Source organism: Shewanella sp. SM95 (genome assembly GCF_025653595.1).
GTDB classification, from domain to species: domain Bacteria; phylum Pseudomonadota; class Gammaproteobacteria; order Enterobacterales; family Shewanellaceae; genus Shewanella; species Shewanella oncorhynchi.
Map to the genome: position 1 here is coordinate 230685 of NZ_JAKKSE010000003.1, position 53542 is coordinate 284226.

Consider the following 53542-nt stretch of genomic DNA (forward strand, 5'->3'; position numbering starts at 1 on the left):
TAAAAGCCCGCTAAAGTCGAACTTTAGCGGGCTTAGTTTTATATAAAAAGCAAGTTAATTGGCTAAGTTATTGAGCATCAATGGTGAGGCTCACTTGGGCTGCATTCTGGGTTAAACTCACTCGGCTTTCGAGCAAGAAGATCCGCTCTGGAGCAATTTCTTTCACGTCCACAAGGTAAGCTTTAACGGCTTTGGCTCTTTCTTGGGCCAAATTACCCAACATGCCATCGTTAACATTCTGCGCTTTTACCGACAGATTATATAAAGCGATATGCCAGCGGGTGGTGATTTCGTCATCTGAAAGCTGCGCGTCTTTGGCCTCTGCGATAACAGTGTCTTTGATTTGGGCAGGATCGGCTTTAACTTCTTGTTCATAAAGCTTTACTAGCGCATCGGCAAGCGGCCCTTGGGTCGGGAATTGACTAGGACTTAAATCATCAGGTAACGCACTAAATTCAATATTGGCTAATTTAGCCAATTTACGCTTCATGATGCGCTCAGCAATGGCTTGGCTGTCATTGATGGCATCGACTTCCCCTTCAACGCTGAGCTTGAGCATAGGTCTGTCGAGTAAGGCGCTAGCGAGTTTGTCTAAACTTTTTTGCTCATCTTCACTTAGGCTGAATTTACCTGCGGCAAAGCTGATCTTATCTAAGGTTTCGTCAGAGCCTATGAGTCCTGCTAAGAAAGTGAAGGGCGCTGTGACGGCTTTAGTGATCACATTGGTAATCGCCGTCATTATGATGCTGCCGACACTAAAGCTGGGTGAGTCTAAATCGCCTGAGACCTCCGTACCTAAATCAATCACGCCGTTACGGTCCTGCAGCAGGGCAATCGCGAGCGTGATGGGTAAGCTAGTGGCAAGGTCACTGTCACTGGGTTTACCAAGTTTCAGTTGGTCTATGACCAGATGGTTACTGCCCTTGAGCTTGTTCTTATCGAGTTGATAGTTCAGCGATAGTGATAGCTGCCCTTTATCTATGTAGTAACCCGCATAGGTGCCTGAGTAAGGATTGACTGAGGTTAACTCAACGCTCTTAAAGACTAAGTCGAGATCTAAATATGGCATATCTAGCAAAGGGTTAATATCGCCTTTTAGAGTTACAGGCGCGTACTTGTCTATCTTACCTTTGATATCGACCGAGGCCTTCGTCCCTGGCGTTGACGACAAGTGAGTGATATTACCTTCAAGTAACTCAATCCCTGAGGCAAAGTTTGGTGTCAGTGAGTTATCGGCAAAGTAAGCTGAGCCTTGGCTAAAGCTAATTTTTTGAATATCGAGGCTTAACTCAGGCGTTGTCTTGCTTGCCGTTTGCAGCTCGGTTTGCTTAGCACTGGCTGTGGTTGTGTTTTTAGTTGTCTTGCTATTTGCAGCCGGAGCCTCAACGATAAGATCGCTGATATTAGTGGTTCTATCTTTGGCTATCACCACTTTGGCGTAGGGTTGATTAAAGGCTAAGTGATCAATTTTGATTTGATTTTTCTGTTGGTCAAAATCCAGTTGATTGATATTCATCTTTTGCCATTTGACCAGCGGAGCATTACGCAATTTGTCATGAATAGCTAAATCATCGAGCTCAACATTGCCACCGTAAATGGCTTTGCCTTTAGCATCGGCGGTCAGTTTGCCTGCTGAGCTTAATAGACCGCTCTTGAGCTGGATATTCACGTAGGGCGCTAAATAGGGCTGAAATTGGGTTAATGCCAGCTTATCGAGTTGGATATTGGCATCTATGGTTTCGCCCGTCACATCGACTTGGCCTTGAGAGCTCAAAGTACCTTGACCATTGAGGCTGAGTTGTAGCTCATATTCAATCGGAGCGGTTAAAGTACTCGTTATGACCTTAGTTGAAAAATTAAGCGGATACACTCGCCATTGCTGCGGCGTTGCCGTTAGCTTTTGTTCTGATAGATTAAGGTCATAGTTTTCAATATTGAGCGCATCGAGTTGCACTAACCAAGTGTCTTTTGAAGGTGTCTTAGGCGCTTGCTTGACTGGCTGTTGAGGATTTGCCTCTGAAGCGGTGTCTGCAGCGGTTTCTTTAGTGGCATTAGTGGTGACATTTGCAGTCGCTTCTGTCTTTTGTTCTGTTTTATCACTCTCGTTAGTTGCGGCTAATTCGCTTTCCGTTGCTTTGTCTGCGCTATCGCTTGCATCAGTAGCAGTCTCTGCTATTTGACGTTTTTCTTCCACTTGCGCAACTTGTACGCGTTCTAGCGATTGAGCATCTGCTGGCTTAGCATCGATTGGTTTAGCAACCGGCTGCGTAGTCGTTGTGGAGGCGCTTAACGATTTAGGCATGAATAAGCCAACAAGATCGAGCCCGTCTTGGTTCAAAATGGCACTCATTGTTAGGCCATCGCTGTGGAGTTTGTTGATATGCACTTTCTGCTGCTTCAAGTTGGCTGAAATGCCGTCGAGGGCAAACATGGGGAGCTTGACCACTGAGCGATCTTTGTCGTTAATGTTAAGTTTTTCAACAATAAACTGGCCATTGTTGCTAGTGACTTGTAACTCACCATTCTCGGCAAGATCCACTTGATACTGAGTTTTAATACTGAGCTCGCCATCCGTGAGGACGGGATTAAATTGATCGTCGATAAATCGCCATAGTGGTGTCAGTTTCAGTTTGGCGACTTGGATGTCACCCGCAACTTTTAGCGGGAACAATTGGAATTGCCCCTGCAAACTGATTTCACCAGCATGATCATCACTGAGTTGTATTGCATAGTGATTGTGCTTGATAGGCGCAATGGGTGAGTCAGACGTTGATTGGGCGTTTGGTGTCGTATTATCAACTTTGTTTACTTTTATGGCTGGTGTTATCGATGCCGATGATGCCGCCATCAAATATTCAGTATCAAGGGAACTGAGTTTTAGATTGATATTGGGGTAGTTCACTTGAGCGTGGGTAATTTTGTCATCGAAGTTAAATTGTCCCGCATCCAACACAAATTGGCTGAGCAGGACACGAACGGGTGAGCTGGCTTCTGTGGGGGCTGTTTCTGTGCTCGTGGATGAATGCTTGTTCAAGGTCTGCAAAATATCGTCGAAGTTGAATCCAGCTTTCCCTTTTTTCTCCACGCGAATGATATGTGCGAAAGGTGCTTGTATGTGCATGTTTTCGATAACGGCGGCGCGATTAAAAACAGATCGCCAAAAGTGTATTTCGAATTGGACTTGTGCAATGCCAGCAAAAGGTTTGTCGTCTTTTTCTTTAATGGCCAGTTGGTCGATTTCGACTTTGAAATTAAAAGGGTTAATGCGTATATCACCGAGGGTGACGGGACGACCGAGCAGAGTTGAGAGTTTTTCTGGTGCCAGCGTGGTTATCGCATAGGGGAGGATTAAACCTAATGTGCAGACATAGCTAAGGTAGACTGCTGTGAGGTAAATAATCACTCGCAGGTATCTTGGGAGGGCAAAAAAAGAGTGTCTGAATTGCGATAACTGGGTCAGCATTAATATCAAGGCTCCAATGCATAAGACAGGGAAAAACTTCCATAAGTACGGACATTCTAGCGAATAATGCTAATGTTTCCAGAAATTATTTATATTTTTACCAATGAAATCTTGGTATTACACAGACAATAACGTCTTCTGATCTAAGACGTTTCTGAGTGGTAACCTATTATCTACATTGATAACTACATGTGTTTCAGCCTATGGCTAATGATTTGAGTCGTCAATACTCGCTATATTGGAGGCTATTTTTGATCAGCGATTTAAATAACTAATCGCTGCAATAATGGCGCCTTGTGGATCTTTTATCCAACAAAAACGGCCTACTTCGGGAATATCTTCAGGACCAAACAGAATATCCCCGCCAAGTTTTTTTGCGCTGATAGCGACTTGATCGACATCGTTAACGGTAATGTAGCCGGTCCAATGTGAGGGAAGCATTGGGAGCAAACTATCGGTGATCCCCCCAATGCTGACGCCCTGATTTTCGATAATATGATAATTACCGTGGGGCATTTTGACGGTTTTAAAGTGCCAGCCAAAAATCTCAGCATAGAAGTGCATAGCCTCTTCAGTATTATTGGTTGTCAATTCATGCCAACTTAACGCTCCTGCAGTGTTAAAAGCCGATTCCATAAGCGCATCCTTTATTCTATTTTGGGTAAATTTTGTGTATTGAGCCGAGGTTAACTGTCAGTGTTCAGTGCCGGCTGTATTTTGAGCCATATTTTTTGTGCGTTATCTTGATTGAGTGTAGTTGAGGTAAGTTGATAATTCACAGACGGTAAATTAAAATTTTTGCGTTTTTTAGGTCGGCAAACATTAAATTAACTTAATGTTCTACAAGGAGATTCACTTTATTTGGTGCTGGCTAATCAGCTTCTTGTGGCTCAGTGGCGCTGCGGCTTAGTTGATGGGCTTCATCTTGCCCCTCGCGCCAAGACTTAGCACTGAAAACAGATTTTAAAACGGGTTTGTTTACTGTGGTTTGAGTGTTAGACCTGACTCCCGTTAACTTGTTAATATAGGCGAGTTTTGCATCTTATCGATGCCACCTTAGGGGATACGAGATTGAATAAGAGTTTAGTGACGAATTTATTGGCGGCTGCTTTGGTCGTTGTGGGTTACCTGATGAATTCGGCAATTGTCCTGAATGTCGGATTATTTGCTTTATCGGGTGCGATTACCAACTGGGTTGCAGTTTATATGTTGTTTGAGAAAGTCCCCGGACTCTATGGTTCGGGAGTTGTGCCTTCTCGTTTTGAAGAGTTTAAGGCGGGCATTGCTCATTTGATGATGAAACAGTTTTTTACCACTGAAAATATCGACCGATTCCTATCTGAAAAAGAAGGGCTGAGTAAAATAGACTTGGCGCCAGTGATTGAAAAGGTTGATTTAGCGCCTTCTTTTGATGCGTTAATTAGCACAGTCGCCCAATCTTCCTTTGGCGGCATGTTGTCTATGTTTGGTGGCACAGATGCCTTATTGCCGTTAAAAGAGCCGTTTATTGTGAAGATGAAAGCTTCTTTAGTTGAAATGGCACAAAGCGATGCATTTCACGAGTTGCTGAAACAAGAAATTGAACAGCCAAATGTGATGGCCGATCTGCAAACTAAGATTGCTAACATAGTGGAACAAAGATTAAACGAGTTAACACCACAAATGGTGAAACAAATCGTTCAGGACATGATCCAAACGCACTTAGGTTGGTTAGTGATTTGGGGCGGCGTGTTTGGCGGTCTGATTGGACTTGCCGCAGCCTTAATCCAAGGTTAACCTGAGTTAAAGCCGCGAATAGAATGGGAACTTTGGCTCCCATTTTTACTTACGCATTTTATGTCCATCATTTTGTGCCCTGATTAAATAGCAAGGAAGTTTATGAATCGTCACCACAGTATCAATTATTTGGAAATCCCAAGTCGCGACATTGCGAGCTCTAAGGCCTTTTTTAGCCAGGTTTTTGGATGGACCTATGTCGATTATGGCCCTGAATACAGTTGCTTTATGGATGTCGGCATTACTGGGGGATTCTATCAAGCCGACGTGAATTTCACCCTCGCAAAAGGTTGCCCGCTGATTGTGATCTACAGCCAGAACTTAGAATTGACTCTGACGGCTGTCGTAACTGCTGGTGGCATTATCACAGCTGACATCTTTAGTTTTCCGGGAGGCCGTCGATTCCATTTTGTTGAACCTTGTGGCAATGAATATGCTGTCTGGTCAGAATGATCCTAATGTCACTCCTTGTATTCGAAATTGTTGTTTAGATCAGCAAGATATTTGTTTAGGTTGTTTCAGGCATCTTGATGAAATTTTAGCGTGGCGCGTTATGTCGGAAGTGGAGCGGCAAGCTTGTTTTATTAGGATGGAGGAGCGTAAGGGGGAGTATCTGGCTAAGTTCAATGACGTGGTTAGTAGAAGACAGGATGGAGTATGACTAGCCGTCAGAATTGCTTACGATAATTGATTTTTAAGCTTTAAGTGGATAATCGAACGGCGAAATACGTATTAACGTATTTCGCCGTTGGCATTTTGAAACACCCTTGGCATTTGAAGCAGGAGTTACACTGGATCTACCACTATGTGCTCAAGTTCGATGGCGGCAACGGTATGGAGCGCATCCATAGTCGCGCCAACTAAGCTGATTTTTCCTTGAGATGACTCAATTAAAACCGCACGGCTGATATCGCTAAACTCACGATTGTGGCGTGCCAGATTTGATAAGGCCATCTGCATGGGCAGCATAGAGGGATTGAATGCCGCATTTTCTGCGTAGCGACCGCAATAGGTTGCACCATCGTGAGTTTCTAATACCACGGCGGCAAAACTTTGGGTGTAAGGTGCATAGCTTAAACCGGCATGATCTAAGCCTTCTATGATCATAGGATCGGCACTGTCTAGTGCAAATTCAGTTTGTTGCTTGGCCATTAAGGGCGAAGTGACATTTAAGTCTTTTGGCCCAAAAGCATAGGGTAAATAATAGGCCAGAGGATGGCTTTCCTGTGCGGGTAGATGAATGCAGATCTTGCTCCCTTCAACCAGTTCATTCATAAACTGACGACAATGACCGCAAGGACTGGCATTAACTATGATATCAACAATTTGGCTTTCACCACTGAGCCATGCGTGGCTGATAGCGCTTTGTTCTGCATGGACAGAATGAAATAACGCTTCACCGAGTAATTCTAAGTTGGCACCCATGTAGATATCGCCACTTTTACCTTTGGCTATCGCGCCGACATAAAACTCACTGATAGGCGGTTTGGCCAATGCCGCTGCTATCGGCAGTAATGCTAATAACACTTCTGCTTCGGTCATTTTGCTTGCACTTGTTAGCGTAGCAAGTTGCTGCGCATCAATGTATCCAGCAAAATTCTGGTGCAACATTGGGATAAGTGCATCGGCTAACGGCGTTGGCAGTTGGGTTATGCTACGAATGAATCTATCTTGCATTTCCCTATTCCTTATTTGTTAAGTTCATGGAAGAACATTCTAGTAATTTTGTTACAGCATAAATGCGAGTTAGCTCGCGTTTATACGCTGTCAATGTCAGTGCTATCGAGAGTGATAAACTTATGTTACTCACGTATAGAGTGAGTCTATTGGTGCACACAAATAAGCTTAAGACTATAAAACAAAAGACTTAAGCTTGAATTTACACAACTTAAAGTTCACGCAAATAATGACAAAGGGCAGCAAGTAGCTTTTGCTTAGTCTCATCCGCTTGTGTTTCTTGTAGCAAATTTTCTAATTTAAGTACGTAGTCTTGATCGGCTAAGCGACTTTGACAGAATTCACGCCAGCGCTGCGACTCTGTATCATCGAGTAGTTCAGGGTAATTACGGGCGCGGTAACGAAACAGCATTTCAGGAATACGTGGATCATCAAACTGCAAATCTAACGCCGCTAGATTTTGCGGTAGGGTATGACGGATGATTTCCATTTTTGCTTTATCAGCTTGGCTAAAGAACCCACCAGAATACAGCATCAAATCGGGATCTGTGGTCGCTCTGCTGTCATCGTGCTCAAATAATAGCGCCAGTTTTTCACGTAATTCTGGGTGACGTTTTAGGCGTTTATACTGCTCTCTGGCAAATTCTTTATCTATACCTAAACGAACGGCATGCTCATCACTGAGGATTTTTGCCGAGGTGATAAAAGGGCACTTATTAAGATGAATTTGTTTTACTGCAATAGGTAATTCATCTTCGGCAAGATCAGCCCTTGACGTATACATGCGCGTTTTAATTTGCTCGACATCTAGCTCGAATAGCGGTGTTAAATCCATGGCTAAATTAACGCAAATAACGGCATTTTTGTTAGTTGGATGGTGCGCTACGGGTGAAATCAACGTTGCACAACCATTACGCGCACTAATTTTAGAGCTCACATGGACCAAAGGCTGCATATTGAGCACATCGATTTGATCGCTAACCGCTTGCTTACGGCGCAGGTCAAAATAGTACTGATATAACTTAGGCTGTTTCTCGCGAATGAGTTTTGCCATGGCGATGGTTGCATACACATCAGACATAGCATCATGGGCTTTCTCATGGCTTAAACCATTCGCTTGGGTCAGATGTTCTAGCTTAAAACTCGGAGAGCCATCTTCCTTTGTCGGCCAGTTAATACCTTCGGGCCTAAATGCATAACAAGCGCGCACTAAATCAATGATATCCCAACGAGAGTTGCCATTTTGCCATTCACGGGCATAGGGATCGATAAAGTTCCGATAAAAGCCATAACGGGTCACTTCATCGTCAAAACGCAGTGAGTTATAACCTGCAACACAAGTGTTTGGTTGGCTAAATAGCGCTTGAATTCGTCCCATAAACTCAGTTTCAGGGATGCCTTTTAAATTAGCTAACTGTGGAGTGATCCCTGTGATTAATATTGCTTCCGGAGACGGCAAATAATCAGTGGCTTGCTTACAATAGAATGTCTCAGGCTCGCCGATGATATTGAGATCTAAATCCGTGCGAATGCCAGCAAATTGCGAGGGTCTGTCTTTCGCTGGGTTCGCTCCAAATGTTTCGTAGTCGTGCCAAAAAATCGACCCTGCTTTATCGTCTTTCATCTTCATTTATTTTCGTTCTCTAAAGCATGTAACTTCATGTTATCAGTAGTTAAATTGCTTTAATTGGATTCGTTGTCATTCACATCAATTTAGTATGCAGCTCTTCGATGTGAGTACATAATCTGTATATATTGGGTTCTGCGTCAGATTAGCTAAAATCACATGTACACAGGGTAATTAAAATGTCTTTATCTGACAATTGGTTACGTGCAATAAACGGCAATCCATATTTAGAGAAACCAGAGCTTGCAGACCGCGACGGCTTAAGCGTTCGTATTATCCCTGCAGGGACTATAACATGGCAGTATCGATTTAGGATTGATAATCCATCAGGGTGCTTAACCTTTGGTCTCTACCCGGATTTAGGACTTGCTGACGCACGTAAGCTGGTCCCTGTGTGACTAAATTCATGGGTAAATATTATAGATCCCTATGCGTTTTGGAAACCGCTTAACACATTCGAAGGCCGATCAGTTCCGCTTTACTCGAGATATTATAAGAACAGTGGAACTTATATCACTCGCCATGGCGCTTTCCCACGGCAAGCGACCGGGTAATGTTGCTTCTATTAATGAGCTGGTCCGCGATATGAAATCAAGACTGGCATATCCACGATTTTAGATGGACATTATCGACCAGAATGTCGGAGGCTGGGGGATTTATAGCGTTACTGTGAGTATGGGATAAGTTCAGCAACCATGATAAATAGCGTTCCAAATTAGTTAATGTACATAACTTAACTATTACGTTGCTGCTGACATTCATGACACCAACCCGCTAATTCAAGCTGTGGGCTCGATAAGGTAAATTCTGCTTGGCTAACATTCAACTGTAACTGTTCAACAAGAGCAGTGGGCAATGCTATCTCCGTGACTTTTTGACAAGTATTACAAATTAAAAATTGATTATGAATGTGATGATCGCATACATGATGGCAGGCAATATACTTATTCACCGTTAATAACTTATGCACTAATTGTTCCTGTACTAAGAAATCCAACATGCGATAGATAGACATTATGGGTAAACTCTCGCCCAAACTTTGTTTTAACACATCGGCAATTTCATAGGCAGACAAAGGAACATCATGATCCTGTAATACGATAAGTACTTTTTTGCGCTTACTGGTAAGATTGATGCCTTTTTCTTCACACTTTTTCACTGCTTCACGCAGTAAATCAAGATTTTTTCCTGTCATAGAACTGCCAATTTTTTTGAAATGATCATACTTGCACAGTTTACCTGATCCACCCCTCCTAATGACAATCTTTGTTAGCAATCATCAATCACCATACCGAGTGTTGTTCTGATTGCCATTTACAATCAGTAACTTAATTTACTTTCATTCATATTGAACTCGACTGATACATGATGATACGTTGTAACATATCATTTGTTTCAGCAGTAATCATATGGAGACGACCCACAAAATGAATTCCCACAAATACCTTCTGTTATTAGGTGTTGGCACTTTAGCTGTTTCAGCAGAACCTATTGAACGTATCAATGTCACTGGGCATGCTTTAGAAAAACCACTAAGTCAAAGAATACAAGCTAGTAAAATCGAACTCAGCGGCGATGAACTTAATAATCGTAAAGCCGATACCTTAGGAGAAACTTTAAGCCAATTACCGGGGGTAGACAGTGGTTTTTTTGGTAGCTCATCGGGTAGGCCACAAATCCGTGGATTTGGTGGAAACAGGGTTAAAATGTTGCTCAATGGAACTCAAGTTGAGGATATGTCGTCGGTGAGTGAGGATCAATACATCCCCATCGAGCCCTTTCTTGCTGACAGTATCTTGGTCATTAAAGGTCCTACAGCTGTGATTGCCTATGGTGGGCAAGCGATGGCAGGCATTGTTGATCTCCAAGATGGTCGTATTCCATTGACCCCAATCAATGGGTTTAACAGCCGCGCTGAAGTGAAAGCTGGCTTCAATAGTACAAGTACCGCACTGGCAAAACTTACCGCAGGGAATGAATCTTTTAACTTTGCGCTTAATATGATCAACAAAGACCGTGGTGACTACGATATCCCTGGATATTCTAAAGACAGCGATTGTAAAACGTGGTCAAAAGTCGTAGGTGCCGCACAGTTTGCCGATCTATGCCAAATCAAATATGCGCAACCTGTGTGGCAGATGAACAATCAATTAAAACGCTATGAAGATGCTACACCTTTAGAACAACAAATTATCACCGACTACTCAATAGACAGTAATGGCACTGTACTTAACAGCAGCCACCACACATCATCATTCTCGGCAGGCGGAAGCTACACTGGCCAACAACGTCTTTTGGGTTTGGCTTATGGTTATACGGACACTCATCGCGGTATTCCGGGATTTATGCGTCGTGGCAGCAGCGCACCAGTGGATTTTGATCAACGGGGTAATATTCGAATTTTCTCCCGTGGTGATCGCGTAGATATGAAGTATGTCGAAAACTGGGATGACAATTGGATAAACTCATTTAGCCTCGATGGCGCCTATTCGAATCAAGTCGATGATGAGCATATGGCTGAGGTATCCGTCAACCAATTCGAACTTACCTCTTGGGTCATTAGCCCTAAGCTCTATCATAGTTGGACATCAAACTTCGATGGTGTCTTAGGATTACAGTACGACACTAAAGCCTATAAAGGGGAGGGCTATGACAATTACATGCCTGATGTCGATAGTCAAAACTATGCAGCCTATACGCTACAAACCCTGCACTTTGGTCCGGTTACTTTTGAGTTTGGAGGTCGTTATGATGCGATTAAGTACCAAGTAAACGCAGAGGGTTACAAGGTAGGTCGAGGCTCAGGAGCGAATGTTAAAGATAGAAATTTTTATCTCCAAAGCTACTCAGGATCACTGCAATGGGACATATTGCAAAATTGGTCAACACGAGTCAATTACGTTCATGCCGAGCGTGCTCCTGAAATGAGTGAGCTTTACGCCAGTAACCCACACTATGCTCTGTTAATTGAAGAACAGGGCAGCTCAAATCTTAAAAAGGAAATTAATCACTCCTTTGAAATAAATACCACCGCGAAAATCGCCGATTTACAGCTAATGGCAAGTTGGTATCAAAATCAATTCAATGATTTTATTTATCTTGGTAGTACAGGCCTTGAGCGTAATGGTACTTATGTTCGTGAATGGCGCCAAGCAGATACAAACAATCAAGGGTTAGAGGTACAAGCTATCTATACCTTCCCGTGGCAAAGGTGGGGAGTTTTTGAGCTTAGCACATTTACTGACAGAGTGAGAAATACTCCTAGATATCAATACGATGGTAGTTACGACATCTTTAGTACTCGTCCACCTCTCGCTGGTGAGCGGGACGAATACTTTCGCCGCAGGTTAGAAGGCACTTCAATGCCTCGAACACCACAATCCAAAACAGGCACTGTACTAAATTGGCAGTATGATGCGCTTACTGTGTCCATCGATTATGTTCGCTATCATTCACAAGGTGACGTTAGCAGATTTGAGAGGCCCTCTGAATCTTATGCTTTGCTCGGAGCCAATATCACTTTAGATCAAGTCATTTCGAAAGTGCCGACTCAATTCTACCTAAGCTTAGATAATCTTACCGATGTAGATGCGCGCCCACATAACAGTTTCCTAAGGCATTTATCTCCTATGCCAGGTCGCTCAGCGGCTATTGGTGTCAGAGTGCAATTCTAAAAAGTTTCCTTCAAGGCTAATGGCCTTGAAGGTTTTCATTTGATTTCTTGATACCCAAGGCCAAAAATCTAACCTCCTTCAATTCAAGCCGCGACTTGCTGTTTTTTATCCCATTTTCCGAGAGATGTTTTTAAGTCATGACGGACCCAAAGCGTTTATCTGATGAAGCCTATTCAATGATATTTCTTACATAATATGGAAAAGTCATCCATTGGATTGAGTAAGAAATCTTTACCGACAATGGAAGTCATTTCTGATTCAGATATAAAAGGATTGTCAATTTTAAAAACTAATCGTTGATTCAATTTACTTTTTATCAAAAAATCGCAATGGCGTTGATAAAATAACTGGTCAAATTGACCATTATCGATAATTCTCTGGAGGCCAATTTGTATTCGCTGAGCTAAGCAAGGTTTGTTAGGTGAAACATAATAATATGTCGCTAGCGGAATATGTAGCATGATGCTTTCATCAACAACGAGATCTGGATATTGTTGATTAAACTGCTTAACCTCTTGAAAGACTTCATTCACTCCGCGGCCAAATGTTATAAACCGTCCTTTTGATAACATATTAAATAAACTGTCATATTGATTGCTTTCTATAATCTTAAATCCTGCTTGTTGCATGGCAACTTTAGTTGACCATTGGCTACCTGAACCAGTATCAAGAGCAGTTAACTGCGCTAGAGAGGTGATTTGAGCTAACCTAGGTACATTTTCCTTTTTAATAATAAAAATTCTAAATCCTTGAATGCCTTTTCTAATGGGAATTTTTATTGGAATAAGCTGTTTATTCCACTGTAGGTTAGAGGCTTCTGCAATAACATTGATGGTTTCACCCTCTTGTAATGCTCTGAAGATACGATTTCGACTCATTATTAGATCTGAGACTTGTAGTGATGCTTCACCAAAATCGGCTTTGGTTACATCAATAACTAATTGTAAAAGGTCATAAGTATACTGATATCTGTGATCAAGCTTGGATTCTGACTGATTGATAATGAATTGATCATTAGCAGAAGTGACGGGTATGTTTGCCAAGACCCACTGGGAAAGAATACAAAAAATAATGCCCAGTCGCTGTAAATTATCCATCAATAAACTCATTGCTAGAGGTTGAAATTGATTCGGTGTGCTTATTTTAGCAGTAGCCTAGATGGCTTGCGGGATAAAGAAACAGATGATAAGCGTAAATGATATATTTTTTTAGTTTGGGTTTATGTGAGTTGTAAATCAATTTAGACAGCCCAACGGTGTTGGCACTGGGTGCGAGTGGCTCGCAGAATATTTTAAAGTCCTTATGTTGTTTAGCCATAGTGTTTTTAATATGGCTTTACGTTATATATGCATAAACGTGTTTGTAGTCTGGCAACGATTTTGGGGGAAGTTTGAAGGTCGTGTTTATTGCGTTAATCATTTATGAGAACGTGCTTTGAGCGTTTAACCAGCGCCGGCGCATGCTCCACGTTTTTACAGTGCTATCACTTTGGCTCTACTGCTGATGTTGAACATATAAATTGACCACTCAAGACCCAGAGAGGACATCAATGAACTCGGATAAAATTTTAGAATCTGCACAAGCAACCTTGTCTGGATTAATACCATTTCCTCAAATTGTCGGCAATCTTATTGCTGAAGGTGTCGAGTATTACTATGTAGACTATGCCTTGAAGTTATTTACTTTCTATAGCGCAGCAGGTTCTACAGTGCAATCACCTTTATCATTTGAGGGACTTCCATTAATTGCTGACAATTTTAATGTGATTGAACTCAGAGCCGCCATCTTGGATAGTCAGCAGCATGGGCAAAGATTTCGGCTTTTCTGCCAGCGCGCTATGAATGCAGGAGTTCAAGGTTATTTCGTGTTTTTGCGAGGTAAACGTGTAACCTATTTTGGCCGTCAAGGTGACCAGCATACCGAATGGTTTTCTGGCGCTAAGCCGAGCGATGTCTAACAATGCTGACTAGGCTCGCCACTTTCTGGGCAGGGTGCATCGTGAGTTTTACATTGGGTGAATGGTTACGTGAAGTTCATTGTATACGTCACTTACATCTTCCTGTGCTTAACGTTATAGATCACTGGAGGCATAAATATGCTACCACGCAATGTCACTACTATTTCTCGAATGCCGATTTACGGCATCATGAAGATTAAGTCATATCTTGCGATGGTAATGGTTTACGGGGTGATTTTAATTGGTATTGGACGGTACAATTGCGGTTAAATAGGAGAATAATGTCTTATGTATCATCAATTTCTAAATGAACCTATGGTGCTTGATGTTGAAAAGGCATCAATACTCACATTACGGCTGCCCGACGATGTGAGTGATTTTATTGTGTCGCAGGCGATCAATGCCCCTTTACTAGAGATTATCGTCATAGCTGAAGCCGGAATTCAGCAAAATATAGTCATCCGCTTCCAGCCGTTTATGGGTCTTAAGGTCGAATCGTTACCGCAAAGCCCTCAGGCTTTCAATACACCAATAACCCGCAGCCTTGGGCAAGGTTTTAGGCTTTATACACGGATGGGAACTGCTGCGAAATTTTGTGCGGCTGAATTGAGGCGAGGTGTATCTTTTACCTTAGATACGACTCGTCATTTAGATGCAGATAATGACTTAATAGTAGGTGCAGATAATGACTTAATAGGTGCAAATAGTTACTTAAGTTTTGCCTTACAAGCCAATTCAAAGTTTGAGTTAGTACCCTTAGAAGCGGATTTGCGGGTTTTGCATGAGCCCAAAGCGTTAATGGTTGCTAAAGCACTGTTAGCAAGGCACTACGACTATGCCGCATCATCTGAATCTCTTGCAATTTACATGACTGAAATCGAGCAGGTTAGATTAGAATTGCAGGCGTTTATGCGCGGGGAGCTTGGTCAATGTCACGCCAGCCTTGCTGATGAAGTATTAAGGATCGATCCCTTGCTACTGCAGAAACAACAATGGTTATTTAGAACCTATACCCATATGTTTGAGCGACCAAACTACAGCCGCGCTGCTAATGATGTTGATAACACTGATAAGCTATTAAGAAAATTAGAGTGTTATGAATTACTCGCTTCACCGGAATTGATCCTGATGGTAGACCGATTGATGGAAGACGAAACATAAACTTTTTACCCAAATTTAGCTAAATGATAAGAGTCCATTATGCATTATTTATGTCCCCTGTGTGCCGCCCCACTGACGTTAACGGAGCGAACTTGGGGTTGTTCACAGCAACATAAGTTTGATATGGCCAAAGAAGGCTATGTCAACTTATTACCTGTACAGAAGAAAAACTCAAAAGATCCTGGTGATAATAAACAGATGATGTTTGCTCGGCGTGAATTTTTAAACGCGGGTTACTATCAAGGTTTGAGTGATAGAGTGAATGAGCTCGCGCTTGAGTTTAGTGCCGAAGCAAAACAAATCCTCGATATAGGCTGTGGGGAAGGGTACTACAGTCAACGTTTATTCCATGTGTTGAGCCAGCACCATGATTGCAATTTACAAGGTATAGATATTTCTAAGTCTGCAATTAAATATGCAGCTAAACGTTACCCTAATTTGCAATTTTGTGTCGCAAGTGCCTATGAAATGCCAATCGCATCCCAAAGTGTCGATCTTGCCATTCGTATTTATGCCCCTTCAAAAGTAGAAGAGTTACAACGGATTATGGCTGATGGAGGCTTACTGATAACGGTTTCTCCGGGACCTTTACACCATTTTGCGTTGAAACAACAAATTTATGCTGAGCCAAGATTACATCCCGTTTCCACAGCGCATATTGCTGGATTTGAGTGTCTTCATCAGGAGCGCTTAATCTCCCAGTTAGAGCTGGCAAACAGTGAACATATTGCTCATTTTTTAGAAATGACGCCCTATGCTTGGAAGTTTACTCATGCCCAAAAGCAAGCATTTGCGTTGCAAGGACTGAACTGTGAATTGGATTTTCAAATTGAAGTGCATCGGATTTCAAAGTAAGCGATAAGATTAAGCTATTGAAATAAATTATTTAAAATGCTTAACTGTACCTGCTAAACAGCATGAACCTAGTGTTCTGCTAGCCGGTTGCAAAACCGTAAAGTAGATTTAGGCAAAATAAATAATCCAAAGTGTCGCAGTGTGTTGACTTATCTTTAGAATGGTTTATAGTCTTATCAGCTTGAAGGTTGGGCTTATATTTATGTGTTCAATACGACCAGTTCGTCCTGTAAACATAAGTAATACCGGCATTTTCCAGCTCCACCCGCCGTTAAGGCTTTAATTTTTTATTTACAGGATTTATATTATGTCTCAAGTTACTGGTGTTGTTAAGTGGTTCAACTCTGACAAAGGTTTCGGATTCATTGAGCAAGAATCTGGCCCAGATGTATTCGTACACTTCCGTGCGATCAACTCTGACGGTTTCAAAACTCTTGATGAAGGCCAAAAAGTGTCTTTCACTGTGACTCAAGGTCAAAAAGGTCCACAAGCTGAAAACGTAACTATCATTGGTTAATTTTCAGTGCTGTTAGCCTAGAGCTGATAGCAATGGATTAAAGGGCTATGGTTAATTCCGTGGCTCTTTTTATTTGTGCGAAAATAAGATTTCATTTAGTTTAGATTGTTGAATCCAGTATAAGCGACGAGATCCACTTAACATGTCACATTAATTTAATGCTTAAATCTGAAGTTAATCCTCTAATCTTTCTCTGTTAGAATCCAATTCTGATATCTCCAAGATTTTCAATAAAACCATTTGATACACTCTCCTTATTTTTACCCATGTAACATTCAATTCCATTATATGTTAACTAACGCTTGCTCTTATCGAGTTTATTTTTTTGCGTAATCTTATATTCAATGTCGAACGCGAATGTGTCTAATCATTCATTTGTTGTAAATCAGTGACTTCAGGTATTGCCGAATATTATTGGTGCATTTACATTTCTTGCACTTAGTTATCCTACATATACTAAGCTGCACCTAAGGCTGAAAGCCTTGTAGTAAAGATTTGAGGCTGGTAAAGCGTTTAGTGTTTGATATTAAAGAACACTAGCTTATTTATGATGTAGTTTGGAGCCGACCAAAAAATGAATATTGCTATTCAGATGCCTTACATTTCGTACATTTAAGTATTTCCGACAGAAGCTTTAGGCTGCTAATCCAACTTAATTATCGGCTACTTTATAGCGGAATAATGCTCTCCCTCGACTAGTTTTCCTAACTTATAAAGGAGGGGTCTACAGTTAGCACTAAATGGATTAAGAGCCCTTTCTACTGGCGGGTATTGGCCTGATATTTTGTTAGCATGTTTATTGCTTCTAATGTGACGTTAGTGACAACGCAAGAATACTTAAAGTTGAGAACTATATACCGAGGATTTTTTGATGGGTTATGTTATTCAAGGGACTACGATTAAGCCGAAAAATGGATAGAGCTAAATTTAAATATTGTGGAGTATTACAGTGTAAATAAAAAAGCCATGCAATTGCATGGCTTTTCTGGTTTAGCTTAAGTGATTATGGACGCGCCATATCCGACTCTGCACCATTAGCGAGTTTGATTTTGGCTGTAGACTCTTCGTTCGCAGTATTCTCATACTCTCGTCCTTTAGGGACTGCCACTTGTTCTCTCACTTCAACGACAGGCTTGGTCATATCCGAAGACACCATAGAGCCAAAGCGGCTGGCGGCTTTCGGCTTGCTGACAACAACTGCATCCGTGATTTGCGGTGTTGTTGGAGCTGTTTGTACTGTGGCTTGAGGCTTAGCGATAGCAGCCGGTCTGGCCATTGGCGCAGAGGCTGTTGCTTTCACGGCTTCTTTTACTTCAGCGCTCGGTGCAACACTTGGCTCGACAAGTGTTTCGGTTTTAGCTGCTTCAGCTTTGGGTACTGCTACTGATTTAGTCACTGAGCTTTCAACTGATGGGACTGCAACGACTACGGCTTCAGTAGTAACGCTGGTCACCTGAGTTTCAACGATTGACGCAAGGTCAACTTTTACGTCAGCAGCCTTTGGCTCTTCCGCTTTCGTTTCAGTGGTTTTAGTCACAACAGGTTTAGTTTCAACTTGCTGAGTTTCAACTGCTGCAACGTCATTTGCTTGAGGCTGAGGCTCAACTTTTGGTTCTACTTTAACAACAGCAGGAGCTCCAACAGCTGGAGTTGAACTTGTTTCAGCTATTTCGACGTCAGCAGTTTTAACGGCTGGTTCAGTTACCGCTGTTGTTTGAGTTGCAACAACAGGAGTTTCCACTCGAACACTGACGATTTCGCTTGGGTACTCTTGGTCAGCACCTAATTCGTCATTAGGAACGAATTGCGCTGGCGTTGATGTACCTTGGTCATCTTCGTCGCGACGACGACGTTGACCCGCTGCACGAAGGTGGCGAGGGCTACGACGGCTACGACGTTGACCATCTCTTTGCTCGCGTTTTGATTGATCATCAGCATTAGCATTTTCGTTGTCTGCATCAACTTCGCTATCTTGCGATACAGCATCCGCTGCTACAGTATGACCTGCTGTGTCAACCAAGGTGTTTTCAGCTACGTTAACAGCATCAACCGCAGGTGTCTCTACTACAGTAGAAATTACAGTTGTCTCTTCTAGCACAATATTTTCTTGCGCTTCTTGAGCGGGTGCAGCTTCTTTACGAGGCTGGCGACGTGTTCTTGGTGCTTTAGTTTCTACTGGCGTTTGTGCAATGACTTCAGCTTTGGCATTAATACTGATAGTACTTGCCGCTGCGGCGTTAAGGGCTGCAATTTCCGCTAACACTTCTGCGGCATCTTCAGGTGCAATTGGGATCGCATTATCTGGCGTATTATGGCCATTATCGATACGCACCTTACGACGCATGTTACGGCGCTGACGACGCTCACGGGCGACTTCTTGCTTAGGGGCATCATCTGCTTCAATGTCGGCAACAACATCTTTTGGCGCTTGTACGCGTGGCTTCGGTTCAGCTTTAGCTGGACGTTTAGCCGCTTCTTCTTTTTCGCGTACTGGACGTTCTTGTGTGCTGACTACTGCATCAGTCGGCTTTTTTGGATTGCGGCTACGCGGCTCACGAGTGCCTTCTTTTGCTTTGTCGGCATCTTGGGCATTGCGTGGGCGGCGAGTGTCATTACGACGGTTACGGCGATTTGCGTTAGCCGCACTGGTATCAGTTGTTTTAGTTTCAACAACTTTTACGGGTTCAGCTTTTTCACTTGGCGCAAACATGGCACTGATTGCACTGACTAGCTTGCTGAAGAAGCCTGGTTGTGGCGCTTCAACTTTCACCGTTGGTGATGGGGCTTGTTCTACTTTCTGTGGCGCAGCAAAACCTTTTAATGCCGGAATAGGCGCCGCAGTACGTTCCAGTTTGCGTGGCTCATACAATTTGGCTTCAGGATGCTCTATACGCTTATAGCTTGATTCACTGATTTCATCATCACTACGGTGACGGATCACGCGGTAATCAGGCGTCATCATGTGTGCGTCAGGTATCACATACACTTCGACATCGTGACGCTGTTCTGTGATGCGAATGGCTTTGCGTTTCTCGTTTAACAAGAAAGCTGCAACATCCACAGGCACAATCGCTTCGATTTGTGAGGTGTTTTCTTTGATGGCTTCTTCTTCCATCAAACGTAAAATTGACAGTGCTAAAGACTCGGTACTGCGAATCGTGCCTTGGCCATGACAGCGAGGGCATATATGCGCTGCAGATTCTTCTAAAGAGGGGCGCAGACGTTGACGCGACATTTCCATCAAACCGAAACGAGAAATGCGACCTAACTGCACGCGAGCACGATCATGGTGCACAGCATCACGTAAACGGTTTTCAACTTCACGCTGATGACGCACTGGCGTCATATCGATAAAGTCGATAACCACTAAGCCACCTAAGTCGCGGAGACGCAATTGACGGGCAATTTCATCGGCGGCTTCGAGGTTAGTGTTAAGTGCTGTTTCTTCAATATCGCCGCCTTTAGTGGCACGGGCAGAGTTGATATCGATTGAGGTTAAGGCTTCAGTTGGGTCGATAACAATCGAACCGCCAGATGGCAGACGCACTTCGCGTTGGAAGGCGGATTCAATTTGTGATTCGATTTGGAAGTGAGTGAATAATGGCACTTCAGCTTCGTACAGTTTTACGCGCTCAACGAAATCAGGGCGAACTAAGGCGATATGTTGCTTCGCTTCTTCAAAAATACGTGGATGATCGATGAGGATTTCGCCCACGTCACGGCGTAAATAGTCACGAATAGCGCGAACTATCACATTGCTTTCTTGGTGAATTAAGAAAGGTGCGCCTTTAACTTGTGAAGCTTCGGTGATCGCCGCCCAGTGGTGTTGTAGAACTTTTAAGTCCCACTTTAACTCGGCAGATTCTTTGCCTACACCCGCAGTACGCACGATAAGACCCATGCCCGCAGGCACTTCTAAGTCAGCCATCGCTTCTTTTAGCTCAGTGCGTTCATCACCTTCGATACGACGAGAAATCCCGCCAGCACGTGGGTTATTTGGCATTAATACTAAGTAAGAGCCTGCAAGGCTGATGAAGGTCGTTAAGGCTGCGCCTTTATTGCCGCGTTCTTCTTTGTCAATTTGGACAATAACTTCCTGTCCTTCACTGACCACTTCTTTGATGTTTGGGCGACCTTGGAACGAATATCCCTTCGGGAAATATTCTCTAGCGATTTCTTTCAGTGGCAAAAAGCCGTGACGATCGGCACCGTAGTCGACGAAAGCGGCTTCTAAAGACGGTTCTACTCGGGTAATTTTACCTTTGTAAATGTTTGATTTTTTTTGCTCATGACCTGGGCTTTCAATGTCTAGATCATACAGTTGTTGCCCATCAACAAGGGCAACACGCAACTCTTCTGATTGAGTTGCATTGATTAACATACGTTTCATGATGACGTCATTCTTCTTTAAATAGAGGTCATCAAACATCGCGCTTCGCTGCATTACGGGCCTAGCAGTAGGTCAACTGAGCCTCACGGCTGGTGGCTAGGCAAGAGGTGCGCATTACTGTTAGACGCAGTCGCTGCGTGTCGCATCCTATTTATGGCTTATTTTTTAATGATTACAAAAACAAGGAATTCGTTGTAAAACATCAACCAACCCCATAAATTCTTTAGTTTCGTTCCGGTAATGCCCAAGTCGAATCGGTTTGTCTGACGACAAGTTAAAATATCCTTCGAAATCGGGGAGGAAAATCTAGGGTAAACCTTATTAAAGTAAGGTGACTTTCTCGATTTAATCGTAAAAAACGCATTTGTGGTATTTTTACTCTGTATACGATTTGCAAATCAATGATTTGCTATCAAGAAAATCTTTTTTTATCCGTTAAATTTTCCGCTTGGGATCAGGGCGTTGTGAACACTTTATTCACGGCTTATCCCTAATCGCTGGTGAAATATAGCAATAATCAAAAAATTCAGCAATGGAAAGGCACAATTCTTCTCAGTTGTTGTACAATGGCGACCGTTATAATTAGATGGCGCATCATGAATATAGAATCCACCCCACAACAGGTTCAGTTGATCACGATTGATGAAGATCACTTCGAACAGCGTATCGATAACTACTTAATGACCAAGCTGAAGGGCGTGCCGAAAAGCATGATCTATCGCATTGTCCGCAAGGGCGAGGTTCGAGTGAATAAGAAACGCATCAAACCCGAGTACAAGTTGCAGATTGGCGACATAGTACGTATTCCGCCAGTCCGAGTGGCAGAGCCGGATAACCGTACCGCACCATCGGCGAACTTAAGCAAAGTCTCGCAACTCGAAGACCGTATTTTGCATGAAGACAATCATTTGATCGTGCTGAATAAACCTGCTGGCATTGCCGTGCATGGTGGTAGTGGAGTCGATTACGGTGTGATTGAAGCATTGCGTTCACTGCGTCCTCAACAAAAGTTTTTAGAGCTAGTACATCGTCTCGATAAAGATACTTCGGGTGTGTTGTTGGTGGCGAAAAAGCGTAGCGCGCTTAAACATCTGCATGATCAGCTTCGGTATAAAAAGATGCAGAAAGACTATTTGGCCTTAGTTAAAGGTGAATGGTCTGCTCAAGATAAAGCCGTTAAACAGCCTTTATTGAAAATCACCCTCAAATCCGGTGAGCGCATTGTGCGTGTTAATGCTGAGGGTAAACCTTCAGAAACGCGCTTTAAAATTATGCAGCGTTACCAAGGTTGTACTTTAGTGAAGGCAAGCCCTGTCACTGGACGTACTCATCAAATTCGGGTGCATTGTCAATTTGCCGGTCATCCAATCGCCTGTGATGATAAGTACAGCGAGCAAGGGTTTGACGACAGCATGCGTGCATTAGGCTTAACTCGACTCTTTTTACATGCCGCTGAATTGATGTTCATTCATCCAGAAAATGATGAAGTGATGCGGGTTTCAGCGCCTTTAGATGAAAATTTGTCGCAATTACTTGATAAGTTAAAGCGTGCGTAATCGACGGGGATAGGTTTCAAGGATGAAGATAAAGCAATACGATTTAGTGATTTTCGATTGGGATGGCACTCTGATGGACTCCATCGGTAAAATTATCACTTGTATTGAAAATATGGCTAAGGCATTGCAGTTACCTATCCCAACTGAAAGTGACATTCGCGATATTATTGGTCTTTCTATGACAGAAGCGCTGCGAGTCCTGTTCCCTGAGGGGCTTAATTGCAGCGCTTCTTCTGCATATTCTCAGCCTCTACATTCTAATAATGCATTCAGCCAAGGCGAAAATGATCAATATCAGCAGATGCGCGCTGAGTTTAAAGCACAATATTTGCATTTAGACACCACGCCAACTCCCTTGTTTGTACAAACTCCAGCGTTAATTGATGACTTGCATAGCCAAGGCTATAAGTTAGCCGTCGCAACTGGTAAAGCCCGTGCAGGGCTTGATCGCGTCTTTGAGCAAACAGGCTTAGGTCGATACTTTGTTGCGTCACGCTGCGCCGATGAAGTGCACAGCAAACCCCACCCTGAAATGATCTCAAGCTTGCTGAAAGAATTGAATATTGCACCGAACAGAGCCTTAATGGTGGGTGATTCTCTGCTGGATTTAACCATGGCGGCCAATGCAGGGATTGATAGCGTTGGTGTGACCTATGGCGCTCACAGTGCCGAAAAGTTGCTGCGGGCAAAACCTATCGCCTTGATTGATTCACCAAAGCAATTACTGCAATACCTCTAATACTGCTATTTAATGCTGAAGCGGCAATACATGCCGCTGCGCATGAGACTTTCTTATCACTTTTATTTACGTCTCATCTTCTCGTCGATGAAACGACTCAGTAACCCGGTATTTTTGATGCGCGTAAACTGAGCAAATAGAGCAAAGCCTTGGTAAACGTTTAAGCGAGTACGTCTACGCCTTGGGCTAACAGCATTTCCGTCAGTAATATCAGTGGTAAGCCAACTAAGGTATTGGGATCGCGACCTTCGAGCGCTGTAAATAACGCGATACCTAAACCTTCGCTCTTAAAACTGCCCGCGCAATAATAGGGCTCTTCTTTTTCAATGTAAGCCACAATCTGCGCATGGCTAAGATGCCTAAAATGAACCGTAAAGGGTTCAACCTCGGCGGCCATAGCGCCAGTTTTGGCATTATAGAGTGCAAGACCAGTATAAAAGGTGATGGCCTTGCCTGAGGCTTGAGTGAGCTGCGCGACGGCATTATTAAAATGATGGGGTTTACCGATAATCTTGCCATCAATGACGGCAACTTGATCGGATCCAATAATCAGACCATCGGGGAATTGTTCTGCTCCCGCGACGGCTTTTGCTTTTGCTAATCGCAGCACTAAAGCATGGGCCGATTCTTCGAGATACGCCGTTTCGTCAATATTAGGATTGCAGCATTCGAAGGGTAACCCGAGTTTTCGCAGTAAAGATTGTCGATATACAGACGTCGAAGCTAAGATTAATGGGGTTGGCATAATGAGATATCCGCAAAAGAGTGACTCATATTGTGACCAATCAATGCGGGAGAGTGCAAGAGTTTCGTCTTTTACGGTTTCTTTTCAATGAATGCGACTATTTTAGGCGGCTTGCGCTTGTATGCGGCCCCATGCTTGGGTACTATTTCGCTTCCGTCAATTTCAATGTTGGGGCAGGGGAAAGGCTTAAGTCGCAAACTGGGACTTAAGTTAGTATTTTTTCTTTGACTCTAGCGTTTTCAAACTATAATATGCGCGCCTTATGCAAACAGTAAAGATACCGGTTTCAATTGATCCATTTCGCGCCGCCTCGAGTCGCCTAGTTTATCAGGGCGTTGTTCCTGGTGTGCAACTGAAAAGATTAACTGAGTTATGTGCCGGCGACTGTTCCGATGTGGCAGTGTCGCTTGAATGTGGCGTAGATTTACAGGGGATAGTCTACCTGAAAGGGAAGGCTGTGACGGAGCTCACTCTGATATGTCAACGTTGCATGACACTATTTACCACTGAGGTTACGGTCGAGTTTTGTTTTGGTCCATGTCGGACTAAAGCAGAAATCGATGAGCTCCCGGATGCGTATGACCCAATTGAGTGCAATGAAATTGGCGAAGTGCGTCTACATCAATTGATCGAAGATGAATTGATAGTCGCTATGCCGATAATCCCAATGCATCAAGAAATTGATTGCAGTGCAGGATCTAAAGACATGGTTGTAGGCGAGATAGAACCCGCTCAAGAGGAGCGTCCAAATCCGTTTGCAGTGTTAGAAAAACTGAAGAGCAAGTAATCGAGGAGACAGGCCAATGGCTGTACAACAGAACAAAAAATCACGTTCAAAGCGCGGAATGCGCCGTTCACATGACGCACTGAGCACTGCTCAGCTGTCTGTAGACGCTACCAGCGGTGAAATCCATATGCGTCACAATGTGACTGCAGATGGCTTCTATCGCGGTAAAAAGGTAATCAACAAGTAATTTGTTGGTTTCCTAATGACGAATCTGACGCTTGCGTTAGATGCAATGGGTGGTGATCATGGCCCCCACGTCACGGTGCCTGCAGCCTTGCGGGCACTACAATTACATTCTTTTCTTAAAATCATTTTAGTCGGTGACAAGACTGAAATTGATGTCTATCTACGTCAAGCCGAAGCGAGTTTACTTTCGCGCATAGAAATCATTCATACCGATGAAGTCGTTAGTATGTCCGATAGGCCTGTGCATGCCTTGCGTACACGTAAAAACAGTTCCATGCGATTGGCTATTGAGTTAGTGCGTGACGACCGCGCACAAGCGTGTGTGAGTGCCGGTAACACAGGGGCGCTGATGGCAATGGCGAAAGTATTGCTGAAGACCTTGCCTGGTGTTGATCGACCTGCATTAGTCAGTTGTTTACCTGCGGTGACTCAAAAACCGGTTTATTTGTTGGATTTGGGCGCGAATATTTCCTGTGACTCGGAAACCTTATTTCAATTTGCCGTGATGGGCTCAGTCCTGTGCGAAGCGGTAGATAAGAAATCTCGGCCAAAAGTCGCCTTGCTCAATGTGGGCGTTGAAGAAATTAAAGGCAATGACCAAGTTCAGCAAGCCGCGCAGTTGCTGCAACACACAGAACAAATCAATTACACAGGTTTTATCGAAGGGGATGAAATCTATTCCGGTAATGTGGATGTGATTGTTTGTGATGGGTTTGTGGGTAACATCACGCTCAAGACCTCAGAAGGTATTGCCAAGTTATTAGTACATCAGTTAAAACGGGGACTAACCCAAGGTTTATTCGTTCGTTTTCTGGCTAAACTTATCGCCCCTCGTATCCAGGCGGTCCTTAGTCAGATGAACCCCGACCACTATAACGGTGCAAGTCTGATAGGATTGCGCGGAATAGTTGTAAAAAGCCATGGAAACGCGGATGAAACTGCCTATTTACAAGCAATTAGTTTGGCAGTAACGGAAGCTCAACGTCGACTCCCTGAAATGATAAAAGATCGTTTGGAGTCGATTCTTTTAGATATCAATCACTGATACCGCGACAAACAAAGACTTATCACGACATTCGCTAGTATAAAATCCTTTAAAATCCTCGCCATGCGTCAAATCACTGCGACAAACTAAGACATTCAAACTCGACATAAGACAAGCAAAACTTGTACAAATTTGTGTGCAAATTTACACTATGTACACCGATAGCCGCTGAGGCTAAAAAAATTTGTACACAAAGAGGGTTTATGGCGCTGTCAGATTCATGGCTAAAAGCTAACTCCGGCAAGGAGATCGACAAGGCTTATGAGAAGGCCGATCGTGATGGCTTAAGTGTGAGAGTGTCACCCAAAGGCAAACTTACATTTCAATTGCGCTATCGATATATTGGCAAAGCATCACGGCTTGATCTCGGCTCTTACCCTGCGACTTCATTAAAGTCCGCCCGGACGGAATGCTTACGTTTAAAAGGTGAGCTAGAGAAAGGTTATGATCCTAAATTAGTTAAGATTAACGATCGGATTGAAATTGAATATGCACCAACGATCAGCGACTTGTTTTATCGTTGGCATAGTGCGAAAAAAATCAGAAATGAAAAGTGCCACAAGCAGGTATTACGTAGCTTTGAAATTCACTTATTACCTCGAATTGGCATGATGTTAGTGCAGGACACTAAATTACATACATGGCTTACTGTGCTTGATGACATCGCGAAGGGAACGCCAGCAGTGGCCGCAAGTATATTGGCCAATGCCAAAAAAATGCTTGGCTGGGGTGTTAGAATGCGGCTAATCAGCGATAACACTTTATCTGACATTAGTGCGAGAGAAGATCTTCATGTCGTTAAGCGTGTTGGCAAGCGTTCGCTGAGTAATGATGAAATCGTCTTGCTTTGGGATGCGCTTAGACGCTCAAGAGTTGCACCTAAAAACAAAGTCTTTATCAAGCTCCACCTGTTCTTCGCTTGTCGAACAGGTGAACTACGCCTAGCTGAAAAGTCACATTTTGATTTTGATAAAATGGTCTGGACTGTTCCGGCTGAAAACCATAAAACTGGTTATAGTGGCAACCAAATTGTCAGGCCTATCGTGCCTGAAATTGTGCCTCTACTGAAAGAGGCTTTTCTATTAAGCTCAGGTAAATTTTTATTTGGGTCGGCAGATTCTTTCAGCGAAAAGCCTGATAGTGAAGCCAAGCCGTTAGCGTCGACATCGCATTTATCTATAGTGAACGTCATCAATAATTGGATAAATAAGCATCATGAATGCGGCATCACGCATTGGTCTATCCATGATTTACGTAAAACCGCGCGCACTAACTTTTCAGATTTGACAGATGAAAGGACTGCAGAGGTGATGCTCGGGCATAAGTTGCCAGGCATTCAAGGCGTGTATGACCACAATTTATATTTAAAAACCCAAGCGGCAGCATATACCGCTTGGCATCATAGATTGTGCGACATTATTGGAAGTGAGTTGTAACGATATACAGAACGATAGGGGGGGGTTAAGCGGCTTGGCTGTTATTTGTTTGGTGGTTTGCTGCTTGAGTCTCCCACGCTTCTACATCATCGATGGCCCACAAGTTTTGACTGCCTGCTGCTAGCATCCGTGGTTTTGGAAATGGATGCTGTGGTTTTTGCATCCAGCGGTAAATGGTGCGGCTAGTGCATCTAAACCGCTCGGTGATGTCTTTTGTACACCAGTAACCTTTAATCATCATGCACCTGCCTTATTTAATATGCATTCGTCTAATGCCATTAGGTCGGTTTTCATCCCCATCCTATCTAATTGAGCAATCACTGCTTGCTCACGGCCTTGAACAGTTGATAGATCAAACTCAGGACGCTTGCTAAGGGTTGCCACTTGTTGCTCAAGCTCGGTAATTCTGGCTTTAAGCTCGGCGTTCTCTGCGATAGCTAGGTTAAGTCTGTCATTCATCTTCATGCTTCACCTGCCTTATTGCTACGTCCATCGACAACAATCACTCGGGTTTTATCGTCGAGAACTAATACCTTGCAGGTTTTGGTGATTGCAAATACCGAAAACCAAGATGACATAAAACCTATTCCCCAAATAAAAAAGAAAACTAACAAAGGTGTTGGTTTGCTAAATACCACGACAATAATCAGTGTCATTAACAGTGATACAACCAAGCAGGTAAGCACTGCGGTTATTGTAGTTTTCATTAGCACTCCTCATCATCTTTAGGTTTTGGTGGGTTTACACGGTTAGCAAGATTCCTAAGACGCAGGACTTCACGTGTAAGAGCAAGCTCAACACTTCCGTAGTGTTCATCCTTTCTTCTATAGTCATCGCTAAAACCAGCAACTTCATTTGCCCTGCGACTGAGTATTTCTGATATTTGCTGTTGCTCGCTGGCTGTTAATTTTATTGTTGCCATCACTTACCACCTTGTTCAAAACATCTTTTATATCTATTCCTGTACTTTTCATCGCTAAGCTTTGATAAAAAGCTCGATTCTATTAAAGGCCAATCAGCAGAACTGTTAAAAATTGCCGATTGCCTTTTGTCGCATGACCACCCTGTATTGCTATCAGTTTCACCTTCAACCCATTCAAGGTGCTTGCATTGATGACACGATTTACTTAGGTTGCCCATTACTCACCACCCTTATCTATTCTAGGAATGGGAAGCCACCCAACTGGATTTTTTTCGTACTCATTTTCAAAGTACATATCGTGACCTTCGCCGTCATTGCAGTTAATTGCCGCGTAAACCCAGCATTGTTCTGTTTCGTTCCAGTGTCCTGCTGTTAAAAATCCGAATCCGGCATCAAGCATAATCATGTCTGATTTAGGCGCGGTGGATATTGGCTGCAATTCAGTTCTCACTGCCGTTGCGTCATCGTCATCCCATGGCTGTGTGTTATAGCCATAATTATCTTTTACGTAGTTACGTGCCGACTGATAAACGTCATAAACTGTTAGTTCAGCAGTGACGCCACCACTCAGATAAGCCATGCGTGGTACTTCTGCAAAGTTCATTACTGCCTTGGCGCGGATATCAGCAATTGATTTTGAATAGAGGTGTTCTGACTCATAGTGCTCAGACCATTCAAGAACATCACTGTCATTGACTGTATCAATATCAAAGTGCTCGTTGCTTACATCATTTTTGCAAGCTAAATAGCCGTCATACCAGCCATCACCGAGTGCATCGACGTGCATAGCTTTAAGTTCTTCTGCCTGTGCCGCTAGCTGGTCGCGTTCTGCGGTGAGCGAATCAATTGTTTGAGCTGCTTCTGCTGCAAGGTTCTTTTCACCCCGACGAGATAAATCATCTTGATCTGTAGCGAACTGGTTTAATCGTTCTGATAATGAAAGTGGCTTCATGCTGCACCTTCCTTATTAATACTCATAACTTGCAAAGCGTGATTGGATATAAGCTCTGCCGCATCACTCATGACTTGAGCTTCTTGTAGGTAATCATTGTTGAGTGCGTATTCGGACGCTTCATTAAGCACTTCCACTAATTCCGTCACGACATTTGCCTTGATTGAGCTAACAGCATCAATCAACAGCCTTGGTGACTCCTTACGCTGGTGCAGCATCATGGCGAAGTTGGCAACATCTTCAAATGTGCCATCGTTACCTTTGCTTAAATGTTCAACCAATGCCGCGGATAATTGCTCGCCTGAGCACCGCGATTGATCATCCCAACCGCTGCGACCTTTTGATCTGGCATAGGCCATTTTTAGGCGCATAGCATTAGTGAATCTGTCGATGCCGATATCATCGATATGCGTTGATCGTTCCAACTGCATCGCGTTTACTTGGTCTTTCAATTGCTGAATCTCGGTACCCAGTTTTTGTTTAACATCGAGTAGAACGGTGGCAGGAACATAAGCGCCAAGACCTTCAACATTGATTTGGCTTGAGCCGTTGCCGTCTAAAAACACTCTGCGTTTAGTTGTCATCACTTACCTTCCTTTGCCAATTCCTCGGCGAGTCGTTTTAAAAACTGTTGGCAGCTGCCGGCTTGTTCGCGTGGCATGGCGTACCACTTCTTAAGCGCTTCGCGAATTGCGGTTGATTGCTTCATGCTGCTTCCCCTGCAATATCTTTTTGCTTAAGCGGGATATCAATTGATCCTTTTACTTCGTTACCAAACACATCCCAGCCTTTAGTTTTTGTCCTGGCAAACATTTCAAGGCGAGGAACATCACCCATTAGCTCAACGCATTTATCACGAAATTCATCTGGCTTTTGGCTGTGGCGAATGTTTTGATATGCGCCTACGTAGCAAAGGTGTGCGAGCACTTCATCAAGGCTTTCTGGATCATAATTGCCCACTGCGCGAACGCTGCGGCATGCAGGTGTTGGTTTTCCTTTTACTGCGATGATTGCCGATTCACTGCCTGCGCGGGACCAAAAACCCATACCAAAGAATGGATTGTTGTTCACTGTTAGCTTGTTCCACACAAAGCCATTCATGTTTTTAAGGGTGAATCCCCAGCTTTTAACCAGATCAATGGCATCCTGCGGCATGGCTCCCACGTACCACATCACCAGTACACAGTTGTCGTCGGCAATGCTGCCCACATCGAGGCGCTTTAAGTCCTCTGTGCTAGTGACGGTGTACTTGGCTTGGGCGCTGGATTTCATCGAGCCGCCTGTGTTCTGGTTGCTAAATGCCCATGGCGGATCCGCGTAAATCACTTGATATTTTTTGCTCATGCCGCATGCTCCTTTGAATCACTGATTGCAGCCATAAGGTGCTGTTCAAGTAATTCATTACCATTCATATAGCTTGCTGCCATGCTGACCAACTGCTCGAGTTCAACGATCCGCACATTTGCCGAGGCTAACTTGGCAAGATGCTTTTCCCAGTCGATTTCTTTGATTGCCTCAACCACGCCCATGGTGTTGTTAAGCGTGGTTTGAGCGCGCATCAGGTTTGATAGCTCGATAAAGTGGCGAGCGGCGCAGCGTTCTGGTTCCAAGCCTGTGGTGTAATGCAGCTTTAGGGCTGCAATAGTTGGCTCGGATGTAATGCGCGTTAGCGATAGCAGTAAGTCGAGTTTGCGCTCTGACTCACTGCCAGCGAGTAAGTAGAGCATTTCGCGTGGGGCGGCTTTAGTCATGCTGCACCACCTGTGGTGCTGATCACCTTGAACTCGATAACCCACACCCACGGGTTGGCATCCCAATTTTCATAGATTGAGTTCCATAGGGACTTAAAAGCATGTTGTGGGTTTTTATACCAACGCCAATGAGGCGAATGAGGCTTATGGCTTGAATGCTTTTCAACTCCGCCCCATTGTTGGTAAACGGAGCTATATTGCAAACCTTCTGCTTTTGCATCTTGCTCGCTGATATCATTGAGCCTTTCAACCCGAACGGCGGTGACTTCAAGCAGAATACGAGCGCAAGCACGCGGCATGTGGATAGATGGAGTCCAGCGTTTAACAACGCAGTGAGCGCCATCATCCTTATCTGCCTTATACGTAAGCCTTGAGCCACAATCTGCAAAAGTTTCTCGCACATAAAGCTGATCGCCTACTGAGCAAATTGGGCAAGCGTCACTAGCCATGCCGCGCGAGAATGGATGTTGAAAATCCTCTACATGCACCATCGACTGAAATGCTGCACAAGGAAACCAATAACCACCTTGAGAAGTTTCAGTGTCAGGCTTTGGTTGTGGATTCATTTGCCTGCGAGTTTGCGTTTTACGGCCATCTACAATGGCTTGCACCATTTCGGTGTTGAAGATAATAGGGCGCTGTTTCATGCTGCACCTCCATTCCATGAGCGATTTTTACTTGCATCCCAGTGACAAAATTCAATGAAGTTTTCAAAGCGATCGCCGTACTCTAAATAGCGTTGGTAACGCTGTTGTGATTTTGTCTGTTTGCGGATGTTGCCAATCTCGCCGTATTCAACTTCCCAAGTTGGGTGGCAATGACGAATAACGCCTGGCTTATCGTCGTCAAAATTAACGCCAAGGTGATGGCCGCAATCTTTTACGATTACGCCAGATCGACCATTCACTTTCACTAAGCGACCTATTTCTGCTGGAACAGCGTAATGCTGTTTGATGTAGTCAAATTGGCTCATCATTAAAAATCCTCAATGCTTAAGCCCAACTCTTTGGCTAGTTTGATATTCTCGATGCGGCGGCGTTTATCCAAGCGAACTTTATCTTCAGCCGATATCCTCACAGACTGAATTACAGGTTCCTTTTCCTGCTGAAATCGTACTGCTTGTTTTTTAGGTGCAACTATTGATGGCGGTGTGGTAGATGAGTTGGCGACTTTCATCACTCTTGGCTTTCGTGCTTTAGGTGCATATTTAGCGCGTTTTTGCGCTTTGATACTTTCCTTATGCGCTTGGTAGTAAGCCCTTGCTGCAATTTGCTTTGGGGTTAGTTGTTGGTTCATGCTGCCACCTCTGGGAAATAGGTTATTTCAACGCTGGCGCGAACTGGGTCGAGCTTTTGTTGCATCGTTTTTAGAATGAGGTTTGATGTCAGCATCACGGCATCGGCGTTCGCGAGTAGCTTGCCTGTTTTGGGGCAAATGCAGCGGCCAGTGAAGTCTTGGCTGTTGCGGGTCCAAACGAGGTTTTGGTAAGCGTAGCGCCAGTGTCTTTGGCCGATTGACTCAGCCACGTTTGCGGCGCTGGCTAGCGCTTTAAGCATTACCGTGGTGGTAAATAAGCTGGTTTCGCGCTCTTTACTGCCAATTGATTGGAGCTCCATTGCTGCGCCCATGGTGTTCCAAAAGTCATAGGCAAGGGTGGCGTGAAAGGGTTCAAAGTTTTTCTTGGTGCCGAGCATGATGGCTGTGGCGTCTTTAATTTGTTTAAAGGACCAATAGCACTCGCTCTGTGCAGTAGGTTTGTTTGTCGCAAAATCAACACGGCCTTGCATCCAGTCGATTTGGTTCACAATATCCATGGTGAGCTTTGATAACTCATCCCTGTGGTTATAGGTATCTGACAAACCTTGAGGCGGCTTGCTGGCATTTTGGTTTATATCGGTAAACGCTTGCTGGCGCTCTTGCAGCGATAAATTCATGTACAGGGTGATAGAGATTGAGTCTTGGGCAATCTCCGGTGATTTTTCGAGTGCCTTGGCGATACCCGTGGCGCGGTGCTGGCCGTCGAACAACTTGATAATCGAATCAAGGCCGACTTTTAACACGCCAACTACGCCGCTGATTTCGGACGCTTCGAACTTTGGCGCATCGCCGCCTGTTGGCACTTCAACCACGCCGATAATGCCTGGCAGAAAATACCCCGTTGGATTCGTTACCATGTAATTGCCAATGGATTTAGCACGGGCAGGGTTAACTTTGCGCTGGCTTCGGTCGAGCACACTGCCGGCATCGTCAATGCGTAACATACGAACTAGTACACGCATTGACATGATCACGGTGTAAAACACTTTTCCGCCTTGTACGCCCACCACAGCGGGCATTGAGTAACACATATCCATCATGCTTCTCCCTGTTCTAGTTCGTTTTCTTTAAGTTCATTCACGCATTTTGGGCACACGCAGACAAAGTATTCATTGTCGTTGATGGCCTTTTGCCAACCTGAGTGGCTTAGGCCTTCGGTGATATCTGCCAGTACGTTTAGGCTCTTGCGTGGAATGAAGTGCGTTTTAGTGCAGCTGGTGCAGGTAATTTGGTAGCCTTTCACTACCTCGATTTCTTCAAAATCGGGAGGGGATAGGGTTAGCATGTCCTTTCTCCTTTAATCTTGGCTTGCTTTTTCCTTGCCTTGCTCGCTTTCAATTCTTCGCAGGTATCCGATACAACAAAGCTAAGCCCGTTGCGTTCACTGTATTGCTCAGCGCAGCTATAGTTTTCGTAAGGATTAAAACCCCAAGTGATACAGCCACAATGTGGGCAGTTACCGCGAGTTTTACCTGTGGTTTGGCGGGTGCGTTGACGCTTAGGTTTGCGAATGCCAGCAGCGGTGATCATGCGGCGTTCGTTGATGTTGGCGGCTTGGAAAGTACGGCGCGCGATGGCGTCGATATCCGGCTTGGCGTAGATAGTCGATTCAAAGCCCTGCTCGACAAGCTCCCATGATCGTAAAAGTGCTGATTCGTAACTAAAGACGGCAGATGATTTATAATTAACGCTTTTAAAATCAAGAGTTAGCCAGTAAACATCATTGCCATCAGTACTATTGCCAACGCGAATAACGTACTCATTACAGTCTGACTTTTCGCCAGAATCGCCTAGGTACTGATGATCAACGCGCACGATTGCTAACTCATCCACAAGCTCTCTGCAAAGTGGAACGTCAGTGTGACGGCTGTTGAATTTGCGCTGTGCTTCTTCAAGCGTGTAAACATGGGCCTTGTTTAAGTTGCTGGTATATCCGCAACCATCTTGAGCCCAAAAAAGGCAAGTGCTGCCAACGTTAGAGCGCGAATCGCGCAGATAGAATAATGGGCTCATGCTGCCTCCTTGCGCTTGATTTCGTATGCGTCCCAAGCTGCCTTATCACCATTGGCAATAAACCACTCGATGTTGCCGCTCCCGTCTTGATCTCTTGCGCTACATACGTACTTTGAATCAGGGAAAGTGAATCTTGCTGTCATCGTTATCCACGGCCAAGCACCTTGAAAATCGACAAAAGTAAGATCTGGTCTTTGCTCTTGAACTGACTTCTTAAACGCCTCAAAAGCTAAATTCCTATTAGCTTTCTCGTTATCTTGTTTTTCCTTACAGGTTTTAGAACAGTAAAGCGCCTCACCATCTTCTACTGGATCTAACTTGATGTAGTTACCCTCAGTATCTTCACCCTCAAGATCACTGTTAATAGTGCAATTGCAATGCATGCACTTAAACCACCAACCGTTAGCTATACAAACAAGTGGAGGAACACCGCCTTTAGCATCTGAGTACTGATCAGCCCATGGTATGCGACGACAGTACGAAACATCTTCCCAATCAATACCTAATTCACCAGCTCCGTTGCGTCGAGCTGCGGCACTGTTAGTTTCAAAGACGATGCAACTACAACCTTCTTCAGGCTCGTTTACTTCGTAGGCTTTAAGAGGTTTAGTGCTCATGCTTTCACCTCAACTTTTGCGGCTTGATAAGCACTTTTTACGGCTTCATATTCGCTGCCAAATATCTCTGTCGCATCGATAAGACTTAGGCGGGTATCGAGGTAAATAACATCATCGTGTAGGAACAGCGAAAGCGGGGCGAATAAGCAGTCACCCCAATTTGTACCAATCGCTTCTAGTAAAGGTATGCGTGAAACTTCTTCAGGCATCATGGCATTGTATTTAGCTCTGATAGCTTCTAACGCTTCACGATCTGCTGCTTTCGGCTTGCCGTATTTGGGTGATGAAGCAAAGCAATTAGCTGCTTTAGGCTTGAACCATAAATGATTGTTTTCAAGCTGGTTGAAGTTGTGAAAGTTAATGCCAGCACACGAAATACTTTCAACGCGATTGCTAAAAATAGGTTTGCCACCAAAGTGGTCGGCTAATTTAGTCGCTTGCTCAATCAAGTTTGCTTTAGCTGCATCAAAGGCTTTGAATGCTTGCACTGCGGTTTCATTGGTAATTTTGTAGTAACTCATATCGATTCTCTCTGCTCTGTTTTTACTGCACTTAGGGTTGCGTTATGCGGCGATTTCGCCGTTGTATACCACCCAACTGACAATCTCTTTTTTGGTTTTGGGGTTAACCTTGCCCGTGGGTTTGCGGTAACGAACGTGAAGGTCGCGGCATTGGTCCTGTTTTTTTGCTAGCTCAATGTATTGCGCACAGAGCGAAGGCGTTGAGAGCGAGTGAGATAGCTTTTGTGGCTTCATTTGTTCAAACTTGGCCAACGCCATTTCATCTAGCTTGGCTTGGTATTCCGCGGGGCTGAGTTCGCGACGTTTCGGCTGTACGCCTTCGTATAGGCTGCACTTTTTAGCCGCTTCTTTTTTAGCTATGGTCATGGACACGCCGTATACGAAGAACATGGTGAACTCCAAACTGGTGATTGCTCACTAGGCTGATAGATGGAAGAGGGTTGGTTTGAGTTGAACTTGTAACGATGACTTACACGTTCACATTGGGTGCTTAGCTTAGTGTGCTGGCAAGTCGTGCATATTCAGCGTTGAGCAGGTCTTGCGCGCTGCGCTGGCCGTGTTTTTGCTTTATCTCTTGCCAGCTTTCAATCAGTCGCACCCAAGTGTGTTTAGATTCGGGATAGTCGATGATCAGCTGGTTTAACTCGGCTATCGACCGCTCGCAGTGTGCTGACATGGCATTTTCACGCTTGCGGCCTTGCGCCTCTTGCTTAAGCTCGTTCGCGAGCATTCCCACTAATTTGTCGCTGGTGGCATGATCTTGTGCATCAAACATGGGGAACCTGCTTTAGGCTGTTTATCACTTGATGTTGAAAGCAGCGATTAATCCAGCTGCAGGTTCGGTCGCTGATGGTGATTTCGGTCGCGATTGGCAGGGCTACTCGGGTAAGTTTTACGCGGCCGCTGCGAGTTATTTGAATGTTGGCCACTTCGTTTAGTGGTGTCGTTTTTAACGGGCTTTCATCCAACTTGGTGACGTGGAAGCGCTCGCGAAATGCATAGGTGCAAATGTTGTTTTGCAGATATTGCTCTAATGCATTTTTGCGTTGAATGACGGTCGGGCAGTGCATTAGGTTGGTTAATTGGGCGAGGCGACAGGCTATGCCAAGGTGCATTAGCAACTGAGCTTCGGTTGTGGCACGTTTATCTTGCGCAATGGCGCATGATTGCGCTGCGATTGGGTGTTGCATAGGTCACCTCGCTGAATCGTGGTTAGGTTTGGCTGGCTTTAAAGGCTAGAAATTAAACGGAAGGTTTTGCGTTATAACAGGTCGAACGGGATCAACTTGGCGAGTAGCATTAGCACTAAGTCGAGAAAGTCGGGTTGCTGAGTCTTCATGGTTTCGCGTCCTGCAGTTGAACATCTTTGAACTATCCGGTAATTCCGGATGGTTTGGTTTTATTGATTGCCGGTTACGTCATCCGGCGGCCTGAACCCGTCCTCTGCCGCGCTATGCCGCTAATAACTGGTGCCGAACTTTCAGGCGTTCGCGCTGCTTTACCAGTGGGACCTTTATTTATTAACCCTAACCAGATCCAAAGCTGGCTATCGACATGGATACTCGGGGCGCAGTCATAACCTGAGCTCATGGTTGAACTATTGAGTTACTTCATCGGCTTGCCCTCTGGTTGATTGCCTGCTGGTGCCGCAGGCTGGCGTTAATCGCATTGGTGAAGGTGACTGTGTCTCGGCGTTCGACCGTTCACGTTTCGCTTTGTCTATATTGGCTTTGCCTCACGACTACTCTGGCTAATCCGCACGCTGCCTTAAGTCACACATGGATAAATCAGCCACCTTCCCAATGCGCCCTGTTGCCAAGGCGATTGTCCATCTACCACACCGCCGATGGTTGGCGGGGCTATACACATATTTGGGTCATGCTCGCAGTGAAACCATTTAGTACCTGTTCTTATGGGCTCTTCCCACTCAAACAGTCCGGTCGCCAATAGCGGTGTATAGGTCTGTTTACGCGGATTACTATCCTCCGCCGCGTGATCCTCGGAGTAACCTAGTCCGCTCTAGGCGGGTTTAGTTGTTCATGGGCCAGATTGTTAAAGAGCGTGGCATATCGCCGATGTGATAAATATTACATAATGGAATTATCGTGTCAATTACAAAATGGAATAATATTTTGTTTTGGTATATTATTGCTTAAGAAGTTAGTGTTGATATTTAGATGGGAAGTAATGGATGGGTAATAAAAAGGATGGATTTTAGATGGGTTCAACAAGGCGAACAGTGCTTATCGAGCTGAAGAGAGGGGGGTAATCGTGGATAATAATCAATGTACTATTATTAAGTTTTCGGGCTCGCTAGCCAAAAAGTTTGGCCGTGAGCATAAGCGCTTTTTAGATACGGGTACGACGACAGAGGCATTTAGCGCCATTAAAAACACGCTGAATGGTTTTGAGCAGTTCATTAAAGAACAGGCCAAGCTTGGGTTACGCTATGCGATTTTTCGTAATGGCAAAAATACAGGCGAAGATGAGTTTAGTTTGGCGGGGTCGCGGGAAATACGGATTGTGCCTGTTATCGGTGGTAGTAAACGAGCAGGAGTAATGCAAACTATTATTGGCGCCGTTCTTATTGTCGTTGGCGTTTTTACAACAATATTCGGCGACTATAGCGGTTCGGTAATTCAGGTTGGTGTGGCAATGGTTGCCGGTGGGGTAGTGCAAATGCTTTCACCACAAGCAAAAGGGCTTAAGGGAAGAGAGGCAGCGGAGAACGCCCCAAGCTATGCCTTTGGCGGCGCAGTTAATACTACGGCCGCAGGGAATCCCGTCGGTATTGGTTACGGTAAGCGCCGTATTGGTGGCGCCATCATCAGTGCTGGTATTTATGCTGAAGATATTGCAACGACAAAGCGGCCAATACAAAGTGGCGGCGGCAATGGCGGTAATGGCACACAAGAGCCATAACAATATCTTTGTTTTGATAACCCGCTTAGGCGGGTTTAAAACCGTTTAACGTCACCTGATTGAGGTTATTATGTTTAAAAAACTGAGCGCCTATTTAACTCGCGTACTGAAGAAAGCACAAAATAAAATAGATAGATTGCTGATACGTGTTATTTCAAAGTCAGACTATTGGAGCGGAATAGGTTTGGAGGCAAGGGTTAAGTTTAATGAACCGCTTATGGCCTTTATCTATGGGCATATCACTATAGAACAGTTTGATGCCATCGGGCGTGGCGAAACGACTTTAACTGACATTGTCAGCACTCTAATTCCCGCCGAACAGTTTAGCGCTATTAAACGTGGCGAACTCACTTTAACTCAAGCGCTGAGTGTTTTTTATCAGCACGAAGAAAAGTTGCTAGACTTCTTTAACTTAAAAGCTGAAGCGCCGAATAGTTTAGACCACGACCAAAGTTAGCATGATCATCACCAATCTCAATAACGACTACGGCATCGTCATTGAGTAATATACTGGGTTGGCGGTGTTGATCATCGCCGCTCAGCTTTGCTCTAATAATGCCTGCTGGCAGATAACTTTTTATTAAAAGCCCTGCGGTAATGCCGTCAGTATCAGTAAACAAAATATGTGGTTTTGCACCTGATATTGCCAGTAGTTGTTCGTTAACTTTTCTGAAAGCCTCTGACACTCTGACTGCATTAGTTTTAGTACTGCCTTTTATTACGGCACTTCCTAAACGTACTATCACAATGTATTTTTTAACATTATCTTTATCGATATCCATGCTATCCACCTAATTATATGTCCATGTTATTCAGTCTGATAACGCTTGCCTATGCCTCAATCAGCGCCATAAATTCATCTTCATCTAAAATTTTAATTTCGACGCCAGACTCGCGTAGCGCCTCGACTCTCACCTGCTTGATAGTAATATTTATATCAAATACAGTCGGTTAATATTGTATTCTAGACGATTTCTACTTTTTCTAATTTGAATGATTTTGAGGCGTTAGACTGGGTGCAATAAGCACTGAATGATCCATCGGCGTTAATTTTTTGAGGTTTAATTTGGCGAGACTTGCCCGGTGTTGAGCCACCGTGATAAATCATCTCGACAGGCTCATTAGACAAAAACTTATCTAGAAAGCTGGCCTTGTCTGGATATTCAGCTTTTAAGCGATTTACCGCATCGTATAATGCGACCACATCGGCAAGTTTCTTTTTTGATTGTGCTTCAAATTGCGCTTCGGTGATTTCAAGACGGATCATGTTAGTTCCTTCATTTAGCGTTAGCCTCAGTAAAGTGGTTTAAACTTCACTTCCGCAGTGTTTACATTTTTTTGCGGCCATTAATATGTCTTCAGCGCCATAAATTCATCTTCATCTAAAATTTTAATGTCAAAGCCTTCATCGATAAGTGCTTCTGCTTTTATCTGTTTGCTTGATATACCCGTTGGGCCTACTAGGTTTGCATCCTGTTCACCAACGACAAGATAATCGGTCTTTTTAGATACACCTGATTTAATTTCAAGTCCAAGTTCAGCGGCGGCTTCAAAGGCTTCGGCGCGAGTCATAGACAGTTCGCCCGTAAAGACGATTGTCTGACCGTATAGCTCACCAAACTCATTGGGTGAGTATGCTTTGTGGTCTGCACCTGATGATTTAGTAAAGGGCTTTTTAGGGATAATCTCATTGATATGGCCTAATGTCACAGCTGCGCACATAAATACCCTACCAGCGGCAACTGCATCGGCTTTAGCGCGATGTGCTTCATTAAGCGGGATACTACAGTGCTCAGCCACTGTGGCTAATTTATAATTAGGTAAATTGAATGCGGCCTTTGCCAGATTCAATGCACAGTGGTAATGGTTATTCAGTATGATGCCAACATTAGCGAACTCAGTATCTAAAAAACCTTTATCAAACTTGGCGTTGTAGGCCACTATTGGAAGATCACCTATAAATTGCTTTAGGTCTTGCGCTATGTCGGTGAAGGTCTCTTGATCAGCTAACATCGCATTGGTGATACCAGTAATACTTGTGATCTTGCGCGAGACTTTTACATTAGGATTAATCAACGCTTCAAATACTGGATGATCGTTCGACAGCAGATCAAATTTGATTGCGGCGATTTCGATAATTTTATCAACGTCAGCGCTGAGCCCGGTCGTTTCTGCATCTAACGCAATAAATTGAGTGGGGATATAAGGGTGTTTTGCTAAAAAATCTGCGGTTAAATCATCCATGTTATTGCCTTTTCCTTTTAATTTTTAAACTTCACTTCCGCAGTGTTTACATTTTTTTGCGGCCATTAATATGTCTTCAGCGCAATAAGGGCATTGTTTCATTTGTTTTGCGGGTGACGGCGGACTAACTGGGGCAGGTTGCGGTGTTACAGGTTTGACATCTGGCGTTGAAACAACAGCTGCTTTGACAGGTTCTTGGCTTTTTAGCGCCCAGACCAGTGCAACAACCCAACCAACTAGCGTCCAACCTAAAAAGAGGTTGAGGGCGAAGATTGAATAAAAGTTAGGTTGCTTATTAAAATAAGCTTCGTACATGGGGTAAAAATAAAGCGCTGGGGCAAGCAGGAAGAATGATGCAGCAACAAAAGTGCCAACTTCATTAAGCTGGTTAGCTGGCGTTTGCCCCATGCCAAAACTTAATGCTGTCAACAAAATTAGTGCCAGCAATCTTATAATAAACATGGTAAATTCCTTTTATTTTATAATTTAACTTTTAATTATACTGCCAGCTAAAATTTGCATATTCCCTGATGGATCAGAGTAAACGCGATAGGTTTTATGTTGCCCTTGCTTTATTGAGGTTTCTAAATTGCGAATGCTACTATTTACGCATAATCCATTGCCTGAAAACTGAGCGCCAAGATATAAGTCACCAGCTTTTACTTTGAATACAGCCTTTTCAGAAGTGCCCAGTGTTGCTGCCAGATCTTCATTTATAAATACGTTAATATTGCAAGCGCTACCCAATAAACCACTATCTCTAATGATGGTTATTGTGGCATTGCCGTCGGTGTTTTTAACGAATAATCGCTCTTCAGGTACTTCTTTAGCTATGTCTATATTTACTGCTGAGGTAGCGCAACCGCCGAGCATAAAGAGCGCTAGTGAAATAGAGATCATTCTCATGGTAATAATCCTTTATCATTCAAAATTCTAATTAGTTAGAAAATTTTAATTTTAGCATCAACTACTACACCAATAATTTTGCAATTCCCATTAATTGGAAGCGTAGGATATGAGTTGTTTAGAGGTTTAAGGAACTTTTGCCCAGCATCAATCACTAGTTTTTTAAATGTGGACTCATTAACGTCAGTTAGCTTTGCGACTACAAAAGAGCCATTTTGATGATCTCGCTCAGTATCAACGAGTATTAGAGTTCCCTCAGGAAAGCTAACGCCAGACGGTGATGTCATTGAATCGCCAGAAATACGCAACCAAAAACATTTTTCGCTGGTGCGCTCTGTTGTTTCATACCACTCATCTGAAGCTGGACAGGATTCAACAGCTTCAGTCCAAGCACCAGCTTGCACATAGCTGATAACTGGGAATGACTTTACATATGATATTTTCGCTGGAACTTCCTTAGCATTCCCCAGCACAGAATCAGGGTAATCAATCAATCCATCTGCCCCCAAAGTCATGTGACTAATCCCCACGATACTCATCATGGACGCAATATCTTCAATACTTGGTTTTCTGTTCCCACCTAACCAGTGAGCGATGGCGCCCTGAGACATACCCATCTTTTCAGCAAGCATTGACTGAGTTACCCCAGCTTCTTTCATTCTGGTTTTAACCAGATCAATCCAACTAATTTTCATAGTGCAATTATTACCTATTGTAATTGATTGCAGAATATCCATAATGTAATAAGTGTTTGCTGTTTCGTATTCCATTGTGTAATATCTGGGTTAGGCAAAAAACGGAGTCTATATGACAAACATCAAAAAAATACTGAAGGCCATTAATCGGTCTCAGGATGATTTGGCTAGCGAGGTTGGAATCTCACAAGGTTCTGTTAACCACTATGCCAATGGAAATAGAAAACCTAGCTATGACATGGCTTGGAAAGTAGTAAATGCTCTCAATCGTTTAGGCTCCTCATGTTCATTTACTGATGTTTTCCCAGATCCGTTGGAATGTGGTCAATCTGCTGCAAATCATGTGAACGGTATACAGGATAACTAACCCTATGAGTAAACTCACATTAAAGCGCCAAAGTCTCTCATGTACCGATCCACTCTATGCCGCCCATGCGCTTGGGCACGATTACGGTGTAGATAAGCTAGCGAAGGATTTATTCCAGCAGCCCGGTGTGATGTACAACAAGCTCAACCCTGATAACGACAGCAATCACTTTTACTTACGTGATGCGATTCATCTTACTGAGTTGGCCGATGACGACCGTATTGTGTCGGCGTGGTGCCATAGCCGTGGTGGCGTGTTCGTTAAATTGCCTGAGGCGGTTAACTGTGACGAAGAGTTGAGCGATCAACTGCTGATGATTAGCGAACAGATGGGTATTGCACTGGCCGAAATTCGTGACTCCCGCGCTGATGGGGTGATTACCCCTGACGAGTTTGAACGTATCGGCCGCGAACTGACTAACACAGTACGTGAAGTGTTGTCACTGAAAGCGGTGGTAAGCAGCCAAGTGCGGGAATTGCCTGATTTTGAAGAAAGGCAACTTGCTGGTGTGATTCACACGACCAAGCTTAGCGATCCTCTAATAGGGTCAGAAACCCTAACTAAAGAGCGCACAGCATGAGTGATATTGCAGATGTAGCTGCCATTGAGAATGACATTCACATTAAGGCCGCGCTGGGCGTTCGCCTGCCGTCATTGCCGTTTACTGGTTTTTGTCATTACTGCAAGAGCCCAATTCCTCATCAACAACATTTTTGTGATGGCGACTGTCGCCATGACCATGAGCGCCTAAAGGCTAATGGGAGAGTGTGATGGCAGGTAGAAACTTAGTCTTTACGCCACGGTTTAACGCAAATCAGTTAAATGATAAGTCACGCGAAAAATCATACGAGATTATTCCTTACACGCCTGAAGAAGATGAAGCATTTGCACGGATTCAGCGCAATCAAGATATTGCTTTGCTGGCGAATGTGATCAGGCTGTCACCGACTACGAGTGCTGAAGGTATTGCAGCGCGGGTACTGGATGCGGGGTATCAGTTTTCAGGTAGTGCAGTGCAGTTGAAATAAGAAAGCCCACTAGAGCTGTGGAGGCTGTGGGCTTAATACCTAGAAACGTTTGAAGAAGTCGAGGTAAGACGATGTTACAAGAATCAATTAATAGCGTCAATCATGATGCTGGTGGCAGCAATGTGGTGCCGTTACGGCCCGTTGCTGAGCACAAACAACAAGCGCGGGGTGGGGTGGTGAAAGCAGACTTGGATGATGGTTATTTACGACTCTCCAATACGCTGGTGGATGCCCTGTGCCGAACGAAATTGAGTGATCGTGAAAGCCGTGTTGTGTTTGCTGTTATCCGTAGAACCTACGGCTATGGCAAGGCCACTGATTGGGTTTGCTTAGAGCAATTAGCCGACATGACGGGGATTACAACAAGCAATATTTGTCATGCAATTAAGTCGCTTACTGCGCGCGATATCATCATAAAAGACGGTCGTAAAGTTGGCGTTAACCCGATTGTTTCGGCGTGGCAAGACAAAAAATCGCATTCGATTAACGGTAAAAAATCCACTATTAAAGCCGACAATATTATTGTCGATTCTGACAATGCCATTGTCGAAACCGACAGCGTAGGTTGTCAGAATCGAGAGATACAAAAGAAAGACACTAATACAAAAGAAATACAAAAGATCTCTTCGTCGAACATTGCTGTCGCAATGGCCGACACACAGGTAAAACCCGATGCCGCTGTTCAAACTCCAAACGGAAAGCTTTGGGGCACTCAGGACGATTTAACCTGTGCTGAGTACATCTTCAACAAAGTCCTGATTGTTAACCCCACTGCAAAGCAGCCTAACTGGCCTGACTGGGCAAACCAAGTGCGCTTAATGCGCGTGCAAGACCAACGCACTCACCATGAAATCTGCAAGCTGTTTAAGTTTGCCAATACCGACTCATTTTGGGCAAGCAATGTGTTATGCCCCAAAACCCTACGTAAACAATGGGACAAACTTAACGCCAAACTGCTAGCGAGAACATCACATGAACCCTCTGCAAACGATTCTGCCGCACACAATCAACGCTATGAGAACCCCACAGCCAGAGTATTCCGCGAACTGCGGGAAATGGCAGAGCAACTCGAGCAGTCAACAGATCACCACGGTGGTGGCCACACAATTGATGCCGACTATGAACCTGTACAGTCGTGATTTTAGCAATCGGTTTGGTGCTGAGCTTGGCAGTGTAGTGGCGGAGTTTGTTAGCAAAATTGGCGAGGCAGGTTTGAGTGTTAGTGAGGTGATGATCGGTATTGAGGCATTTAAACAACGCGCAGCGACCGCGCCATGGAGCGTTAACCCTGCGGAGTTCGTGGCTATGTGTACGCCTACGCCTGAACAGTTGGGCTTGCCTAGTGCAGAACAAGCTTACCGGGAGTGTTGTTCACATGGTCGATGGCCGAGTGAGCACAATTGGAGCCATGGCGCTGTATTTGCCGCTGGCCGTGAAACGGGTTGGTATGAGCTGCAAAACCGTACTGAGCAGCAAACATGGCCCTTGTTTAAACGCAACTATGAGGTTATGTGCCGCCGCGCGGTGAAGGGTGAAAGCTTTAATGCGTGCATTCCTAAGGCGCTTGCTGCCCCTGTAAACAAGCCAGTTGAAAATCAAAAGGCATGTTCGATTATCGCTGATCTGCGCCAAAAGTTTGGGCTAAGGACTGCCAATGGCTCTGGCAATTAAACCGTTACCTGCAGATGCGCCTGATTTTTATAGCGCGATTGTATCGCCAACTGCGGCTGCTATCACGGTTAAAGATGCCGTTAACGATGCGGTGTTGTTTGTGCCGACTCAGTACTCTGCAGCTGATCTACTCGCACAAGGATTTCGGTGTGCGCGTGAATACCCGCTGTTTTATCACTGCCGAAGTGGTGATTCAGACGCCGAGCGGATTCAAAAGCACATGTCTGTTATTCCTCAGCAGTTTAAGCATTCAGTGTCGATTGAGTACGAACGCTTATTTGCCATTGGTGGGCGCGATGGTCGCTTTCAGGCGAATCGGTTTTTAGTGCAGCAGTCGAAACATTTTAGAGGGGTATAGCGTGATTCGAATTGGTATTGATCCTGACCTGACTAAAAGCGGTGTGGCGACTGTAGTTAACAACGAAATAGTGACGCTTAAGAGTATGGGTTTTAGTGAGTTGATTGAGTTTGTGGTTAGCAGTGCTTCGAGCTCGCCTTGCGCTGTGTTACTTGAAGATGTGGATAACAAAAAGCCGGTATTCCCTAAGCGGTTAAGGCAGTCGGCTAAAGGGCAAAATCCATTGCTTGCCTACGTTGGCCATGCACCTAGCCAAAGCGGTTCTAACGCCAAGGTGAACATGAGTATCGCCGAAGATTTGGGCAAGGTGAAAGCCACGGCCAGACTGATTAAAGAAGTGCTTGAGGATAAGGGCATCAAAGTCACTTTGGTAAAGCCGCTGCGTGGTCCGATTAAAAAAGCCAAGGATAGCAGTGTTTATTTTAACAAGATCACCGGTTGGACGGGGCGCAGCAATGCTGACACTCGCGATGCTGCACTGATCGCCATGTTTGGGCTGGGGGAATAATGACAACTCATAAATTATCGTTTGATGAGCGCATTGATAAAGCGATCGCATTCTATGTCACTCAACAGTTATCGGTCATTGATTCTGCCCAGCGTGCTGACGTTAGCAAAGGCGCACTCACTAGAGCGCTAAAAAAGCGCGGGGTTTTCCGTGATAGATCGGTTTTATGTGCTTCAAATCTTGAAAAGGCGATTGATTTATATGTTGGCGGCTATTCCATTTTAAAGGCGTGTAAAGAGGCAGGTGTCAGTAATTCTACGCTCAGTGATGCTTTGTATTTAAGAAAACTGGTTAGAGAAGATGTGACTCGCAAGCCTGAAAGCTCGGTATCGCGCATTGATCCGCTGGAATCGAAAGAGAGCCGTGTATTTCGCATGGCGCTGGCCATTATTCACAAGAGTGCGGCACCGACTGCGCCATCACCTCAAGGGACTGACAGATGATATCGATAGAGCGCTTATTTGAGTTGTTGTCGCCTCGCGGTGTTGCGATTGGCGCTGCAGTTGGTGGCAAAGGGGTTTTTAGTAAGGAGGATGCTATGGGTGTTGTCGCGCAGGTGCAGGGTAAGTATTTAGTCGGCGTTAAAGTATTAGAGGCCAGTATTTGCGGCGATATTGATGCCGAGAATTTGCTGATCAACGCCTTAGCCAAACAGTATGAAACCGACTTTAGGCCTGTTGCGGCGACTGCGTTGGCAAAGCTGGCCGTGAATGAGGTTTGTGGATCCCGCGTTTGCACTAAGTGCCATGGCACTAAGCTGAATTATCACCGTAATGGTGAGTGCGTGCATTGCTGCGGTACCGGAAAGATGTTGAACACGGTTGAGCAGCTGACTAAATCGTTTTGTGATTTAAGCGGTACCAAGATCACTGCAGAACAATTTAGCCAGCATTTTTACGACAAGTACATGACTGGCGTCGACACACTGCACCATCATCAAGCCGATGCCGAACGCCATGCAAAGCGGGTATTGCGCTTAGTCGCTGCTGAAAATGAGCAGGTGAACTAATGAGTGCGCCAGATAACAGACTTACATTTAATGACGTCCCTTGGCAGCAAGGTCGCGTTCTTTCCACAAGGCACACTCGCCGCTGGAGTAAGCAAGAACTTGAGAAAGTCACAAGGATAGAACGCCGCACCGCCTTTGCTCACTTTTATGCCCATGATGAAGGCCAAGGACGCGAGTTTGTGTATCAATTTGATAGCGCTGAAGAGTGTGCGAAAGCGGTTAATGAGCATAACAAAGCGCTAGCAGAGGCACTATCTAAATGATTGAGACAGTTAACGACTTAGTTAAGCGCCTAGTTAAAGAAGCCGATCAACTCGAGTCTATGGGATCAGTTGATTTGGCCTGTGGCGTTCAGGCTGCAGTGCGGGTGATCCGTGATGAATTAGATGCCAATGCCGCGATTGGTAATGCTGACAGCCACCGCATCGAGCCACTAGAGCGCCAGAACAAACGCTTGATGGCGGTACTCGCCAAGCAGTCAGTATTGAATGAACGCTTTGATTTGCTCTGTAAAGACAGTGTGTTATCAACGCCTGAATACAAAGCTATGGTGCTTGCCAAAGAGGCGATTAAACGCCAGATCAATGCGCTGCCCAAGTGCAGAACCTGCCGCGGCGTTGGCAAAGTTAGGCCGATGTTTGAGCTGCATTGTTGTGATCAATGCGGCGGTGTTGGCGTGAATATAACGGCCAATAATGAGCTGATTAAGCTGCAGCAATCCTTGATCCTAACTGAGTTTGAGTTGATTGAAAAACTGACTGCTGACTTGTTTAAGGTGGGGTTATCACCTGCAGATAAAGAGGCGATTGCAATCGAGTACTTTTACGCGGATTGCCGCACTAACCTGAGGTGTGACTAATGGCCGTGACCTGTATTGCGTTAAGTGATGCCGCCATTAAGCGGGCGGTTGCCGATCAGTCTATTACCGAAATCAGGGACCCAAGGTTTCCGCTGCGACTACGTTTGGCGAGTTCACGCAGTCGTGGTAGCTGGCATTTAATCACTTATAAAGACGGCAAGGCCAATTGGGCTAAGGTTGCCGACTGGCCGCTAGTGAGCGCTAAGGCCATGCTGGATGATTTACCGTCGCTCAGCATGCAGCATAGGCAAGATCAGAGTGTGAAATTTAACACCTGGCTAAGTTGCGGCGGGTTATTGAATTGGTATTTAAGCCGGTCACAAACCGATACCAGTTTATCGTTGAAGCGCAAACGCAATATCAAGTGCGCCATCACCAAGCACTTAATCCCTGTGCTGGGTGATGTGATGCTGAGTGAGCTTAATCATCATAAGGTTGATGAGTTATTGATTTGGCCCCTGCAGGTTCGATACGCATTGGGCAGCGTTCGCCAGTATTACGCGATTTTACGTAAGGCATTTAAACAGGCGACTGTGCTTAAGTTGATTAGTGATGATCCGCTGGCATCATTGAGTTTTACCGATTTTATCTCGACCCCCATTGCGACTAAGCCACCAAAATTACAATCCACTGATCTGCTGCAACTGCTGACGAATATCGGTAATGCTAACGATGGCGCCGCTATGCTGATTTTTATCATGTTGGCTTACGGTACCCGCATCGGCGAAACCCGTTTACTGCGCTGGACCTATTACGACGAGGCCAATGCTAAGTTGGTGATCCCTGCCGACATTACTAAGACACATGCCCAACTGACTATCCCGATCACCCCATTAATGGCTGATGTATTGCGTTGGCATAAAGCTATGCAGGAAGCAGCTGGGTATCGCGGTGGGTATTTATTTCCGCATCCTTGTCGCAATGGTGGATTAGATGAACGGTCGGCGAATAGTTTGGTTAAGCAAGTGAGTAACAGTGAATGGACTGCCCATGATTTACGCAAGCTAGCAAGGTCGTGTTGGGCTGACTTAGGCATTGATTACATGGTGGCAGAGCAGATGTTAAACCACTCGATGACCAAGCTAGATCAAGCTTATATCCATACCTATTTAGCCGACCAAAAGAGAGCCGCAATTGAGTTGTGGCACAGTCATTTAATGGCAATTTACAACCCATTTATTGGTCGTGTAAATCAAGACAGTGCCAAGACAGGAATTAATTGTAAAACAGCCTAAACCGTTGGTGTAAGTGGTTTGCGGGTTAGTTTATGCATCTTCACAAAGGGAAGATATTTAATGATAAAAGCGAAGGTTTTAAAAGCGGTTGACTACATGACAGAACAACAGGCTATAGCGGAGGGTTTTAGTCATCATGGGAAATATTATGGCATCCCTGTATGGCTTGGCGATATAGAAGGTGACTTCTGGGTGGCGACTAAATGGGCACCAATGGAATGGCTAATGTCACTATTCCATGTCGTTGAGGGTACGATGAGGCCAATCTTATACCCTGATGAACCTAATTCATTTCAGTTTCAAATAGGCAAGGAAATTAAGGAGCACTTTCATGAATAGTTACTTTTTATTTGGCGATATTGAAACTGGCGGACTTAATGGTCGCCTTGATAACGGTCAGTTGGGTATGGAGTATTACCCAATTTTTGAAATTGCCTTAGTCGTTACCGATAGAGAACTCAATCAGGTGGGCTCTGCGCTGAGAGTTGTGATCCATCAAGATGAGGCTGCAATTAGCCGATCACATCAATGGGCGATTGATACACACACCAAGAGCGGCTTGCTTGATGAAGTACGTCAGTCTGCTTGGTCGTTACTTGAGGCTGAACAGCAGATCATCCACCATCTTCGCCAAATGGGTATTGAGGCATATGACCGAGAAACCAAACAAGGGGTGATCTTCGCTGGTAACTCCATCATGTTTGACCGTTCGTTCATACTTTGCCAAATGCCAGAGTTGCACCAGTTCATGCATTATCGTCAATTGGATATTTCAGCATTGGCTCTCGCTGCCATGGCATGGGCGCCAGAACTAGCCAAAGAGGCGATAGCAACCAAGCAATATAAGCATGAAGCGTTGGCAGATATCAGAGAATCAATCGCCGAGCTTAAGTATTATCGCCAGGTGCTGTTTGGTGGTGATCTATGAGTGAAATACCTAAAACAAAAGCTTTAATCAACATTGATCCAGAGTCAAACAATATTGAAGTCGAAGAATATTTTAGTGAAGAAGATGTTTGTCGATGGTTTGGTGTTGACCCAAAACTATTAAATGTTGGAGTTGATATTGCTGACAAACAAGATAAGCAAGTGTCTATTCAAGTGATTAGAGAGCGTTATGCCATCGCGATCTTGGGGGATAATTATAATGGCTTGTGATATTTGTAGTGCTAAGAAGCCAACCACTGCGCTAAGTGGACAGTACCAAACGGCCGACATCAAAGAAGTCTGCCAAGAGTGTTTGACTGATATCACGAAGCAGCACGATAAGATCAGAACCCATTGCATTGGGTTGATTCCGTTATTCTTTAAGCGTTATGTAAAGCTATACAAGTTTAATAAGCGAGGTAGCAAGTGATTGCCACCTATATCGCTGGACCAATCAGTGGCAACGTCGAGGCCAATAAGCTGGCGTTCTTTAGTGCAGCAGAGGAACTGGCCGCAACGGGCAGAGTGGTATTGCACTCTGCTGGGTTGCCCGTTGGGCTCACAGAACCCCAGTACATGGATATCTGTTACGCCATGATCCGCGCCTGCAATGAGATTGTGATGTTGCCCGGTTGGCGCAATTCAGATGGCGCCACCGCCGAGTATTACTACGCCAAGAAGATTGGGCTTAAGATCGTCTTTGTTCCAACTGGAATAGACATTGCCCGAGGGATAGCCTTAGTATGTTGAGAACTTGAATCAGTTAAGTGATAAGTTTTTTAATTAATGGTTGCTTTCTTTGTTAAATCAAAAAGTCAATGGAGTGAATATGCCTGTAAAGTCAAACATGAAAGGGTTGGAAAAGCTTAAGAATAACTTGAAAAAGTTACATGGAGAGCGTCAGGCTGGGTTAAATGAAACAATGACACCTGAATTTCTAAATAGTTGTTCTAGTTTTTCTAGCTTAGAAGAATTATTTACAGCAAGCGGGTTTGTAGTAGAAAGTCAGGACGACTTCAAAGCAATACCTGATGATGAGTGGGATGAGTTTATTGTTAGTAACACAACTTTTGATTCATGGAGTTCCATGCAAAAAGCCGCGTTAGATAAGTATGCTAAATCAATAATAACCTCAACATTAAAACTATAGTAATTAAAAACAAGGGAGATAGACATCTATTGACCTAGCAGCATAGATTCGCTATCGTGCTATAACAATGCGGATTAAAGCATCTAAAGCCACCTTAACGGTGGTTTTTGCATTTCTGCACCTTAAATTATTGTTCAACTTGAAGCCTCAGCATCTGCTGGGGCTTTTTGTTTTGGGGCATCTATGAATAAGATTTTGATGAGTGTTGCCAATCCAAATGGATTCAAGCTCGAGTTACTGCTTAAACAATTGCAAGAAGAAGTCGCTGAGAAGACGGCTCGTGTTGCGCATGATAAAAGCGAATTAGCAGAGAAGGTTAAGTCAAATAATCTTCAAATCATCAAACTGTTATCTGAAGCTGAAGCATTGCAGGTGGAAAGCTTTAAGCTCATGGCTGCAAAAGCGCCAGATACAGGTCCGTTAGGTTCACCACGGATCGGAAAGTAAAAGCATGCGCAATAAGATGATAGTCACAGGCCTTAGCCTATCAGCTGCAGCATTCATTACCTTGGTCACGTCAGAAGGGTTTGCGCCAGTCGCTACAGTGCCGGTGCAAGGAGATAGACCAACAGGCGGCTTTGGTTCTACGTATCACGCAGATGGTCGGCCCGTAAAGCTTGGTGATAAATTCACCCCAGTTAATGCGCTAACAACAGCTAAGGCTCACATCTCAAAGGATGAGGAACGCTTCCGCAATAGCTTACCGAATGCTGAGCTTAACCAAGCATCTTACGATCTTTATATCGATTGGGTTTACCAGTACGGCATTGGCCGATGGTCAAACTCACCCATACGTGATCATGTAATCAAAGGTGAATATCAACAGGCATGTGATGCGCTTCTGCTTACGCAGTATCGCACTGTTGCTGGCTATGACTGTTCAACGCCTGGCAACAAGCGCTGCTATGGAGTCTGGGTTCGAGTGCAAGAGCGGCATAAGCGCTGCATTGACTCACTGCAGTAGATTCACTCTAAATAATATCCAACACAACGCGATTAGAAGCGATTACAGAAGGGTTTAAATTCATGATGCCAGCGGTCAAATCATTCGGTAAAGGCTCTGAAATCAGCGCTTATGAATCGGTTGAGGCGTTGTCAGTGGGGGTGGGGCGGGTCGAAACCTTGGGGCTTTTGCCTAACTGACCGTGCGCTCCCATCTTTATACAAAACCGCGAAATGAAACCTTTTTTTCTGGCGCAGGAAGGTCTTGAAAATGTTCACTACATTAAAGAATAAAATCATTGCGTTAGTTATCGGTTTGCTGGTCGTTACCATTCTGGCTTTAGGTGTGTTTTTGAGGATAAATCAGGGTCAAATAGCACTGTTAAAGAGTGATTTGGCTAGATCAGAGCAATCAAGGGAAAACTTGCAAAAGGATTTGACCTCTGTTTCAGACTCGCTTGAAGTTGCTGAAAAAGATAAAGAAAACATGTTATCTAGCCTTAGCTTATTAGCGAAAGCATTAAGCGATCGAGAACGTGATCGAAATGAAATTAAGCAGGAATTTGCCGCAAGCAATAAAGAATTGAAGCAAATTTTTAACGGGGCCAGTGATGAAAAAACGAAATCTTGGGGCACTGCTGATATCCCTGCAGATCTTAATAGGGTGCTCGAGCGTTCAGCCAGATGTGCGAACCGTTACCGTCACCAAGATAAAGTATGTTTTCCCACCACAGGAACTGATCAGTCAGTGCCTAGCGCCACGATATTCCAGCAAGAAAAACCAAGAACTTTCTGAATACACCAATTCGTTGATTGAAGTGATTTCATTGTGTGACCGAGATTGGTTAGCACTAGAAACATGGATTAAAAGCGAAAAATCAAAACTGTCTACCGAGTGATCGGAGGCTAACAATGAATATCAAACCATTGGCGCCAATTATGGATAAAGCTACGACAACCGGAAGCTATATTGCTTCGATCTCAACAGCAATAGGCGGCTTTTTGTCACTCAACAATATTGCGTTATTGCTTGGTAT

The 53542-nt window shown here is 44.3% G+C and carries 73 protein-coding genes (1 of these 73 running past the window's edge); 39 read left to right on the forward strand and 34 right to left on the reverse strand.

From position 1 onward, the window contains the following. Positions 1 to 67: 67 nt before the first annotated feature. Both L5M29_RS06325 and L5M29_RS06330 read right to left on the reverse strand, forming a co-directional pair. Complete coding sequence (locus L5M29_RS06325) at positions 68 to 3463, reverse strand: DUF748 domain-containing protein (protein ID WP_263166800.1); 3396 nt, start codon at positions 3461 to 3463, stop codon at positions 68 to 70. Between the two features lie 255 nt (positions 3464 to 3718). Continuing rightward, positions 3719 to 4099, reverse strand: coding sequence for a VOC family protein (locus L5M29_RS06330; RefSeq protein ID WP_028760394.1), 381 nt, complete (start codon positions 4097 to 4099; stop codon positions 3719 to 3721). A gap of 435 nt (positions 4100 to 4534) precedes the next feature. Between L5M29_RS06330 and L5M29_RS06335 the strand changes: the two genes are divergently transcribed. The 3 genes from L5M29_RS06335 to L5M29_RS06345 all read left to right on the forward strand — a co-directional run bounded on the left by L5M29_RS06335 (position 4535) and on the right by L5M29_RS06345 (position 5900). After that, positions 4535 to 5239: a DUF445 domain-containing protein gene (locus L5M29_RS06335; protein ID WP_105253144.1), complete on the forward strand. Its 705-nt coding sequence runs from the start codon at positions 4535 to 4537 to the stop codon at positions 5237 to 5239. Positions 5240 to 5341: 102 nt separating this feature from the next. Next, positions 5342 to 5692, forward strand: a complete 351-nt coding sequence (locus L5M29_RS06340; protein WP_105252887.1) for a VOC family protein — start codon at positions 5342 to 5344, stop codon at positions 5690 to 5692. Beyond that, positions 5667 to 5900 carry a DUF1289 domain-containing protein gene (locus L5M29_RS06345; protein WP_263166802.1) on the forward strand — a complete coding sequence of 78 codons (234 nt, stop codon included), beginning with the start codon at positions 5667 to 5669 and terminating at the stop codon, positions 5898 to 5900. The genes L5M29_RS06340 and L5M29_RS06345 overlap by 26 nt, the downstream gene beginning before the upstream one ends. Positions 5901 to 6025: 125 nt before the next feature. Here the strand turns inward: L5M29_RS06345 and cdd are convergent, their stop codons facing one another. Both cdd and sbcB read right to left on the reverse strand, forming a co-directional pair. Next, positions 6026 to 6916 carry a cytidine deaminase gene (gene cdd / locus L5M29_RS06350; RefSeq protein ID WP_263166804.1) on the reverse strand — a complete coding sequence of 297 codons (891 nt, stop codon included), beginning with the start codon at positions 6914 to 6916 and terminating at the stop codon, positions 6026 to 6028. Positions 6917 to 7127: 211 nt separating this feature from the next. Next, positions 7128 to 8546, reverse strand: coding sequence for an exodeoxyribonuclease I (sbcB, locus tag L5M29_RS06355; protein WP_263166805.1), 1419 nt, complete (start codon positions 8544 to 8546; stop codon positions 7128 to 7130). 176 nt (positions 8547 to 8722) lie between these two features. On the opposite strand from sbcB, the gene L5M29_RS06360 reads away from it, so the two are divergent. Further along, positions 8723 to 8941, forward strand: coding sequence for an Arm DNA-binding domain-containing protein (locus tag L5M29_RS06360; RefSeq protein ID WP_263166806.1), 219 nt, complete (start codon positions 8723 to 8725; stop codon positions 8939 to 8941). 335 nt (positions 8942 to 9276) lie between these two features. Here L5M29_RS06360 and L5M29_RS06365 read toward each other — a convergent pair whose 3' ends face one another. Further along, the gene (locus L5M29_RS06365) at positions 9277 to 9738 is read right to left on the reverse strand and encodes a Fur family transcriptional regulator (RefSeq protein ID WP_263166807.1); all 462 of its coding nucleotides are present in this window, start codon (positions 9736 to 9738) and stop codon (positions 9277 to 9279) included. Positions 9739 to 9970: 232 nt separating this feature from the next. Here L5M29_RS06365 and L5M29_RS06370 point away from each other — a divergent pair, with 232 nt between their 5' ends. Next, on the forward strand, positions 9971 to 12217 hold the full coding sequence (locus tag L5M29_RS06370; protein WP_263166809.1) for a TonB-dependent receptor: 2247 nt from the start codon (positions 9971 to 9973) through the stop codon (positions 12215 to 12217). 173 nt (positions 12218 to 12390) lie between these two features. On the opposite strand, the gene L5M29_RS06375 is transcribed toward L5M29_RS06370, so the two are convergent. Next, positions 12391 to 13314, reverse strand: coding sequence for a hypothetical protein (locus L5M29_RS06375; protein ID WP_263166811.1), 924 nt, complete (start codon positions 13312 to 13314; stop codon positions 12391 to 12393). Between the two features lie 452 nt (positions 13315 to 13766). On the opposite strand from L5M29_RS06375, the gene L5M29_RS06380 reads away from it, so the two are divergent. The 4 genes from L5M29_RS06380 (at position 13767) to L5M29_RS06395 (ending at position 16707) form a co-directional block, all read left to right on the forward strand. After that, positions 13767 to 14174 (forward strand): DUF1398 domain-containing protein, encoded by a 408-nt coding sequence (locus L5M29_RS06380; protein ID WP_263166812.1) that lies wholly within the window; start codon positions 13767 to 13769, stop codon positions 14172 to 14174. A 288-nt stretch (positions 14175 to 14462) separates the two neighbouring features. Beyond that, positions 14463 to 15335 (forward strand): hypothetical protein, encoded by an 873-nt coding sequence (locus L5M29_RS06385; protein WP_263166814.1) that lies wholly within the window; start codon positions 14463 to 14465, stop codon positions 15333 to 15335. A gap of 39 nt (positions 15336 to 15374) precedes the next feature. Continuing rightward, positions 15375 to 16190, forward strand: a complete 816-nt coding sequence (rlmA, locus tag L5M29_RS06390) for a 23S rRNA (guanine(745)-N(1))-methyltransferase (RefSeq protein ID WP_173245473.1) — start codon at positions 15375 to 15377, stop codon at positions 16188 to 16190. A 307-nt stretch (positions 16191 to 16497) separates the two neighbouring features. Next, a complete protein-coding gene (locus L5M29_RS06395) occupies positions 16498 to 16707 on the forward strand; it encodes a cold-shock protein (RefSeq protein WP_011789734.1) in 210 nt (69 codons plus the stop codon). Positions 16708 to 17710: 1003 nt separating this feature from the next. Here the strand turns inward: L5M29_RS06395 and rne are convergent. After that, the gene (gene rne, locus L5M29_RS06400) at positions 17711 to 21151 is read right to left on the reverse strand and encodes a ribonuclease E (protein ID WP_263166816.1); all 3441 of its coding nucleotides are present in this window, start codon (positions 21149 to 21151) and stop codon (positions 17711 to 17713) included. 542 nt (positions 21152 to 21693) lie between these two features. On the opposite strand from rne, the gene rluC reads away from it, so the two are divergent. Together rluC and L5M29_RS06410 are read left to right on the forward strand one after the other, a co-directional pair. Then, on the forward strand, positions 21694 to 22653 hold the full coding sequence (gene rluC / locus L5M29_RS06405) for a 23S rRNA pseudouridine(955/2504/2580) synthase RluC (RefSeq protein ID WP_105252860.1): 960 nt from the start codon (positions 21694 to 21696) through the stop codon (positions 22651 to 22653). Positions 22654 to 22675: 22 nt separating this feature from the next. After that, complete coding sequence (locus L5M29_RS06410; protein ID WP_263166818.1) at positions 22676 to 23392, forward strand: HAD family hydrolase; 717 nt, start codon at positions 22676 to 22678, stop codon at positions 23390 to 23392. Between the two features lie 160 nt (positions 23393 to 23552). Here the strand turns inward: L5M29_RS06410 and L5M29_RS06415 are convergent, their stop codons facing one another. After that, entirely contained in the window at positions 23553 to 24137 is a 585-nt protein-coding gene (locus L5M29_RS06415; protein ID WP_263166820.1) for a Maf family protein, read from the reverse strand. Between the two features lie 262 nt (positions 24138 to 24399). Here L5M29_RS06415 and yceD point away from each other — a divergent pair, with 262 nt between their 5' ends. The 4 genes from yceD to L5M29_RS06435 all read left to right on the forward strand — a co-directional run bounded on the left by yceD (position 24400) and on the right by L5M29_RS06435 (position 27591). After that, positions 24400 to 24924, forward strand: coding sequence for a 23S rRNA accumulation protein YceD (yceD, locus tag L5M29_RS06420; protein WP_028760371.1), 525 nt, complete (start codon positions 24400 to 24402; stop codon positions 24922 to 24924). A gap of 16 nt (positions 24925 to 24940) precedes the next feature. Next, positions 24941 to 25111: a 50S ribosomal protein L32 gene (gene rpmF, locus L5M29_RS06425; protein WP_006081226.1), complete on the forward strand. Its 171-nt coding sequence runs from the start codon at positions 24941 to 24943 to the stop codon at positions 25109 to 25111. 15 nt (positions 25112 to 25126) lie between these two features. Continuing rightward, entirely contained in the window at positions 25127 to 26155 is a 1029-nt protein-coding gene (plsX, locus tag L5M29_RS06430; protein ID WP_168823750.1) for a phosphate acyltransferase PlsX, read from the forward strand. A 203-nt stretch (positions 26156 to 26358) separates the two neighbouring features. Further along, positions 26359 to 27591, forward strand: coding sequence for a tyrosine-type recombinase/integrase (locus L5M29_RS06435; RefSeq protein WP_263166822.1), 1233 nt, complete (start codon positions 26359 to 26361; stop codon positions 27589 to 27591). Between the two features lie 25 nt (positions 27592 to 27616). Here L5M29_RS06435 and L5M29_RS06440 read toward each other — a convergent pair whose 3' ends face one another. The 20 genes from L5M29_RS06440 to L5M29_RS06535 all read right to left on the reverse strand — a co-directional run bounded on the left by L5M29_RS06440 (position 27617) and on the right by L5M29_RS06535 (position 36874). Then, positions 27617 to 27832 (reverse strand): helix-turn-helix transcriptional regulator, encoded by a 216-nt coding sequence (locus tag L5M29_RS06440; protein ID WP_115334968.1) that lies wholly within the window; start codon positions 27830 to 27832, stop codon positions 27617 to 27619. Beyond that, on the reverse strand, positions 27829 to 28050 hold the full coding sequence (locus L5M29_RS06445) for a hypothetical protein (protein ID WP_263166825.1): 222 nt from the start codon (positions 28048 to 28050) through the stop codon (positions 27829 to 27831). Before L5M29_RS06445 ends, L5M29_RS06440 begins: the two co-directional genes overlap by 4 nt. A gap of 2 nt (positions 28051 to 28052) precedes the next feature. Next, positions 28053 to 28298 (reverse strand): hypothetical protein, encoded by a 246-nt coding sequence (locus tag L5M29_RS06450; protein ID WP_263166826.1) that lies wholly within the window; start codon positions 28296 to 28298, stop codon positions 28053 to 28055. Next, a complete protein-coding gene (locus tag L5M29_RS06455; protein ID WP_263166828.1) occupies positions 28298 to 28513 on the reverse strand; it encodes a hypothetical protein in 216 nt (71 codons plus the stop codon). Before L5M29_RS06455 ends, L5M29_RS06450 begins: the two co-directional genes overlap by 1 nt. Before the next feature lie 217 nt (positions 28514 to 28730). Next, on the reverse strand, positions 28731 to 29465 hold the full coding sequence (locus tag L5M29_RS06460; RefSeq protein ID WP_263166830.1) for a hypothetical protein: 735 nt from the start codon (positions 29463 to 29465) through the stop codon (positions 28731 to 28733). After that, positions 29462 to 30049 (reverse strand): hypothetical protein, encoded by a 588-nt coding sequence (locus L5M29_RS06465; protein WP_263166831.1) that lies wholly within the window; start codon positions 30047 to 30049, stop codon positions 29462 to 29464. Before L5M29_RS06465 ends, L5M29_RS06460 begins: the two co-directional genes overlap by 4 nt. Beyond that, positions 30049 to 30174 carry a hypothetical protein gene (locus tag L5M29_RS06470; protein ID WP_259574240.1) on the reverse strand — a complete coding sequence of 42 codons (126 nt, stop codon included), beginning with the start codon at positions 30172 to 30174 and terminating at the stop codon, positions 30049 to 30051. Before L5M29_RS06470 ends, L5M29_RS06465 begins: the two co-directional genes overlap by 1 nt. Further along, the gene (locus L5M29_RS06475) at positions 30171 to 30809 is read right to left on the reverse strand and encodes an S-adenosylmethionine-binding domain-containing protein (protein WP_259524163.1); all 639 of its coding nucleotides are present in this window, start codon (positions 30807 to 30809) and stop codon (positions 30171 to 30173) included. The genes L5M29_RS06470 and L5M29_RS06475 overlap by 4 nt, the downstream gene beginning before the upstream one ends. Then, positions 30806 to 31216 carry a hypothetical protein gene (locus tag L5M29_RS06480; protein WP_263166837.1) on the reverse strand — a complete coding sequence of 137 codons (411 nt, stop codon included), beginning with the start codon at positions 31214 to 31216 and terminating at the stop codon, positions 30806 to 30808. Before L5M29_RS06480 ends, L5M29_RS06475 begins: the two co-directional genes overlap by 4 nt. Continuing rightward, entirely contained in the window at positions 31213 to 31863 is a 651-nt protein-coding gene (locus tag L5M29_RS06485; protein ID WP_263166839.1) for an ASCH domain-containing protein, read from the reverse strand. Before L5M29_RS06485 ends, L5M29_RS06480 begins: the two co-directional genes overlap by 4 nt. After that, the gene (locus L5M29_RS06490; RefSeq protein ID WP_263166841.1) at positions 31860 to 32192 is read right to left on the reverse strand and encodes a hypothetical protein; all 333 of its coding nucleotides are present in this window, start codon (positions 32190 to 32192) and stop codon (positions 31860 to 31862) included. Before L5M29_RS06490 ends, L5M29_RS06485 begins: the two co-directional genes overlap by 4 nt. After that, the gene (locus L5M29_RS06495; RefSeq protein WP_263166843.1) at positions 32192 to 32512 is read right to left on the reverse strand and encodes a hypothetical protein; all 321 of its coding nucleotides are present in this window, start codon (positions 32510 to 32512) and stop codon (positions 32192 to 32194) included. The genes L5M29_RS06490 and L5M29_RS06495 overlap by 1 nt, the downstream gene beginning before the upstream one ends. Further along, entirely contained in the window at positions 32509 to 33573 is a 1065-nt protein-coding gene (locus tag L5M29_RS06500; RefSeq protein WP_263166845.1) for a DGQHR domain-containing protein, read from the reverse strand. Before L5M29_RS06500 ends, L5M29_RS06495 begins: the two co-directional genes overlap by 4 nt. Beyond that, entirely contained in the window at positions 33570 to 33818 is a 249-nt protein-coding gene (locus tag L5M29_RS06505) for a hypothetical protein (RefSeq protein WP_219234321.1), read from the reverse strand. Before L5M29_RS06505 ends, L5M29_RS06500 begins: the two co-directional genes overlap by 4 nt. After that, complete coding sequence (locus L5M29_RS06510; RefSeq protein ID WP_263166847.1) at positions 33812 to 34546, reverse strand: hypothetical protein; 735 nt, start codon at positions 34544 to 34546, stop codon at positions 33812 to 33814. Before L5M29_RS06510 ends, L5M29_RS06505 begins: the two co-directional genes overlap by 7 nt. Continuing rightward, positions 34543 to 35163, reverse strand: a complete 621-nt coding sequence (locus L5M29_RS06515; protein ID WP_263166849.1) for a hypothetical protein — start codon at positions 35161 to 35163, stop codon at positions 34543 to 34545. The genes L5M29_RS06510 and L5M29_RS06515 overlap by 4 nt, the downstream gene beginning before the upstream one ends. After that, positions 35160 to 35684 carry a hypothetical protein gene (locus L5M29_RS06520; RefSeq protein ID WP_263166851.1) on the reverse strand — a complete coding sequence of 175 codons (525 nt, stop codon included), beginning with the start codon at positions 35682 to 35684 and terminating at the stop codon, positions 35160 to 35162. Before L5M29_RS06520 ends, L5M29_RS06515 begins: the two co-directional genes overlap by 4 nt. Positions 35685 to 35726: 42 nt before the next feature. Continuing rightward, the gene (locus tag L5M29_RS06525) at positions 35727 to 36074 is read right to left on the reverse strand and encodes a hypothetical protein (RefSeq protein WP_263166852.1); all 348 of its coding nucleotides are present in this window, start codon (positions 36072 to 36074) and stop codon (positions 35727 to 35729) included. A 100-nt stretch (positions 36075 to 36174) separates the two neighbouring features. Next, positions 36175 to 36459 (reverse strand): hypothetical protein, encoded by a 285-nt coding sequence (locus L5M29_RS06530; RefSeq protein ID WP_263166853.1) that lies wholly within the window; start codon positions 36457 to 36459, stop codon positions 36175 to 36177. Next, positions 36452 to 36874, reverse strand: coding sequence for a hypothetical protein (locus L5M29_RS06535; protein WP_263166854.1), 423 nt, complete (start codon positions 36872 to 36874; stop codon positions 36452 to 36454). The genes L5M29_RS06530 and L5M29_RS06535 overlap by 8 nt, the downstream gene beginning before the upstream one ends. A gap of 1081 nt (positions 36875 to 37955) precedes the next feature. Between L5M29_RS06535 and L5M29_RS06540 the strand changes: the two genes are divergently transcribed. Together L5M29_RS06540 and L5M29_RS06545 are read left to right on the forward strand one after the other, a co-directional pair. Next, positions 37956 to 38606, forward strand: a complete 651-nt coding sequence (locus L5M29_RS06540; RefSeq protein WP_263166855.1) for a tail assembly protein — start codon at positions 37956 to 37958, stop codon at positions 38604 to 38606. 70 nt (positions 38607 to 38676) lie between these two features. Next, entirely contained in the window at positions 38677 to 39063 is a 387-nt protein-coding gene (locus tag L5M29_RS06545; protein WP_263166856.1) for a hypothetical protein, read from the forward strand. Here the strand turns inward: L5M29_RS06545 and L5M29_RS06550 are convergent. From L5M29_RS06550 to L5M29_RS06575, 6 genes are all read right to left on the reverse strand, one after another. After that, positions 39014 to 39388: a hypothetical protein gene (locus L5M29_RS06550; protein WP_263166857.1), complete on the reverse strand. Its 375-nt coding sequence runs from the start codon at positions 39386 to 39388 to the stop codon at positions 39014 to 39016. The genes L5M29_RS06545 and L5M29_RS06550 overlap by 50 nt on opposite strands. Positions 39389 to 39570: 182 nt before the next feature. Further along, the gene (locus L5M29_RS06555; RefSeq protein ID WP_259574262.1) at positions 39571 to 39873 is read right to left on the reverse strand and encodes a hypothetical protein; all 303 of its coding nucleotides are present in this window, start codon (positions 39871 to 39873) and stop codon (positions 39571 to 39573) included. An 80-nt stretch (positions 39874 to 39953) separates the two neighbouring features. Next, on the reverse strand, positions 39954 to 40850 hold the full coding sequence (locus tag L5M29_RS06560) for an exonuclease domain-containing protein (protein WP_263166858.1): 897 nt from the start codon (positions 40848 to 40850) through the stop codon (positions 39954 to 39956). A gap of 24 nt (positions 40851 to 40874) precedes the next feature. Further along, the gene (locus L5M29_RS06565; protein ID WP_263166859.1) at positions 40875 to 41312 is read right to left on the reverse strand and encodes a superinfection immunity protein; all 438 of its coding nucleotides are present in this window, start codon (positions 41310 to 41312) and stop codon (positions 40875 to 40877) included. Positions 41313 to 41336: 24 nt separating this feature from the next. Next, on the reverse strand, positions 41337 to 41756 hold the full coding sequence (locus tag L5M29_RS06570; protein WP_263166860.1) for a hypothetical protein: 420 nt from the start codon (positions 41754 to 41756) through the stop codon (positions 41337 to 41339). A 35-nt stretch (positions 41757 to 41791) separates the two neighbouring features. Beyond that, the gene (locus L5M29_RS06575) at positions 41792 to 42526 is read right to left on the reverse strand and encodes a LexA family protein (protein WP_263166863.1); all 735 of its coding nucleotides are present in this window, start codon (positions 42524 to 42526) and stop codon (positions 41792 to 41794) included. A gap of 37 nt (positions 42527 to 42563) precedes the next feature. On the opposite strand from L5M29_RS06575, the gene L5M29_RS06580 reads away from it, so the two are divergent. From L5M29_RS06580 to L5M29_RS06685, 22 genes are all read left to right on the forward strand, one after another. After that, a complete protein-coding gene (locus tag L5M29_RS06580; protein ID WP_263166865.1) occupies positions 42564 to 42818 on the forward strand; it encodes a helix-turn-helix domain-containing protein in 255 nt (84 codons plus the stop codon). Positions 42819 to 42822: 4 nt separating this feature from the next. After that, entirely contained in the window at positions 42823 to 43398 is a 576-nt protein-coding gene (locus L5M29_RS06585; protein ID WP_263166868.1) for a phage regulatory CII family protein, read from the forward strand. Beyond that, entirely contained in the window at positions 43395 to 43589 is a 195-nt protein-coding gene (locus tag L5M29_RS06590) for a hypothetical protein (RefSeq protein ID WP_263166870.1), read from the forward strand. The genes L5M29_RS06585 and L5M29_RS06590 overlap by 4 nt, the downstream gene beginning before the upstream one ends. After that, complete coding sequence (locus L5M29_RS06595; RefSeq protein ID WP_263166872.1) at positions 43589 to 43846, forward strand: hypothetical protein; 258 nt, start codon at positions 43589 to 43591, stop codon at positions 43844 to 43846. Before L5M29_RS06590 ends, L5M29_RS06595 begins: the two co-directional genes overlap by 1 nt. A gap of 71 nt (positions 43847 to 43917) precedes the next feature. Continuing rightward, positions 43918 to 44985, forward strand: coding sequence for a replication protein (locus tag L5M29_RS06600; RefSeq protein WP_263166874.1), 1068 nt, complete (start codon positions 43918 to 43920; stop codon positions 44983 to 44985). Next, positions 44966 to 45517 carry a replication protein P gene (locus tag L5M29_RS06605; RefSeq protein WP_259482501.1) on the forward strand — a complete coding sequence of 184 codons (552 nt, stop codon included), beginning with the start codon at positions 44966 to 44968 and terminating at the stop codon, positions 45515 to 45517. The genes L5M29_RS06600 and L5M29_RS06605 overlap by 20 nt, the downstream gene beginning before the upstream one ends. Continuing rightward, entirely contained in the window at positions 45501 to 45875 is a 375-nt protein-coding gene (locus L5M29_RS06610; RefSeq protein WP_263166878.1) for a hypothetical protein, read from the forward strand. The genes L5M29_RS06605 and L5M29_RS06610 overlap by 17 nt, the downstream gene beginning before the upstream one ends. A 1-nt stretch (position 45876) precedes the next feature. Further along, on the forward strand, positions 45877 to 46383 hold the full coding sequence (locus L5M29_RS06615) for a hypothetical protein (protein ID WP_071938922.1): 507 nt from the start codon (positions 45877 to 45879) through the stop codon (positions 46381 to 46383). Next, a complete protein-coding gene (locus tag L5M29_RS06620) occupies positions 46383 to 46826 on the forward strand; it encodes a hypothetical protein (RefSeq protein WP_263166882.1) in 444 nt (147 codons plus the stop codon). The genes L5M29_RS06615 and L5M29_RS06620 overlap by 1 nt, the downstream gene beginning before the upstream one ends. Further along, complete coding sequence (locus L5M29_RS06625; protein ID WP_259574275.1) at positions 46823 to 47392, forward strand: TIGR02642 family protein; 570 nt, start codon at positions 46823 to 46825, stop codon at positions 47390 to 47392. The genes L5M29_RS06620 and L5M29_RS06625 overlap by 4 nt, the downstream gene beginning before the upstream one ends. Next, positions 47392 to 47655, forward strand: coding sequence for a hypothetical protein (locus L5M29_RS06630; RefSeq protein ID WP_263166885.1), 264 nt, complete (start codon positions 47392 to 47394; stop codon positions 47653 to 47655). The genes L5M29_RS06625 and L5M29_RS06630 overlap by 1 nt, the downstream gene beginning before the upstream one ends. Then, the gene (locus L5M29_RS06635; RefSeq protein WP_263166887.1) at positions 47652 to 48251 is read left to right on the forward strand and encodes a hypothetical protein; all 600 of its coding nucleotides are present in this window, start codon (positions 47652 to 47654) and stop codon (positions 48249 to 48251) included. The genes L5M29_RS06630 and L5M29_RS06635 overlap by 4 nt, the downstream gene beginning before the upstream one ends. Then, positions 48251 to 49486 (forward strand): tyrosine-type recombinase/integrase, encoded by a 1236-nt coding sequence (locus tag L5M29_RS06640; RefSeq protein ID WP_012587938.1) that lies wholly within the window; start codon positions 48251 to 48253, stop codon positions 49484 to 49486. Before L5M29_RS06635 ends, L5M29_RS06640 begins: the two co-directional genes overlap by 1 nt. A gap of 60 nt (positions 49487 to 49546) precedes the next feature. Further along, positions 49547 to 49825, forward strand: coding sequence for a hypothetical protein (locus L5M29_RS06645; RefSeq protein ID WP_263166892.1), 279 nt, complete (start codon positions 49547 to 49549; stop codon positions 49823 to 49825). Further along, positions 49818 to 50414 (forward strand): oligoribonuclease, encoded by a 597-nt coding sequence (gene orn, locus L5M29_RS06650; RefSeq protein ID WP_263166894.1) that lies wholly within the window; start codon positions 49818 to 49820, stop codon positions 50412 to 50414. The genes L5M29_RS06645 and orn overlap by 8 nt, the downstream gene beginning before the upstream one ends. Beyond that, entirely contained in the window at positions 50411 to 50644 is a 234-nt protein-coding gene (locus L5M29_RS06655; protein ID WP_263166897.1) for a hypothetical protein, read from the forward strand. The genes orn and L5M29_RS06655 overlap by 4 nt, the downstream gene beginning before the upstream one ends. Before the next feature lie 195 nt (positions 50645 to 50839). After that, on the forward strand, positions 50840 to 51163 hold the full coding sequence (locus L5M29_RS06660; protein ID WP_263166899.1) for a DUF4406 domain-containing protein: 324 nt from the start codon (positions 50840 to 50842) through the stop codon (positions 51161 to 51163). A 79-nt stretch (positions 51164 to 51242) separates the two neighbouring features. Then, positions 51243 to 51563, forward strand: a complete 321-nt coding sequence (locus L5M29_RS06665) for a hypothetical protein (protein WP_263166901.1) — start codon at positions 51243 to 51245, stop codon at positions 51561 to 51563. Between the two features lie 183 nt (positions 51564 to 51746). Further along, the gene (locus L5M29_RS06670; RefSeq protein WP_263166903.1) at positions 51747 to 52010 is read left to right on the forward strand and encodes a hypothetical protein; all 264 of its coding nucleotides are present in this window, start codon (positions 51747 to 51749) and stop codon (positions 52008 to 52010) included. A gap of 4 nt (positions 52011 to 52014) precedes the next feature. Then, complete coding sequence (locus L5M29_RS06675) at positions 52015 to 52527, forward strand: glycoside hydrolase family protein (RefSeq protein WP_263166904.1); 513 nt, start codon at positions 52015 to 52017, stop codon at positions 52525 to 52527. A gap of 249 nt (positions 52528 to 52776) precedes the next feature. Continuing rightward, positions 52777 to 53301, forward strand: coding sequence for a hypothetical protein (locus L5M29_RS06680; protein ID WP_263166907.1), 525 nt, complete (start codon positions 52777 to 52779; stop codon positions 53299 to 53301). A 116-nt stretch (positions 53302 to 53417) separates the two neighbouring features. Next, positions 53418 to 53542 carry the 5' end (the start) of an HP1 family phage holin gene (locus L5M29_RS06685; protein WP_012587930.1) on the forward strand. 145 nt of this gene lie beyond the right edge of the window, so the window shows 125 of its 270 coding nt (coding positions 1-125); the start codon lies at positions 53418 to 53420; the stop codon falls past the right edge of the window.

Bases quoted from the DNA above. Each gene is read 5' to 3' on its own strand.
- L5M29_RS06325 (WP_263166800.1), bottom strand. From the start codon at position 3,463: ATGCTGACCCAGTTATCGCAATTCAGACACTCTTTTTTTGCCCTCCCA.
- L5M29_RS06330 (WP_028760394.1), bottom strand. From the start codon at position 4,099: ATGGAATCGGCTTTTAACACTGCAGGAGCGTTAAGTTGGCATGAATTG.
- L5M29_RS06340 (WP_105252887.1), top strand. From the start codon at position 5,342: ATGAATCGTCACCACAGTATCAATTATTTGGAAATCCCAAGTCGCGAC.
- L5M29_RS06345 (WP_263166802.1), top strand. From the start codon at position 5,667: ATGAATATGCTGTCTGGTCAGAATGATCCTAATGTCACTCCTTGTATT.
- cdd (WP_263166804.1), bottom strand. From the start codon at position 6,916: ATGCAAGATAGATTCATTCGTAGCATAACCCAACTGCCAACGCCGTTA.
- sbcB (WP_263166805.1), bottom strand. From the start codon at position 8,546: ATGAAGATGAAAGACGATAAAGCAGGGTCGATTTTTTGGCACGACTAC.
- L5M29_RS06360 (WP_263166806.1), top strand. From the start codon at position 8,723: ATGTCTTTATCTGACAATTGGTTACGTGCAATAAACGGCAATCCATAT.
- L5M29_RS06365 (WP_263166807.1), bottom strand. From the start codon at position 9,738: ATGACAGGAAAAAATCTTGATTTACTGCGTGAAGCAGTGAAAAAGTGT.
- L5M29_RS06370 (WP_263166809.1), top strand. From the start codon at position 9,971: ATGAATTCCCACAAATACCTTCTGTTATTAGGTGTTGGCACTTTAGCT.
- L5M29_RS06375 (WP_263166811.1), bottom strand. From the start codon at position 13,314: ATGGATAATTTACAGCGACTGGGCATTATTTTTTGTATTCTTTCCCAG.
- L5M29_RS06380 (WP_263166812.1), top strand. From the start codon at position 13,767: ATGAACTCGGATAAAATTTTAGAATCTGCACAAGCAACCTTGTCTGGA.
- L5M29_RS06385 (WP_263166814.1), top strand. From the start codon at position 14,463: ATGTATCATCAATTTCTAAATGAACCTATGGTGCTTGATGTTGAAAAG.
- rlmA (WP_173245473.1), top strand. From the start codon at position 15,375: ATGCATTATTTATGTCCCCTGTGTGCCGCCCCACTGACGTTAACGGAG.
- L5M29_RS06395 (WP_011789734.1), top strand. From the start codon at position 16,498: ATGTCTCAAGTTACTGGTGTTGTTAAGTGGTTCAACTCTGACAAAGGT.
- rne (WP_263166816.1), bottom strand. From the start codon at position 21,151: ATGCAGCGAAGCGCGATGTTTGATGACCTCTATTTAAAGAAGAATGAC.
- rluC (WP_105252860.1), top strand. From the start codon at position 21,694: ATGAATATAGAATCCACCCCACAACAGGTTCAGTTGATCACGATTGAT.
- L5M29_RS06410 (WP_263166818.1), top strand. From the start codon at position 22,676: ATGAAGATAAAGCAATACGATTTAGTGATTTTCGATTGGGATGGCACT.
- L5M29_RS06415 (WP_263166820.1), bottom strand. From the start codon at position 24,137: ATGCCAACCCCATTAATCTTAGCTTCGACGTCTGTATATCGACAATCT.
- yceD (WP_028760371.1), top strand. From the start codon at position 24,400: ATGCAAACAGTAAAGATACCGGTTTCAATTGATCCATTTCGCGCCGCC.
- rpmF (WP_006081226.1), top strand. From the start codon at position 24,941: ATGGCTGTACAACAGAACAAAAAATCACGTTCAAAGCGCGGAATGCGC.
- plsX (WP_168823750.1), top strand. From the start codon at position 25,127: ATGACGAATCTGACGCTTGCGTTAGATGCAATGGGTGGTGATCATGGC.
- L5M29_RS06435 (WP_263166822.1), top strand. From the start codon at position 26,359: ATGGCGCTGTCAGATTCATGGCTAAAAGCTAACTCCGGCAAGGAGATC.
- L5M29_RS06440 (WP_115334968.1), bottom strand. From the start codon at position 27,832: ATGATGATTAAAGGTTACTGGTGTACAAAAGACATCACCGAGCGGTTT.
- L5M29_RS06445 (WP_263166825.1), bottom strand. From the start codon at position 28,050: ATGAATGACAGACTTAACCTAGCTATCGCAGAGAACGCCGAGCTTAAA.
- L5M29_RS06450 (WP_263166826.1), bottom strand. From the start codon at position 28,298: ATGAAAACTACAATAACCGCAGTGCTTACCTGCTTGGTTGTATCACTG.
- L5M29_RS06455 (WP_263166828.1), bottom strand. From the start codon at position 28,513: ATGGCAACAATAAAATTAACAGCCAGCGAGCAACAGCAAATATCAGAA.
- L5M29_RS06460 (WP_263166830.1), bottom strand. From the start codon at position 29,465: ATGAAGCCACTTTCATTATCAGAACGATTAAACCAGTTCGCTACAGAT.
- L5M29_RS06465 (WP_263166831.1), bottom strand. From the start codon at position 30,049: ATGACAACTAAACGCAGAGTGTTTTTAGACGGCAACGGCTCAAGCCAA.
- L5M29_RS06470 (WP_259574240.1), bottom strand. From the start codon at position 30,174: ATGAAGCAATCAACCGCAATTCGCGAAGCGCTTAAGAAGTGGTACGCC.
- L5M29_RS06475 (WP_259524163.1), bottom strand. From the start codon at position 30,809: ATGAGCAAAAAATATCAAGTGATTTACGCGGATCCGCCATGGGCATTT.
- L5M29_RS06480 (WP_263166837.1), bottom strand. From the start codon at position 31,216: ATGACTAAAGCCGCCCCACGCGAAATGCTCTACTTACTCGCTGGCAGT.
- L5M29_RS06485 (WP_263166839.1), bottom strand. From the start codon at position 31,863: ATGAAACAGCGCCCTATTATCTTCAACACCGAAATGGTGCAAGCCATT.
- L5M29_RS06490 (WP_263166841.1), bottom strand. From the start codon at position 32,192: ATGATGAGCCAATTTGACTACATCAAACAGCATTACGCTGTTCCAGCA.
- L5M29_RS06495 (WP_263166843.1), bottom strand. From the start codon at position 32,512: ATGAACCAACAACTAACCCCAAAGCAAATTGCAGCAAGGGCTTACTAC.
- L5M29_RS06500 (WP_263166845.1), bottom strand. From the start codon at position 33,573: ATGATGGATATGTGTTACTCAATGCCCGCTGTGGTGGGCGTACAAGGC.
- L5M29_RS06505 (WP_219234321.1), bottom strand. From the start codon at position 33,818: ATGCTAACCCTATCCCCTCCCGATTTTGAAGAAATCGAGGTAGTGAAA.
- L5M29_RS06510 (WP_263166847.1), bottom strand. From the start codon at position 34,546: ATGAGCCCATTATTCTATCTGCGCGATTCGCGCTCTAACGTTGGCAGC.
- L5M29_RS06515 (WP_263166849.1), bottom strand. From the start codon at position 35,163: ATGAGCACTAAACCTCTTAAAGCCTACGAAGTAAACGAGCCTGAAGAA.
- L5M29_RS06520 (WP_263166851.1), bottom strand. From the start codon at position 35,684: ATGAGTTACTACAAAATTACCAATGAAACCGCAGTGCAAGCATTCAAA.
- L5M29_RS06525 (WP_263166852.1), bottom strand. From the start codon at position 36,074: ATGTTCTTCGTATACGGCGTGTCCATGACCATAGCTAAAAAAGAAGCG.
- L5M29_RS06530 (WP_263166853.1), bottom strand. From the start codon at position 36,459: ATGTTTGATGCACAAGATCATGCCACCAGCGACAAATTAGTGGGAATG.
- L5M29_RS06535 (WP_263166854.1), bottom strand. From the start codon at position 36,874: ATGCAACACCCAATCGCAGCGCAATCATGCGCCATTGCGCAAGATAAA.
- L5M29_RS06545 (WP_263166856.1), top strand. From the start codon at position 38,677: ATGTTTAAAAAACTGAGCGCCTATTTAACTCGCGTACTGAAGAAAGCA.
- L5M29_RS06550 (WP_263166857.1), bottom strand. From the start codon at position 39,388: ATGGATATCGATAAAGATAATGTTAAAAAATACATTGTGATAGTACGT.
- L5M29_RS06555 (WP_259574262.1), bottom strand. From the start codon at position 39,873: ATGATCCGTCTTGAAATCACCGAAGCGCAATTTGAAGCACAATCAAAA.
- L5M29_RS06560 (WP_263166858.1), bottom strand. From the start codon at position 40,850: ATGGATGATTTAACCGCAGATTTTTTAGCAAAACACCCTTATATCCCC.
- L5M29_RS06565 (WP_263166859.1), bottom strand. From the start codon at position 41,312: ATGTTTATTATAAGATTGCTGGCACTAATTTTGTTGACAGCATTAAGT.
- L5M29_RS06570 (WP_263166860.1), bottom strand. From the start codon at position 41,756: ATGAGAATGATCTCTATTTCACTAGCGCTCTTTATGCTCGGCGGTTGC.
- L5M29_RS06575 (WP_263166863.1), bottom strand. From the start codon at position 42,526: ATGGAATACGAAACAGCAAACACTTATTACATTATGGATATTCTGCAA.
- L5M29_RS06580 (WP_263166865.1), top strand. From the start codon at position 42,564: ATGACAAACATCAAAAAAATACTGAAGGCCATTAATCGGTCTCAGGAT.
- L5M29_RS06585 (WP_263166868.1), top strand. From the start codon at position 42,823: ATGAGTAAACTCACATTAAAGCGCCAAAGTCTCTCATGTACCGATCCA.
- L5M29_RS06590 (WP_263166870.1), top strand. From the start codon at position 43,395: ATGAGTGATATTGCAGATGTAGCTGCCATTGAGAATGACATTCACATT.
- L5M29_RS06595 (WP_263166872.1), top strand. From the start codon at position 43,589: ATGGCAGGTAGAAACTTAGTCTTTACGCCACGGTTTAACGCAAATCAG.
- L5M29_RS06600 (WP_263166874.1), top strand. From the start codon at position 43,918: ATGTTACAAGAATCAATTAATAGCGTCAATCATGATGCTGGTGGCAGC.
- L5M29_RS06605 (WP_259482501.1), top strand. From the start codon at position 44,966: ATGAACCTGTACAGTCGTGATTTTAGCAATCGGTTTGGTGCTGAGCTT.
- L5M29_RS06610 (WP_263166878.1), top strand. From the start codon at position 45,501: ATGGCTCTGGCAATTAAACCGTTACCTGCAGATGCGCCTGATTTTTAT.
- L5M29_RS06620 (WP_263166882.1), top strand. From the start codon at position 46,383: ATGACAACTCATAAATTATCGTTTGATGAGCGCATTGATAAAGCGATC.
- L5M29_RS06625 (WP_259574275.1), top strand. From the start codon at position 46,823: ATGATATCGATAGAGCGCTTATTTGAGTTGTTGTCGCCTCGCGGTGTT.
- L5M29_RS06630 (WP_263166885.1), top strand. From the start codon at position 47,392: ATGAGTGCGCCAGATAACAGACTTACATTTAATGACGTCCCTTGGCAG.
- L5M29_RS06635 (WP_263166887.1), top strand. From the start codon at position 47,652: ATGATTGAGACAGTTAACGACTTAGTTAAGCGCCTAGTTAAAGAAGCC.
- L5M29_RS06640 (WP_012587938.1), top strand. From the start codon at position 48,251: ATGGCCGTGACCTGTATTGCGTTAAGTGATGCCGCCATTAAGCGGGCG.
- L5M29_RS06645 (WP_263166892.1), top strand. From the start codon at position 49,547: ATGATAAAAGCGAAGGTTTTAAAAGCGGTTGACTACATGACAGAACAA.
- orn (WP_263166894.1), top strand. From the start codon at position 49,818: ATGAATAGTTACTTTTTATTTGGCGATATTGAAACTGGCGGACTTAAT.
- L5M29_RS06655 (WP_263166897.1), top strand. From the start codon at position 50,411: ATGAGTGAAATACCTAAAACAAAAGCTTTAATCAACATTGATCCAGAG.
- L5M29_RS06665 (WP_263166901.1), top strand. From the start codon at position 51,243: ATGCCTGTAAAGTCAAACATGAAAGGGTTGGAAAAGCTTAAGAATAAC.
- L5M29_RS06670 (WP_263166903.1), top strand. From the start codon at position 51,747: ATGAATAAGATTTTGATGAGTGTTGCCAATCCAAATGGATTCAAGCTC.
- L5M29_RS06675 (WP_263166904.1), top strand. From the start codon at position 52,015: ATGCGCAATAAGATGATAGTCACAGGCCTTAGCCTATCAGCTGCAGCA.
- L5M29_RS06680 (WP_263166907.1), top strand. From the start codon at position 52,777: ATGTTCACTACATTAAAGAATAAAATCATTGCGTTAGTTATCGGTTTG.